General features: G+C 64.5%; 49 protein-coding genes and 2 pseudogenes (1 of these 51 cut by a window edge). 19 read left to right on the top strand and 32 right to left on the bottom strand.

The window, feature by feature from the left end; genetic code table 11:
* Positions 1–17: the 3' end of a siroheme synthase CysG gene (gene cysG / locus AC19YT_RS11000; RefSeq protein WP_095109930.1), read on the top strand. The gene continues 1,381 nt to the left of window position 1, outside the view; only the last 17 of its 1,398 coding nucleotides appear in the window; its start codon lies off the left edge, out of view; its stop codon occupies positions 15–17.
* Positions 18–29: 12 nt separating this feature from the next.
* On the opposite strand, the gene AC19YT_RS10995 is transcribed toward cysG, so the two are convergent.
* The 9 genes from AC19YT_RS10995 to AC19YT_RS10955 form a co-directional block, all read right to left on the bottom strand.
* Positions 30–1,028 (bottom strand): glutathione S-transferase family protein, encoded by a 999-nt coding sequence (locus AC19YT_RS10995; protein ID WP_500598828.1) that lies wholly within the window; start codon positions 1,026–1,028, stop codon positions 30–32.
* An 87-nt stretch (positions 1,029–1,115) separates the two neighbouring features.
* Positions 1,116–2,117 (bottom strand): glycosyl transferase family protein, encoded by a 1,002-nt coding sequence (locus tag AC19YT_RS10990; protein WP_500610234.1) that lies wholly within the window; start codon positions 2,115–2,117, stop codon positions 1,116–1,118.
* The gene (locus tag AC19YT_RS10985) at positions 2,114–2,449 is read right to left on the bottom strand and encodes a TusE/DsrC/DsvC family sulfur relay protein (RefSeq protein ID WP_095109927.1); all 336 of its coding nucleotides are present in this window, start codon (positions 2,447–2,449) and stop codon (positions 2,114–2,116) included. The genes AC19YT_RS10990 and AC19YT_RS10985 overlap by 4 nt, the downstream gene beginning before the upstream one ends.
* The gene (gene tusB / locus AC19YT_RS10980) at positions 2,446–2,739 is read right to left on the bottom strand and encodes a sulfurtransferase complex subunit TusB (RefSeq protein WP_500598832.1); all 294 of its coding nucleotides are present in this window, start codon (positions 2,737–2,739) and stop codon (positions 2,446–2,448) included. Before tusB ends, AC19YT_RS10985 begins: the two co-directional genes overlap by 4 nt.
* Positions 2,739–3,095, bottom strand: a complete 357-nt coding sequence (gene tusC / locus AC19YT_RS10975) for a sulfurtransferase complex subunit TusC (protein ID WP_500598833.1) — start codon at positions 3,093–3,095, stop codon at positions 2,739–2,741. The genes tusB and tusC overlap by 1 nt, the downstream gene beginning before the upstream one ends.
* Before the next feature lie 3 nt (positions 3,096–3,098).
* Positions 3,099–3,488, bottom strand: a complete 390-nt coding sequence (gene tusD, locus AC19YT_RS10970; RefSeq protein ID WP_500610233.1) for a sulfurtransferase complex subunit TusD — start codon at positions 3,486–3,488, stop codon at positions 3,099–3,101.
* A 64-nt stretch (positions 3,489–3,552) separates the two neighbouring features.
* On the bottom strand, positions 3,553–4,257 hold the full coding sequence (locus AC19YT_RS10965; protein WP_095109923.1) for a YoaK family protein: 705 nt from the start codon (positions 4,255–4,257) through the stop codon (positions 3,553–3,555).
* A 28-nt stretch (positions 4,258–4,285) separates the two neighbouring features.
* Positions 4,286–4,615 carry a DUF6388 family protein gene (locus AC19YT_RS10960; protein WP_500610232.1) on the bottom strand — a complete coding sequence of 110 codons (330 nt, stop codon included), beginning with the start codon at positions 4,613–4,615 and terminating at the stop codon, positions 4,286–4,288.
* Positions 4,616–4,757: 142 nt separating this feature from the next.
* On the bottom strand, positions 4,758–6,395 hold the full coding sequence (locus tag AC19YT_RS10955) for an MFS transporter (protein WP_500610231.1): 1,638 nt from the start codon (positions 6,393–6,395) through the stop codon (positions 4,758–4,760).
* Positions 6,396–6,497: 102 nt separating this feature from the next.
* On the opposite strand from AC19YT_RS10955, the gene AC19YT_RS10950 reads away from it, so the two are divergent.
* The 3 genes from AC19YT_RS10950 to AC19YT_RS10940 all read left to right on the top strand — a co-directional run bounded on the left by AC19YT_RS10950 (position 6,498) and on the right by AC19YT_RS10940 (position 9,245).
* The gene (locus AC19YT_RS10950) at positions 6,498–7,382 is read left to right on the top strand and encodes a LysR family transcriptional regulator (protein WP_500610230.1); all 885 of its coding nucleotides are present in this window, start codon (positions 6,498–6,500) and stop codon (positions 7,380–7,382) included.
* Between the two features lie 219 nt (positions 7,383–7,601).
* Positions 7,602–7,991: a RidA family protein gene (locus AC19YT_RS10945; protein WP_500610229.1), complete on the top strand. Its 390-nt coding sequence runs from the start codon at positions 7,602–7,604 to the stop codon at positions 7,989–7,991.
* A gap of 42 nt (positions 7,992–8,033) precedes the next feature.
* Complete coding sequence (locus AC19YT_RS10940; RefSeq protein ID WP_095109918.1) at positions 8,034–9,245, top strand: amino acid deaminase; 1,212 nt, start codon at positions 8,034–8,036, stop codon at positions 9,243–9,245.
* 263 nt (positions 9,246–9,508) lie between these two features.
* Here the strand turns inward: AC19YT_RS10940 and AC19YT_RS10935 are convergent, their stop codons facing one another.
* From AC19YT_RS10935 to AC19YT_RS10870, 14 genes and pseudogenes are all read right to left on the bottom strand, one after another.
* Complete coding sequence (locus AC19YT_RS10935) at positions 9,509–9,784, bottom strand: peptidylprolyl isomerase (RefSeq protein ID WP_007932676.1); 276 nt, start codon at positions 9,782–9,784, stop codon at positions 9,509–9,511.
* A 52-nt stretch (positions 9,785–9,836) separates the two neighbouring features.
* The gene (locus AC19YT_RS10930) at positions 9,837–12,371 is read right to left on the bottom strand and encodes a PAS domain-containing hybrid sensor histidine kinase/response regulator family protein (RefSeq protein WP_095109917.1); all 2,535 of its coding nucleotides are present in this window, start codon (positions 12,369–12,371) and stop codon (positions 9,837–9,839) included.
* A gap of 220 nt (positions 12,372–12,591) precedes the next feature.
* Positions 12,592–14,547, bottom strand: a complete 1,956-nt coding sequence (locus AC19YT_RS10925) for an acetoacetate--CoA ligase (protein WP_500610228.1) — start codon at positions 14,545–14,547, stop codon at positions 12,592–12,594.
* Between the two features lie 66 nt (positions 14,548–14,613).
* Positions 14,614–15,387, bottom strand: a complete 774-nt coding sequence (locus AC19YT_RS10920) for a 3-hydroxybutyrate dehydrogenase (RefSeq protein WP_095109915.1) — start codon at positions 15,385–15,387, stop codon at positions 14,614–14,616.
* Positions 15,388–15,394: 7 nt separating this feature from the next.
* Entirely contained in the window at positions 15,395–16,786 is a 1,392-nt protein-coding gene (locus tag AC19YT_RS10915; protein WP_095109914.1) for a GntP family permease, read from the bottom strand.
* Positions 16,787–17,063: 277 nt separating this feature from the next.
* Positions 17,064–18,300: pseudogene (locus AC19YT_RS10910) on the bottom strand (sigma-54 interaction domain-containing protein).
* Between the two features lie 13 nt (positions 18,301–18,313).
* Positions 18,314–18,556 (bottom strand): hypothetical protein, encoded by a 243-nt coding sequence (locus tag AC19YT_RS10905; RefSeq protein ID WP_095109912.1) that lies wholly within the window; start codon positions 18,554–18,556, stop codon positions 18,314–18,316.
* Between the two features lie 115 nt (positions 18,557–18,671).
* Positions 18,672–20,261 carry an ABC transporter ATP-binding protein gene (locus tag AC19YT_RS10900; RefSeq protein WP_500610227.1) on the bottom strand — a complete coding sequence of 530 codons (1,590 nt, stop codon included), beginning with the start codon at positions 20,259–20,261 and terminating at the stop codon, positions 18,672–18,674.
* A 9-nt stretch (positions 20,262–20,270) separates the two neighbouring features.
* A complete protein-coding gene (locus AC19YT_RS10895; protein ID WP_176465137.1) occupies positions 20,271–21,293 on the bottom strand; it encodes an ABC transporter permease in 1,023 nt (340 codons plus the stop codon).
* Positions 21,293–22,348, bottom strand: a complete 1,056-nt coding sequence (locus AC19YT_RS10890) for a microcin C ABC transporter permease YejB (protein ID WP_500598853.1) — start codon at positions 22,346–22,348, stop codon at positions 21,293–21,295. The genes AC19YT_RS10895 and AC19YT_RS10890 overlap by 1 nt, the downstream gene beginning before the upstream one ends.
* The gene (locus tag AC19YT_RS10885; RefSeq protein ID WP_500598855.1) at positions 22,348–24,216 is read right to left on the bottom strand and encodes an extracellular solute-binding protein; all 1,869 of its coding nucleotides are present in this window, start codon (positions 24,214–24,216) and stop codon (positions 22,348–22,350) included. The genes AC19YT_RS10890 and AC19YT_RS10885 overlap by 1 nt, the downstream gene beginning before the upstream one ends.
* A gap of 131 nt (positions 24,217–24,347) precedes the next feature.
* Complete coding sequence (locus tag AC19YT_RS10880) at positions 24,348–24,629, bottom strand: peptidylprolyl isomerase (protein WP_095109908.1); 282 nt, start codon at positions 24,627–24,629, stop codon at positions 24,348–24,350.
* A gap of 92 nt (positions 24,630–24,721) precedes the next feature.
* Complete coding sequence (locus tag AC19YT_RS10875) at positions 24,722–25,579, bottom strand: esterase/lipase family protein (protein WP_500610226.1); 858 nt, start codon at positions 25,577–25,579, stop codon at positions 24,722–24,724.
* A gap of 278 nt (positions 25,580–25,857) precedes the next feature.
* Positions 25,858–26,943 carry a 3-deoxy-7-phosphoheptulonate synthase gene (locus AC19YT_RS10870; protein ID WP_500610225.1) on the bottom strand — a complete coding sequence of 362 codons (1,086 nt, stop codon included), beginning with the start codon at positions 26,941–26,943 and terminating at the stop codon, positions 25,858–25,860.
* Positions 26,944–27,553: 610 nt separating this feature from the next.
* On the opposite strand from AC19YT_RS10870, the gene AC19YT_RS10865 reads away from it, so the two are divergent.
* Positions 27,554–28,060 carry a GNAT family N-acetyltransferase gene (locus AC19YT_RS10865; RefSeq protein ID WP_500598858.1) on the top strand — a complete coding sequence of 169 codons (507 nt, stop codon included), beginning with the start codon at positions 27,554–27,556 and terminating at the stop codon, positions 28,058–28,060.
* 94 nt (positions 28,061–28,154) lie between these two features.
* On the top strand, positions 28,155–28,649 hold the full coding sequence (locus AC19YT_RS10860; RefSeq protein WP_095109904.1) for a hypothetical protein: 495 nt from the start codon (positions 28,155–28,157) through the stop codon (positions 28,647–28,649).
* Between the two features lie 46 nt (positions 28,650–28,695).
* Here the strand turns inward: AC19YT_RS10860 and AC19YT_RS10855 are convergent, their stop codons facing one another.
* Both AC19YT_RS10855 and ccoN read right to left on the bottom strand, forming a co-directional pair.
* Complete coding sequence (locus tag AC19YT_RS10855; RefSeq protein ID WP_095109903.1) at positions 28,696–28,917, bottom strand: CcoQ/FixQ family Cbb3-type cytochrome c oxidase assembly chaperone; 222 nt, start codon at positions 28,915–28,917, stop codon at positions 28,696–28,698.
* 56 nt (positions 28,918–28,973) lie between these two features.
* A complete protein-coding gene (gene ccoN, locus AC19YT_RS10850) occupies positions 28,974–30,401 on the bottom strand; it encodes a cytochrome-c oxidase, cbb3-type subunit I (protein WP_095109902.1) in 1,428 nt (475 codons plus the stop codon).
* A gap of 275 nt (positions 30,402–30,676) precedes the next feature.
* Here ccoN and nirA point away from each other — a divergent pair, with 275 nt between their 5' ends.
* The 4 genes from nirA to AC19YT_RS10830 all read left to right on the top strand — a co-directional run bounded on the left by nirA (position 30,677) and on the right by AC19YT_RS10830 (position 34,710).
* A complete protein-coding gene (gene nirA, locus AC19YT_RS10845) occupies positions 30,677–32,350 on the top strand; it encodes a nitrite reductase NirA (RefSeq protein WP_500610224.1) in 1,674 nt (557 codons plus the stop codon).
* Positions 32,347–32,829, top strand: a complete 483-nt coding sequence (locus AC19YT_RS10840; protein ID WP_500610223.1) for a DUF934 domain-containing protein — start codon at positions 32,347–32,349, stop codon at positions 32,827–32,829. Before nirA ends, AC19YT_RS10840 begins: the two co-directional genes overlap by 4 nt.
* A gap of 795 nt (positions 32,830–33,624) precedes the next feature.
* Entirely contained in the window at positions 33,625–34,296 is a 672-nt protein-coding gene (locus tag AC19YT_RS10835) for a DUF3313 domain-containing protein (protein ID WP_095109898.1), read from the top strand.
* A 249-nt stretch (positions 34,297–34,545) separates the two neighbouring features.
* Positions 34,546–34,710: a hypothetical protein gene (locus tag AC19YT_RS10830; RefSeq protein WP_500610222.1), complete on the top strand. Its 165-nt coding sequence runs from the start codon at positions 34,546–34,548 to the stop codon at positions 34,708–34,710.
* Positions 34,711–34,719: 9 nt separating this feature from the next.
* Here the strand turns inward: AC19YT_RS10830 and AC19YT_RS10825 are convergent.
* Positions 34,720–35,109: pseudogene (locus AC19YT_RS10825) on the bottom strand (spermidine synthase); the annotation flags it as partial.
* Positions 35,110–35,306: 197 nt separating this feature from the next.
* Between AC19YT_RS10825 and AC19YT_RS10820 the strand changes: the two are divergent.
* From AC19YT_RS10820 to AC19YT_RS10785, 8 genes are all read left to right on the top strand, one after another.
* Positions 35,307–35,996, top strand: a complete 690-nt coding sequence (locus tag AC19YT_RS10820) for an S-type pyocin domain-containing protein (RefSeq protein WP_500610221.1) — start codon at positions 35,307–35,309, stop codon at positions 35,994–35,996.
* Between the two features lie 124 nt (positions 35,997–36,120).
* Positions 36,121–36,621, top strand: a complete 501-nt coding sequence (gene tpx / locus AC19YT_RS10815) for a thiol peroxidase (RefSeq protein WP_095109895.1) — start codon at positions 36,121–36,123, stop codon at positions 36,619–36,621.
* Between the two features lie 172 nt (positions 36,622–36,793).
* Entirely contained in the window at positions 36,794–38,098 is a 1,305-nt protein-coding gene (locus AC19YT_RS10810; protein ID WP_095109894.1) for an MdtA/MuxA family multidrug efflux RND transporter periplasmic adaptor subunit, read from the top strand.
* Positions 38,095–41,196 (top strand): MdtB/MuxB family multidrug efflux RND transporter permease subunit, encoded by a 3,102-nt coding sequence (locus AC19YT_RS10805; RefSeq protein ID WP_095109893.1) that lies wholly within the window; start codon positions 38,095–38,097, stop codon positions 41,194–41,196. Before AC19YT_RS10810 ends, AC19YT_RS10805 begins: the two co-directional genes overlap by 4 nt.
* Positions 41,193–44,306: an efflux RND transporter permease subunit gene (locus AC19YT_RS10800; protein ID WP_095109892.1), complete on the top strand. Its 3,114-nt coding sequence runs from the start codon at positions 41,193–41,195 to the stop codon at positions 44,304–44,306. The genes AC19YT_RS10805 and AC19YT_RS10800 overlap by 4 nt, the downstream gene beginning before the upstream one ends.
* Positions 44,303–45,796: an efflux transporter outer membrane subunit gene (locus AC19YT_RS10795; RefSeq protein ID WP_500598871.1), complete on the top strand. Its 1,494-nt coding sequence runs from the start codon at positions 44,303–44,305 to the stop codon at positions 45,794–45,796. Before AC19YT_RS10800 ends, AC19YT_RS10795 begins: the two co-directional genes overlap by 4 nt.
* A gap of 445 nt (positions 45,797–46,241) precedes the next feature.
* Positions 46,242–48,311, top strand: coding sequence for a putative bifunctional diguanylate cyclase/phosphodiesterase (locus AC19YT_RS10790; protein WP_095109889.1), 2,070 nt, complete (start codon positions 46,242–46,244; stop codon positions 48,309–48,311).
* Between the two features lie 85 nt (positions 48,312–48,396).
* On the top strand, positions 48,397–49,143 hold the full coding sequence (locus tag AC19YT_RS10785; RefSeq protein WP_095109888.1) for an SDR family oxidoreductase: 747 nt from the start codon (positions 48,397–48,399) through the stop codon (positions 49,141–49,143).
* 61 nt (positions 49,144–49,204) lie between these two features.
* Here AC19YT_RS10785 and mapR read toward each other — a convergent pair whose 3' ends face one another.
* The 3 genes from mapR to AC19YT_RS10770 form a co-directional block, all read right to left on the bottom strand.
* A complete protein-coding gene (mapR, locus tag AC19YT_RS10780) occupies positions 49,205–50,614 on the bottom strand; it encodes a GntR family transcriptional regulator MpaR (RefSeq protein ID WP_500598872.1) in 1,410 nt (469 codons plus the stop codon).
* Between the two features lie 170 nt (positions 50,615–50,784).
* Positions 50,785–52,197 carry a cytochrome c oxidase accessory protein CcoG gene (gene ccoG, locus AC19YT_RS10775; RefSeq protein ID WP_095109886.1) on the bottom strand — a complete coding sequence of 471 codons (1,413 nt, stop codon included), beginning with the start codon at positions 52,195–52,197 and terminating at the stop codon, positions 50,785–50,787.
* Between the two features lie 206 nt (positions 52,198–52,403).
* A complete protein-coding gene (locus AC19YT_RS10770) occupies positions 52,404–52,637 on the bottom strand; it encodes a DUF3203 family protein (protein ID WP_095109885.1) in 234 nt (77 codons plus the stop codon).
* A 142-nt stretch (positions 52,638–52,779) separates the two neighbouring features.
* Here AC19YT_RS10770 and AC19YT_RS10765 point away from each other — a divergent pair, with 142 nt between their 5' ends.
* The gene (locus tag AC19YT_RS10765; protein ID WP_500598877.1) at positions 52,780–53,274 is read left to right on the top strand and encodes an MgtC/SapB family protein; all 495 of its coding nucleotides are present in this window, start codon (positions 52,780–52,782) and stop codon (positions 53,272–53,274) included.
* Here AC19YT_RS10765 and AC19YT_RS10760 read toward each other — a convergent pair.
* The 3 genes from AC19YT_RS10760 to AC19YT_RS10750 are packed head-to-tail and all read right to left on the bottom strand — an operon-like array spanning position 53,268 to position 55,838.
* Complete coding sequence (locus AC19YT_RS10760) at positions 53,268–53,975, bottom strand: ATP-binding cassette domain-containing protein (protein ID WP_500598879.1); 708 nt, start codon at positions 53,973–53,975, stop codon at positions 53,268–53,270. The two genes, AC19YT_RS10765 and AC19YT_RS10760, sit on opposite strands and share 7 nt — an antisense overlap.
* On the bottom strand, positions 53,975–54,718 hold the full coding sequence (locus AC19YT_RS10755; protein ID WP_500598881.1) for an ABC transporter permease: 744 nt from the start codon (positions 54,716–54,718) through the stop codon (positions 53,975–53,977). The genes AC19YT_RS10760 and AC19YT_RS10755 overlap by 1 nt, the downstream gene beginning before the upstream one ends.
* Before the next feature lie 10 nt (positions 54,719–54,728).
* Complete coding sequence (locus AC19YT_RS10750; RefSeq protein WP_500610220.1) at positions 54,729–55,838, bottom strand: YcaO-like family protein; 1,110 nt, start codon at positions 55,836–55,838, stop codon at positions 54,729–54,731.
* Between the last annotated feature and the right edge of the window lie 194 nt (positions 55,839–56,032).

Raw genomic sequence — 56,032 nt, 5'->3', positions numbered from 1 at the left:
AGGCGCAGGTGCTGTAGCCAGCGGGCTTGCTACGCCTGCCAAACCCCTTTGCCCTCCAGCCGCTGCCGATCATGGGCCGCATCAAGCCCCAGGGCCGGGCCCTTGGGCACGATGCCCGTGGGGTTGATGGTGCGGTGGCTGGCGTAGTAATGGCGCTTGATGTGGTCCAAATGCACCGTCTCGCCAATCCCCGGCCATTGGTACAACTCCCGTAGCCAGTTCGACAGGTTCGGATAGTCGGCCAGGCGCCGCAGGTTGCACTTGAAGTGGCCGTGGTACACCGCGTCGAAACGGATCAGCGTGGTGAACAGGCGAATGTCCGCTTCCGTCAGGTAGTGCCCCGCCAAGTAGCGTTTTTCCCCCAGTAACTGCTCCAGATGCCCAAGCTCGGCGAACACCTCGTCGAAGGCCTGTTCATAGGCCTGCTGTGATGTGGCGAACCCGGCGCGGTACACGCCGTTGTTGATCGCCGGGTAGATGCGCTCGTTGAGGGCGTCGATGCTGTTGCGCAGCGGCGCGGGGTAGAAGTCCAGGGTATTGCCGGTGATGCCATCGAAGGCACTGTTGAACATGCGGATGATGTCTGCCGATTCGTTGTTGACGATACGCCCCTGGCGGGTGTCCCACAGCACCGGCACCGTGACCCGGCCGCTGTAGTCGGCGGTATCGGCGGTGTAGCGCTGGTGCAGGAAGTCGAAGCCGTCGAGTGCGTCGCCGGTGCTGCCCAGGGTTTTGTCGAAGGTCCAGCCGTTTTCTAGCATCAGCCAACTGACCACGGACACCTCGATCAGGCTTTCCAGGCCCTTGAGCTTGCGCAGGATCAGCGTGCGGTGGGCCCAGGGGCAGGCCAGGGACACATACAGGTGATAGCGCCCGGCTTCGGCGGCAAAGCCGCCTTCACCGCTGGGGCCGGGCCGGCCATCGGCGGTCAGCCAGTGGCGGCGCTGTGCCTGTTCGCGCTGGAAGGCGCCGTCCTGGCCGCTTTTGTACCACTGGTCGCGCCATTGCCCTTCGATCAACAAGCCCATTGCACTGTCCTCGGCCTAAATAGAGTGGGCCCAGTCTATGCCGATGGGTTCGAACAAAAAGCGCAAAGGGTGGGCGGTAATGATCGATTAAATGGATCGATCCCGTGCGTCCCAATACTGCTGCGCGGTGCTGAACGCCTGCTCGCGATCCTGGCCCAGGCCACGCAAGGCCAGGGCCATGGTGGCGATCAGCGCCAGTTGCGGGTAGCTGTCCTCGACGTCGCCGCGCCATAGCGCCTTGAGGTGCTGCGGGTCGAGGGACGCCGGTTTGACGTGGCGCTGGGCCGACAGCTGCGGCCATTGCTCATCCCAGCTCACGCCGCCACAGATGCCGTACAAATGGCTGTCGGCGTCGGGGTTGATCTCGATCTCACCGCCGTCGCCCTTGATGACCAGGCTGGTGTCCCCCAGCAAACCGCTGGCGTCGCGGTGCACGCCTTGGTAGCCGGGGTGGAAGATGCTTTGCAGGCCGCAGCGCGCGCCGAGGGGGTTAAGGATGCGCGCCAGGGAATGGATCGGCGAACGCAAGCCCAGGGTGTTGCGCAAGTCGATCATCCGTTGCAACTGCGGCGCCCAGTCCACCAGGGGGAAGAACGCCAGGTTGCCGTGCTCCAGGGCTGCGCCCACTTGCTGCCAGTCGCGGCACAGGGGGATGTGTAGGAAGTCGAGCAATTGCTCGCTGTACAGGCGCCCGGCGGTGTGGGCGCCGCCGCCGTGCATCAGGATGCGCACGCCGTTTTGCGCCAGGCACTTGGCCGCCAGCAAATACCAGGGCAGGTGGCGCTTTTTGCCGGCGTAGGTCGGCCAGTCCAGGTCCACGCTCAGCGCCGGGGCGTTGAGGCGTGCGCGCAGGGCTTCGGTGAAACCGGCCAGCTCCTCGGGGCTTTCTTCCTTGTGGCGCAACAGCATCAGGAAGGCGCCGAGTTGGGTGTCCTCGACCTTGCCGTCGAGCAGCAGGCCCATGGCCTCGCGGGCCTCCTCGCGGGTGAGGTTGCGCGCACCGCGCTTGCCTTTGCCCAGGATACGTACGAATTCGGCGAAGGGATGCTCGGCCGGGGTTTCAAGGGTCAGGGCGGGGAAATCGTTCATAGGCAATTGGTCGGCTTGGGCAGGCCCGCCAGCTTGGCGGCGAGTTTGGCGGGAGTGCCATTGAACAGGCGGTTGAGGTGCAGGCTATTGCCCTTGGCCGGGCCCAGTTTCAGGGCCGCGTACTTGATGAGCGGGCGGGTAGCGGGCGAGAGCTGGAACTGGCTATAGAAATCGCGCAGCAGGTCGAGGATTTCCCAATGCTCAGCCGTCAGCTCGATGCCCTCGGCGGTGGCCAGGGCGCTGGCCACTGATGGCGACCAGTCGTTGCGGTCGGCGAGGTAGCCGTCCTTGTCCAGGGCGATGGGGCGGGCGTCGACAATCAGGTCAGTCATAGCCAAGTGTTGACCTTGTCGTGGGCGATCGACAACTGCACGAACCCTGGGTAATCCACGCCAGTGATCCACGCCGGCAACTCCACGGCGCGGGCCTGAGCGTCTTCAAGCAGAACGAAGCGCGGGCTGTTCAGCGCCTGCAAGGCGTTGCACGGCGCGGTGCCCGGTTGCAGGGCGTGCACCGCGTCACCGCACAGCAGCACGCCATCGGCGGCGCCCAGCAGGCGCAGGCAACTGCTGAAGCGGCCATCGGTAAAGGGCGAATGGGACAACACATGCAAAGTCGACATCAGAGGGTTATCACCTGGTCGTAGGAATCGAAGAGGCCGCGGATCTGCTCGGCGTTCAGCGCTTGCAGGCCTTCCAGGCTCCAGTTGTGCAGGCCGCGTTCGGCGGCGCTGGTGCGGCACAGGTAAACCTCTTCCACGCCGAACAGCTCCAGGGCTTGCAGGTTGGCGCTGAGGTCTTTTTGTTCGAGGGCGCGGGCCTCTTGCCCGGTGGCGACCTGGAACACGCCGTCATCGAGAAACAGCAGGCCGATGGGCAGGCCAAAGGCGCCACCGGCAAGGACGATATCCAGGGCTTCACGGGCACCGGGGCCGGACCACGGCGCCTGGCGGCTGACAATCAACAGGGATTTGGCCACGGTTCAGGCGCCTCCAAAACAGATCAGGCGATCGGCGCTCTGCGCCGCGTCATGCAACTGGCCCAGGCCCGACAGCACCCAGGGCGCCTCCACCGTGGCCGTGCGGTTGTAGCGCAGGGCTTCTTCTGCATTGAGCGCACCACGGCGCAGGGCGGCGGCGATGCACACCACGGCGTCGAGCTGGTGTTCTTCGACCAACTCGCGCCATTGCCGCGCCAGGTCCGGTTCGTCCTGGGGTGTGACCAGGCTGCTGGCGGCGTTGTACACGCCGTCCTGGTAGAAAAACAGGCAGGTGATCTGGTGCCCGCCCTCGATCACGGCCCGGGCAAACAGCAGGGCGCGGCGCGAAGAAGGCGCGTGGGCGGCGCTAAACACAGCAATGGCGAATTTCATGACGGACTCGATGGCAAAACTGCGGCCATGATAATGCTTTCTCGACGGCCTCGCGAAAGCGCGTTCAGCGCGGCATATAGCCCAGTTGCCAGCGCCGCGGAATTTTCAGGCACACCAGCCCCAGCGCCGCGGCCAGCAAGCCGCTGACATACAGGGCCTGGAACCCCAGGCGATGCTCCAGCATCGCGCCCAGCACCGCACCGACAAACATCCCGGCCCACGGGATCAACTGCACGCGCCAGCCGTTGCGCTGCTCGCCCAGCATCCAGCGCCCCAGGCCACGGCCAAAGCGCGACAGGGCGCCGGTAACGTAGGTCAGGCCTACCGGCAGGCCGTTGACCTGCTCCACGGCGGCATTGAGCATGCCCATGGCGATGATCGCCGCCAGCAACGCTGGCAATTGCGTGGCAAACGGCCAAGCCGCCGCGCCGCACAGCAAGGTGGCGATGCACAACAGCAACGGCAGCGCCCGGCGCCCGCCGAGCCGGCCGACCACGATGCCCAGGGCATTGCCGGCGACGAAGGCCGCGACCACGATCATCAGGCGCAGGGTCAGGCCCAGGTCGCCTTCGCTGATGGCCACCGCCAGGCGCGTGGTGTTGCCGCTCATGAACGACACGAAATCGCCGGTGGCCATGAAACCAATGGCATCGGTCATGCCCGCCAACACGCTCAGGGCCGCCACCAGGCTCAGGCCAATGCGCCCGCGCAGCTTTTGCAGGCGCAGCAGGCCGGGGTGGGTGCGTAGTGGGGTGGGTGAAGGCAGCATTAGCACGCGCTCGAAAGGGCAGAAAGGCTCATTGTTCCAGACCGTACAAGCGCCGGTACTGATCCCACTCAATGCCGGCCATCTGCGCCGACTCGCGGTGCACCTCCAGGCGTTGCGCAAGGTACTGCGCGGGGGTGTCGGCGGTGAGCTTGAGGGTCAATTCCCAGGCAAACAGGCCCTGGGCCTGGGCTTCGGCCTCGAATGCAGCGTGCAGGTGCTCTTGGCGAAACTGCTCCAGGCTTTCCCGGCGCGCCTGGGCCGCCAAGGGGTTGAGCTGGGCCAACTCCAGGCCCAGGGCCGGGCGCTCGGCGAGAAAACGCTGCAAGGCCAAGGCATGACGATCGGTGGGTGCAACCATGGGCGCTCCTTTGTGGCGCGGGAAATACGCGGCCGGCCCTGACTTGGTAGCACGAACTGTAGTCAGCCGCCAGGGTGTGGCGCCGTTGCAACGGTATTGCGCATCCTTTGTAGGAAAACGGCTGGCCGGCGATAGCGCTGGTTCAGGCAGAACCTTTGTGAAAGGTGGCGGCCTCATCGCGAGCAGGCTCGCACCCACTGCGGCAATTGGTTTGCTGCTGGGGAATGGGATGGCGCATCAAGGTGCCCACCACCCAGGCGCCCAGCAGGGCGAGGAGGCCGGCGACAGTGAGCACGCGGCTGAAGCCGCCGACAAAGGCCTGACGCGCCAGGGGCTCGACGCTGGCGCGGGCGGTGTCGGGCAGGGTGCTGAGGGCGGCGTTCATGTCGCCGGCCACCACCCGCGAGGCGATCTCCTGCACCTGGCCCAGCCATTGCCCGGCCTGTGCGCTGAGGCTGGCGTGGAGCAACTGCTCGGTGTGGCTGGCGAGCAGGGCGCCGAACACGCCGATGGCCAGCATGATGGCGCTAAAGCGCATGGTGGTGCTCATGCCCGAGGCCATGCCGGCGCGGTCGCGGGGCACGCAGGCCATGATGTTTTTCTGTGTGTCGCCATTGAGCAGCCCCGCGCCGGCGCCGGTCACCGCGATCGCCAGGGCGAAACCCAGGTAGCCGCCGGCCTGGGTCGCCCAAGCGCTCAGCAAGTTGCCCAGGCCCACCAGGGTCAGGCCCGCCGCCATCAGGGTGGCCGGGGCGTAGCGGCTGGCCAGGCGCACGCCGATGCGCGGGCAGATCAGCATGGTCAGGGCGAACGGCAGCATGCCCAGCCCTGAAGCGATGGCGCTGAAGCCCAAGCCGTTTTGTAGGTAAAACGGCAGCAGGGTCATCATCACCTGGGCGCAACCGGCGTAGGCAAACATCCCGAGCAGGGCGCCGATAAAGCGCGGGTGCTTGAACAGCTGCAAATCCACCATGGGCCGCCGTTGCAGGCGTTCGATCACCACGAACAGCCCCAGCAACGCCACGCCGCCGAGCAGGCGCGCATAGGTCACGGGGCTGTCCCAGCCGATGCGGTTGGCTTCGATCAGGCCCCAGATCAAACACAGCAAACTGGCGCTGAAGGCCAGGCTGCCCCAGGGGTCCAGGCGTGCGGCCTGGGAATCGCGGGACTCCGGCACGGCGCGCCAGACCATCGCCATCAGCAGCAGGCCCACGGGCAGGTTGAGGTAGAAGATCCAGCGCCAGCCGAGGAACTCGGTGACCAGCCCGCCCACCGTGGGCGCGGCGGTCATCGCCACGCCCATGCACGCGCCCCAGAAGGCCCAGGCCTTGGCCCGCTCGACCTCGTCGTGGAAGGTATGGCCAATGGACGCCAGGGCCGAGGTCAGCAGCAGCGCCGCGCCAACGCCCTTGATGGCGCGGGCGATGTCCAGGAACAGCGCGCTGGGCGCTGCGCCGCAGCCGATGGAGGCGAGGATGAAAATACTCAGGCCCCAGAGCAGGGTTTTCTGCCGGCCAAAGCGGTCGGCGATGCTCCCGGCGGGCAGCAGCAGCGCGGCGAAGGCGAGCATGTAGGCACTCACCACCCATTCGATATCGGCGAAGTTCGCCCCCAAGTCCCGGGCAATACTCGGCAATGTCACCGCAACGATATTGGTGTCGAGCACGATCAACGAACACACCCCGGACGCGGTGAGCAGGGTCAGGCGCGGGCTCACGGGTTTTTTGATTGCCTGCTGGGCAATGCCCTCTGGGGCGGGTTGCTCGGGTTTGACGGCCATGGCCTGTGCTCTCTATGGTGGCGGTCGGGCCAGCTTAACGCGGTGCTACTGGCACTTCGTTAGCTGGCCGCGAGCCTTTCATTACCTTTGAGCTAATGCCCCATGGAAATCCGCCACTTCCGCTATTTCCTCGCCGTCGCCCGCCAGCGCAATTTCACCCGCGCCGCCGAGCAACTGGGCATCGCGCCGCCGACCCTGACCCGGCAGATCCAGGACATGGAGCACGCCCTGGGCACGCGCCTGTTCCTGCGCCAGCAGCGCCAAGTCAGCCTGACCGAGGCCGGGGCGACGCTGCTGATCGAGGCCGAGGCCACGGTGCGCCAGTTCGAGCTGGCCCAGCGCAACGCCCAGCGTGCCGGGCGCGGTGAAATCGGCCACATCGAGTTGGGCTACGTGGCGTCGGCGGTGTACTCGGGGCTGTTGCAAAAACAGGTGCAGGCCTTCAGCCACGCCTGCCCGGACGTCAGCCTCAGCGTGCGCGAAAGCGCCATGGCGGCGTTGCCGGGGCGGGTGGCCGAGGGGCGTTTCGATATCGGCTACATCCGTTCGCCCATGACCCTGCCCGAAGGCCTGGAGGCTGTGCGGCTGGACAGCGAAGGCTTTGTCCTGGCCCTGAGCGCCGATTCCTGGCTGTGCCGCTTGGCGCAAATCAACGCCGAGCATTTGCAGGCGCAGACCTTCATCCTTCCCGAACAGGTCAGCGGCACCTTGCAGGTCGCCGCCCAGGGCGGTTTCGCCCCGCGCCTGGGGCCGCAACCGGGTGGGCTGGTGGCGGTGATCGCCCTGGTGTCATTGGGCCAGGGCGTGGCCGTGGTGCCGGCCTCGGTGGTGGGCCATGTCAGCCTGCCCAACGTGGTCTACCGGCCCATCGCGGACAGCCCGGCCAGTTCCTGGCTGTCGCTGATCCACCGGCGCTTTGAAAAGGCTCCGGCGGTGGTGCGCTATATCGAACAGGTGCGTAGCGCCGGCCAGGGTGCAACCGGGTAGCGCTTGAGTGCGCGCGCCTTCGCGGGCAGGGTCCGCTCCCACCGTTGAACGGTGGTGTGGGTGTGTTCCCTCTGTGGGAGCGAGCCTGCTCGCGATGGCGGCATTCCGGCCGCCGGTCTGCCCCGGCCCCACAGGTTCGCCAGCACGGGTGCCTCTATTGTGGCGGCGCCGAGTGCTAGGCTTGGCGCTGTTTTCCCGCTAAGCCAAGGAGCAACCGATATGAGCATTACCCGTTACGGCACCGGCAGCACCGCCGGTGGTGGCCAGCCCCGGCCTTTCGCCCGGGCGGTGGAGGCCGATGGCTGGTTGTATGTGTCGGGCCAGGTGCCGGCCCTTGATGGCGAGATCATTAGCGGCGGGATCGTCGAGCAAACCCACCAGGCCATGCGCAACCTGATCGCCATTCTCCACGAGGCCGGCTATGGCCTCGAAGACGTGGTGCGCACCGGCGTGTGGCTGGACGACCCGCGGGACTTCTGGAGCTTCAACAAAGTCTTCGCCGAATATTTCAGCAGCGAGCACGCGCCGGCCCGGGCCTGCGTGCAGGCGAGCATGATGGTCGACTGCAAGGTGGAGATCGACTGCGTGGCCTACAAGAAAAAAGCCTGAACCCTCAGTGCCGCCGATCACCTCGACCCCTGGAGCCGGACCATGCCCGTCCCTTTGAACCTGCCCGCCGTAGAAAAAGGCGCCGCCCCGTGCGGTGCCAGCCTGTTGCACGATGTCAGCCTGCCCGCGCTGGTGCTCAACGGCGCCGCGCTGGCGCACAACCTGCACTGGATGCAAGCCTTTGCCCGTGCCAGCGGCGCCGAGTTGGCGCCCCACGGCAAAACCACCATGATGCCGGCGCTGTTTGCCCGGCAACTGGCCGCCGGCGCCTGGGGCATCACCCTGGCCACCGCGGTGCAGACCCGCGCCGCCTACGCCCACGGCGTGCGTCGGGTGTTGATGGCCAACCAATTGGTGGGCGCGGCCAATATGGCGTTGATTGCCCAGTTGCTCGCCGACCCGACCTTCGAGTTCCACTGCCTGGTGGATCACCCGGACAACGTCGCTGATCTGGCGGCGTTCTTCGGGGAACGGGGGCTGCGCTTGAATGTGATGATCGAATACGGCGTGGTCGGTGGGCGCTGTGGCTGTCGCAGTGAGCAAGAGGTGCTCGACCTGGCCCGCGCCATCGGGGCCCGGCCGGCGCTGGCCTTGACCGGCATCGAGGGCTACGAAGGGGTGATCCACGGCGAGCATGCCAGCAGCGGTATCCGTGAGTTCGCCGCGTCCCTGGTGCGCCTGGCGGTGGATTTGCAGGCTGAGGGCGCCTTTGCCCTGGCCCGGCCGATCGTCACCGCGTCCGGTTCGGCTTGGTACGACTTGGTCGCCGAAGCCTTCGCCAGCCGCAATGCCAGCGGACGCTTTCTCAGCGTGCTACGCCCCGGCAGTTACGTGGCCCATGACCACGGCATCTACAAGGACGCCCAGTGCGGGGTGCTGGAGCGCCGCGCCGACCTGCACGAAGGCCTGCGCCCGGCCCTGGAGGTCTGGGCCCATGTGCAGTCGCTGCCCGAGCCGGGCCTGGCCGTGGTGGCCCTGGGCAAGCGCGACGTGGCCTACGACGCCGGGCTGCCGGTGCCGTTGCGCGGCTATCGCGCCGGGGCAACGGTGGCGGGGGATGTGGCGGGTTGCCGGGTTACGGCGGTGATGGACCAGCATGCCTTCATGACGCTGGCCCCAGGCCTTGAGTTGCGCATCGGCGACATCATCGCCTTCGGCACCTCGCACCCGTGCCTGAGTTTCGACAAATGGCGGGTAGGGTTGCTGGTGGACGAGCAGTGGCGGGTGGTGGAGTGCCTGGAGACGTGTTTCTAGCTCGCGGCAACTCTCTGCGCGCGACTCGGCGGTTGTGCAGGGTGCTTTTTGTGGGAGCAACGGTCTTCGTTCGTCACCGCCATCGCGAGCAGGCTCGCTCCCACAGAGGGAACGCACCCACACCACCGCTCAACGGTGGGAGCGGGCCCTGCCCGCGATGAGGCCGGTACAGCCGATGGCCCTCTAGCGCTTGCAATGGCGCTATCGCGGGCAGGCCCGCCCCCACACAGGCCAGCCCCCCCATAAGCCTGCCCGCGGTGGGTTCAGTCGCGGTAGAACACCTGCACCAGGTGATAGCCGAATTTGCTCTTGATCGGCCCATGCACGGTGCGCAGGGGTTTTTTGAAGATCACCTGGTCGATGGCGCCGACCATTTGCCCTGGGCGCACTTCGCCCAGGTCGCCGCCGCGTTTGCCGGAGGGGCAGGTGGAATACTTTTTGGCCAGCACGTCAAAGGCTTCGCCCTTGGCGATGCGTTGTTTGAGTTGTTCGGCTTCTTCGGCGGTTTTGACCAGGATATGGCGGGCTTGGGCTTTCATCGGGCAGTGACCTTGACGCGGGAATGGCAGCGGGGCGCGATTATGCCGCAAATCACTGGGGCTGGCCGATCATGCGGCGAATTTTGATGGCCAGCAGGTCGATGGAAAACGGCTTGGTCACCAGGTCCATGCCTTCGTCGAGAAAGCCCTGGCGTTCGGCGGCTTTCTCGGCGTAACCGGTCATGAACAGCACCTTGAGCCCGGGCCGGTGCTGGCGGGCGATTTCCGCCAGTTGCCGGCCGTTCATACCCGGCAGGCCCACGTCGGTCACCAGCAAATCCACCCGCAACTCGGACTCCAGCAGCGCCAAGGCGCCGGGGGCGTCCACCGCTTCATGGGCGCTGTAGCCCAATTCGCTCAACACATCGAGCACCAGCATGCGCACCGCCGGGTCGTCCTCCACCACTACCACCGACTCGCCGGCGCGGGCGCAGGGCGCCTGGGCGCTGCCCATCAGGGCTTCTTCCAGCGGCGCGGCATTGTGCAGGCGCGGCAGGTACAGGCGCACGCAGGTGCCCAGGCCCGGTTGGCTGCTCAGGGTGACGTGGCCACCCGACTGCTGGGCGAAGCCGTAGATCATCGACAACCCCAGCCCCGTGCCCTGGCCGATGGGTTTGGTGGTGAAGAACGGGTCGAAGGCCTTGGCCAGCACCCGTGGGCTCATGCCGGCGCCGTTGTCGCTGACGGCGAGCATCACGTAATCCCCGGCCTTGACCGGTTCCAGGGTGCTGATGTCGGTGCCGTCGAGGTAGCTGTTGGCGGTTTCGATCAGCAGTTCGCCGCCGTCGGGCATGGCGTCGCGGGCGTTGATGACCAGGTTGAGCAGGGCGTTTTCCAGTTGCCCGGCGTCGGTGTTTACCGGCCAGACGTTGTCGCTCAGTTGCACCTTGAAGCGGATGTGTTCGCCCTTGGTGCGCAAAAACAGCTCTTCGAGCGAGCGCACCAGGGTGTTGGGGTCCAGGGGTTGGCGGTTCAGCGACTGGCGACGGGAGAACGCCAGCAGGCGATGGGTCAGGGCCGCCGCGCGCTTGGCCGAGGTCACGGCGGCTTCGGTGAAACGGTCGATCTCATCGGCGCGCCCGTCGGCGATGTAGCGCTGCATCAGGTCCAGGCTGCCGATGATGCCGGTGAGCATGTTGTTGAAGTCATGGGCGATGCCGCCGGTGAGTTGGCCCACCGCTTCCATTTTTTGCGCATGGCGCAGGGCATCCTCGACGCGCTCGCGCTCGAACATCTCGTTTTGCAGGCGCTGGTTGGCGTCGGCCAGTTCGCGGGTGCGCTCGGCGACCCGTTCTTCCAGGGTTTCGTTGAGGTTGCGCAGGGCCGCTTCGGTCTGTTTGCGCTCGGTGTCGTCGATCACAAAGATGTAGAAGCCGTTGACCGCACCGTCCGCGCCCAGGCGCGGCAAGTACTTCATCAACGCGTGGCGCAGGCGCCCGTCGCGGTGCCGGGAGGTGGCCTCGAAGCTGCACGGCTTACCCGCCAGGGCCTGGGCGATGTGGGCGTGGCGTTCCTGGTAGTCGGCATCGCCCATCACCTCGCGGATGCTCTTGCCGTACAACTCTTGAGGTGTGAGGCCGAACCAGTCCAGGTAGGCGCTGTTGTTCAGGCGAAAGCACTCTTGCTGGTCGACGTAGCCGATCAACACCGGCATGGCGTTGATAATCAGCTGCAACTCGGTCTGGCTCTGGCGCAGGGCCTGTTCGATCTGCTTGCGGTCGGTGAGGTCCAGGGCCGCGCCGAGAAAACGCAGCGGCCGACCGTGGTGGTCCTTGTAGCAGCGCCCGCGGGCAAACACCCAGCGCAGGCTGCCGTCGGCCAGCAGCAAGCGGTATTCCTCGGCGTACTCGGTGCCGTGGGTGATGCAGTGCTTGATGCTGCGGGCAATCATGCCGCGGTCTTCGGGGTGCACGCCGCTCAGGTAGGCGCTGATGGGCAACTCGCCGGCCTGGGTCGGGTCCACGCCGTGCAGGGTGGCGAAATGGCTGTCGGCGATGAAGCGGTCTTCGCGGATGTCCCAGTCCCAGGTGCCCACGGCGTCGGTGGCGGCCAGGGCCAGGCGCAGGCGCTCTTCCGATTCCTGGCGGGCCTGTAGGTTGGCCTCGGAGCGTTTTTTCAGCTCCAGGGCCACGCGCCGGCGTTCGTTGGTTTCGATGGCGGTGACGAGGATACCCGCTACGTGCCCGCGTTCGTCGCGGATCGGGCTGTAGGTGAGGTCCAGCCACAGGTCGCTTTGGCCGTCGTCGTGTTGCAGGTTGAAGTATTGCTCGCTGTAAGTGCGTACCTGGCCTTGCAGCACGGCGTCGTAGATGGGCGCGGTGAAGTCCTTGAGCGCGGGCCACACCTGGTGGGTGGGCTGGCCGAAGGCGTGGGGGTGCTTGTTGCCGGCCAGCAGGGCGAAGCCGTCGTTGTAGAGCTGGGTCAGTTGCGGGCCCCAGAGCAGCAGCATGGGCATGGGCGAGTGGATCACGATGTCCACCGCCGTGCGCAGGCTCTGCGGCCACGCCGCTGCGGCGCCCAGGGGGCTGGCGGCCCAGTCCAGGCGTGAGATCAGGGCTTGGGCTTCGTTGGTGGCGGCGGTGGTCATCGGCAAGGTCCTGAGGCTGAGGCGCGATTGTGCGGCGCCCGGGCGTGGGGCACAACGCCTGGCGGTGGTGGGGCAACCAGGTGGCGGGGCAACAACCCTTGTGGGAGCGAGCCTGCTCGCGATGCGACCGGTACAGCCAAGACCGCCATCGCGAGCAGGCTCGCTCCCACACACTCGTCCCCCACAGGTGCCTAAGGGCCGCCCAGCAGCCCCGGCCGGGCTACTCGCGTAACTGCGGGCGGTCGCGGAACTCGTCCAGGGCTTGCGGGTTGGCCAGGGCGTCGGTGTTTTTCACGGGCAAGCCATGGACCACGTTGCGCACCGCCAGTTCGACCATTTTTCCGCTGAGGGTACGGGGGATGTCGTTGACCGCGAGAATTTTCGCCGGCACGTGGCGCGGTGTGGTGTTGGCGCGGATGACCTGGCGGATGTGTTGCTCCAGCGCCGCGTCCAGCGCCACGCCCGCGTGCAGGCGCACAAACAGCACCACCCGCACGTCGCCTTGCCACTGCTGGCCGATGGCGATGCTTTCCAGCACCTGGGGGACTTTATCCACCTGGCGGTAGATTTCCGCGGTGCCGATGCGCACGCCGCCGGGGTTGAGTACCGCGTCGCTGCGGCCATGGATCAGCATGCCGCCGTGGGCCAGTTCCTCGGCGTAGTCGCCCTGGGCCCAGACCCCGGGGAACTGGCTGAAGTAGGCGGCGCGCAACTGCTCGCCGCTGGGGTCGTGCCACAGGCCAATGGGCATGGCCGGGAAGTGGCGGGTGCACACCAGTTCGCCCTTTTCGCCGACCACCGGTTGCCCGGCCGCGTTCCATACCTGCACCGCCATGCCCAGGCTCTTGCCCTGGATCTCGCCACGGCGCACTGCTTGCCAGGGGTTGCCGGCGACAAAGCAGGAGACGATATCGGTGCCGCCGGACATCGACGCCAGGCACAGGTCGGCCTTGATCTGCTCGTAAACGTAGTCGTAGCTCTGCGGCGACAGGGCTGAGCCGGTACACAGGAGCGTCCTCAGGCTGCCCAGGTTGTGGCTGTGGCGCGGTTGCAGGCCTTCGGCCTGCAGGCTCGCCAGGTACTTGGGGCTGGTGCCGAACACGCTGATGGCCTCGGCGTCGATCAGGTCCAGCAGGCGTTCGGGCTGGGGGTGGAACGGCGAGCCGTCGTACAGCACCACGCGGCTGCCCACCGCCAGGGCCGAGACCAGCCAGTTCCACATCATCCAGCCGCAGGTGGTGTAGTAGAACAGGCCGTCGTCGCGGCCCAGGTCGGTGTGCAGGCCGTGTTCCTTGAGGTGCTGTAACAGCACGCCGCCGGTGCTGTGGATGATGCATTTGGGCACGCCGGTGGTGCCGCTCGAATACAAAATGTACAGCGGGTGGGCGAACGGCACCGCGACGAACTCAGGCTCGCCGCCGCTGTGGTAGAAGTCCGCCCACAGCGCCACGCGGGCCTGGGTGCGGTAATCCTCGACCCGCGCCTCGGGGCGGGCGTAAGGCACGATCAGCAACTGTTCGAGGGACGGCAGGCGTTGCAGGATTTCGTTGATCTTGGCGCTTTGGTCGAGGTTTTTACCGGCGTAGCGGTAGCCGGCGCAGGTGATAAGCACCTTGGGTTCGATCTGGCCGAAGCGGTCGATCACGCCTTGGGTGCCGAAGTCGGGCGATGAGCAGGACCAGATCGCCCCCAGGCTGGTGGTGGCGAGCATGGCCACCAGGGTTTGCCAGGTGTTGGGCATGCACGCCGCCACCCGGTCGCCCAGGCCCACGCCCGCTGCGCGCAGGCTTTTTTGCAGGCCGGCGACCTGCTCGGCGAGTTCGCGGTAGCTCAGGGTTTCGCGCTGGCCGTCTTCGCCGAGGGCAACCACCGCCGTGTGGGTGTCGCGGCGGCGCAGCAGGTGTTCGGCAAAGTTCAGGGTGGCCCCGGGGAACCACTGGGCGTCGGGCATCTGCGGGCCTTCGCGCAGCACGGCGTGGGGCGCGGCGTGCCACTGGACGTCGAAGAAATCGACGATGGCGTGCCAGAACTCGGCGCGCTGGTCGATGCTCCACTGGTGCAGGCTGGGGTAGTCGCGCAGGGCGATGCCGTGGCGGTCATGGAGCAGGCGCGCAAAGGCGTGCAGGCGGGAGGCGCGGATGCGCTCGGCGCTGGGTTGCCAAAGGATGTCGGACATAGAGGCCTCTTATTGTTGTGTGCAGCCAGCGGGCCAGCCCGCTGGCTACGACGGCAGCGACGGGCCTTACTGGGCCAACCACCCGCCATCGATGTTCCACGCCGCGCCGCGCACTTGGCTGCCGGCGTCGCTGCATAAAAACAGTACCAGCTCCCCCAGTTGCGAGGGCGTGACGAACGCCAGGGACGGTTGTTTCTCGGCCAGCAGGTCGTGCTGGGCCTGTTGCGGGTCGATGCCGCTGGCAATGCGCTCATCGATCTGTTTTTGCACCAGGGGCGTGAGCACCCAGCCGGGGCAGATGGCGTTGCAGGTGACGTTGCTGGTGGCGGTTTCCAGGCCCACCACTTTGGTCAGGCCGATGACCCCGTGCTTGGCCGCCACGTAAGCGGCCTTGCCCACCGAGCCGACTTGGCCATGCACCGAGGCGATGTTGATGATCCGCCCCCAGCCCTTGGCTTTCATCCCCGGCAAGCTCAAGCGGGTGCTGTGGAATACCGCGGACAGGTTGATGGCGATAATCGCGTCCCAGCGTTCGGCGGGGAACGCCTCCACCGCCGCCACGTGCTGGATGCCGGCGTTGTTGACCAGGATGTCGACACCGCCGAACTCGCGCTCGGCATAGGCGAGCATGTCGGCGATCTGCGCCGGGTCGCTGACGTCGGCGCCGTGGTGGCCGACCCGCCCGCCATAGTGCTCGACCTGGGCGATTACCGCCGAGGCGTCGCCGAAGCCGTTGAGGATCAGGTTGGCGCCGGCCTTGGCCAGGCTCAGGGCAATGCCCAGGCCGATGCCGCTGGTGGAGCCGGTGACCAGGGCGGTTTTGCCGTTCAATGTTTTCATGGGTGCCTCACACAATGCCGGTGGCATAGAAAGTAGCGATCACCACGAACACCGCAAGGGTCTTGATGAGCGTGATGCCGAAAATGTCCTTGTAGGCCTCGCGGTGGGTCAGCCCGGTCACGGCCAGCAGGGTAATCACCGCGCCGTTGTGGGGCAGGGTGTCCATGCCGCCGCTGGCCATGGAGGCGACGCGGTGCAGCACTTCCAAGGGGATGTTGGCCGCGTTGGCCGCCGCGATGAAGCTCTCGGACATGGCCGCCAGGGCAATGCTCATGCCGCCGGAAGCCGAGCCGGTGATGCCGGCCAGCAAGGTCACGGTAATGGCTTCGTTGACCAGCGGGTTGGGGATGCCCTTGAGCCAGTCGGCCAGCACCAGGAACCCCGGCAACGAGGCGATCACCGCACCGAAGCCGTACTCGGACGCGGTGTTCATCGCCGCCAGCAGCGCGCCGCTGACCGCGCTTTTGCTGCCCTCGGCCAGTTTGCTGCGGATGGCACTGAAGCCGAACACCAGGACCATGATGATGCCCACCAGCAACGCGGCCTGGACTGCCCAGATCGCGGTGAGCTTGGCGATTTCGGTCTGCACCGGCACGCTCATGCCCGGCAGGCTGAGGCTGTGGGTCTTGCCGTACCACTGCGGGATCCAGTGGGTGAACAGCAGGTTCATCACCCCCACCAGCAGCAGCGGCGACAGCGCAACCCAGGGGTTGGGCAGTTTGATGTCTTCGGCGGTTTCCGGCTCGTTGCGCAGCTCGGTGCCGTAGCCTTCGCCGGCCCGTTGCGCCTTGTTGCGCTGACGCGCCAGGTAGAGCATGCCGGCGCAGAACACGAAGATCGTGCCGATCAGCCCCAGCCAGGGCGCGGCCCAGGCCGTGGTGTTGAAGAAGGTGCTGGGGATGATGTTCTGGATCTGCGGCGTGCCGGGCAGGGCGTCCATGGTGAAGGAAAACGCGCCCAGGGCGATGGTGGCCGGGATCAGCCGCTTGGGGATGTTGCTCTGGCGGAACATCTCTGCGGCGAACGGGTACACCGCGAACACCACCACGAACAGCGACACGCCGCCGTAGGTCAGCAAGGCGCAGACCAGCACGATCACCAGCATGGCCTGGCGGGTGCCCAGCAGGCGGATCGCGGCGGCGACGATGGAGCGCGAGAACCCGGACAGCTCAATCAGCTTGCCGAACACCGCGCCCAGCAGGAACACCGGGAAGTACAGCTTGATGAAACCGACCATTTTTTCCATGAACACCCCGGTGAACGCGGGCGCGACGGCGGAAGGGTCCGTGAGCAACACGGCACCGAGGGCGGCAATGGGGGCGAAGAGGATGACGCTGTAGCCACGGTAGGCCGCCAGCATCAGCAGCGCGAGCGCGGCCAGGGCAATAATCACACTCATGGTGTGTCTCCATCGGATTGTTATTTTTGTGGGGTGCAACGGGTGTAGGAAAAATCCTTAGCGAGATCTATGCCAGGTTTTAAGTTGTTGAAATATATGAATATTTTATTGGTTTGGTAGCGAAGGGCAGGTATTTGTCTCTGTTGTGGGACGTAGGGCGCTATCGCGGGCAGGCCCGCTGCCACCACCGCAGCCTGTGAAACACGCTGTGGGCGCGGGCGTGCCCACGAAGGAGCGTACAGCGCGGTTGCGTCTCTTTTGGGAGATTTGAGTCTCTTTAGTGAGACTCGGCGATCCCCAATGCCAGCATTTTTTTGTACAGCGTCGAGCGCCCCAGCCCCAGGCGCTGGGCGGCTTCGCTGACTTTGCCGCCGCACTGGGCCAGGGTGGCCTCGATCAATTGGCGCTCGAAGCGCTGGCGGGCGGCGCTGAAGGTTTCGCCCTCCAGCACCGTGGTGGCGGGTGCCGGGGAGGGTTGCAGGGGGCTCAGGGTGCCAATGGCAGCAGCGATGGCCGGGGCGCCGAGAAGCAGGTCGTCGCTGAGCAGCGCCGCCCGTTCCAGCACGTTGCGCAGTTCGCGGATGTTGCCCGGCCAGGCGTGGCGGCCCAGCAGGGCCAGGGCGTCGCGGTCCAGTTCGTGCTGGCTGCGCAGCTCTTCGAGGATGGCTTCGCTCAGGGCCGGCAGGTCGTCCAGGCGTTCGCGCAGCGGCGGCACCTGGATCGGCAGGACGTTGAGGCGGTAGTACAGGTCGGCGCGAAACTCGCCGCGGCCAATCGCCGCTTGCAGGTCGGTGGAAGTGGCGGCGATCACCCGCACGTCGCTGTGGATCACCTCATTGGAGCCCAGCGGCTCGAATTCCTTTTCCTGCAACACCCGCAGCAGCTTGCTTTGCAGGGGCAGGGGCATGTCGCCGATTTCATCGAGAAACAGCGTGCCGCCCTGGGCGATCTGCAATTTGCCGGTGCGGCCCTTGCGGTCGGCGCCGGTAAAGGCGCCGGGCGCGGCGCTTGACCTCAAGGCTGGCGGCGCTGGTGCCGATGAAGTGGGCAAAGGTGTACTTGGCCTGGCGCGCGCGCAGCAGCGAGCGGGTGGAGGCCAGCTCTTCCTGCATGCTCATGTAGCGCTTGAGCATGGGCGAGAGGCTGCGCAACTCGTCGAACAGGGCAAAGCCGATGGCGCCGATTACCGCCCCGGCGTCGTCGTGGATCGGCAGGCGCATCACCACCAGCGGTTCCTTGGGGGTGTCCTGCATGTCCAGCAGGATCGGCCGCCCGCTGCGCACCACTTCGCGCAGCAGGCTGCCGGGGATCACGCTCTCGCAGGCGCGGCCCAGGGCCTGGGCGGCGGACTCCAGGCCGAAGCGGCGGGCGTAGCGCTCGTTCATCCAGACGATGTTGGCGTCGCGGTCGACGATCACCGTGCCCTCACTGGACTGCTCGATGATCTCGAACAGCGAGCGGATCGCCAGCAGGCGTACGCGTTGGTAATCCTTGAGGCTTTCGTTGTGGGGCATGGTGCGGGTCCGCTCAGGCTTTTTTCTTGGCGCTGGCCTCGGCCGCCAGGCATTCGAGGGCAAATTGTTCGGGGTAGGTCATCTGGATCTCGGTGGTTTCACCCTTGACCGTGCGCGAGCCGTCGAGGATGTAGCGGATGCGCTTGTCGGTCACGCCGATGCGCTTGGCGATCCAGCTGGGCGTCTGGCCGATGCGGCTGATGAGCTTGTCGGCGTAGTCGGTGGAGGGGTTGTAGCGTTCGGCGTTGGGGGTCATGGGGATTCCGCAGGTAAAAGTCGGTTAGCTGAGTGGGGGCTGGCCTGTCTGTGAAGCGGGTCCCACAGAGGTGTGCTTGCACACAAGCCAGCTCAAGGCGCCAAGGTTACAGCGTTTACCCCCGCTCCGGTCGCGGCAGCAGGCTGGCGGCCAGTAATTCCTGGGTGTAGGGGTGTTGGGGCGCGGTGAACAGGGTTTCGCTGGGGCCGCTTTCCACCACTTTGCCGTCCTTGATGACCAGCATGTCGTGGGCCAGGGCGCGGATCACCGCCAGGTCGTGGCTGATGAACAAATAGGTGAGGCCGTGTTTTTCCTGGAGGTCGCGCAGCAGGGCCACCACTTGCTTTTGCACGGTGCGGTCCAGGGCCGAGGTGGGTTCGTCCAGCAGGATCAGCGCCGGTTTGAGCACCAGGGCGCGGGCGATGGCGATGCGTTGGCGCTGGCCGCCGGAAAATTCGTGGGGGTAGCGGTGGCGGCTGGCGGGGTCCAGGCCGACCTCTTCGAGCACGCGGATCACTTGCCGCTCGCATTCGCCCGCGCTGCACGGGCTATGTACCTCCAGGCCTTCGCTGATGATCTGCGCCACCGACATGCGTGGGCTGAGGCTGCCGAAGGGGTCTTGGAAGACCACTTGCATCTGCTTGCGCCAGGGTCGCATCTGTTTGTGGTTGAGGCGGTCCAGGGCCTGGCCCTGGAAGCGGATGGCGCCGCTGGAGTCGATCAGGCGCAAAATCGCCTGGCCCAGGGTGGACTTGCCCGAGCCCGATTCGCCGACGATGCCCAGGGTCTTGCCCCGCTGCACGCTCAGGCTGATGCCGTCCACGGCGTGCAGGTGCTGCTTGGGCCGCAGCAAGCCGCCGCCGCTGCTGAATACCACGCGCAAGTCATCCACCTGCAACACCGCCTCGCGTTCGTCCCGGGGCAGGGCCTGGCCGTCGGGTTCGGCGTTGAGCAATTCGCAGCTGTAGGGGTGGCGCGGCTGGCTGAACAGTTGCTCGCAGTCGGCCTGTTCGACGATCTCCCCGGCGCGCATCACGCACACCCGTTGGGCGATGCTGCGCACCAGGTTGAGGTCATGGCTGATAAGCAGCAGGGCCATGCCCAAGCGCTGTTGCAGGGACTTGAGCAGGGCCAGGATCTTGCGCTGCACGGTCACGTCCAGGGCGGTGGTGGGTTCGTCGGCGATCAGCAATTGCGGCTCGCAGGCCAGGGCCATGGCGATCATCACCCGTTGCCGCTGGCCGCCGGAGAGTTGGTGCGGGTAGCTCTTGAGGCGCTGCTCGGGGTGGCGGATGCCCACCAGCTCCAGCAGTTCCACGGTGCGCTGTTGCGCGGCCTTGCCGCCCAGGCCCTTGTGCAGCAGCAGGGTTTCGCCGATCTGCTTTTCCACGCTGTGCAGCGGGTTCAGGGACGTCATGGGCTCCTGGAAGATCATCGCGATGCGGTTGCCGCGCACTTGGCGCAGCACGCTGGCGCCGGCGCCCAGCAGTTCCTGGCCCTGGTAGCGGATGCTGCCCGTGGTCTGGGTGCCGGCTTGGGGCAGCAGTTGCAGGATCGAATGGGCGGTCACCGACTTGCCCGAGCCGGACTCGCCCACCAGCGCCAGGCACTCGCCGGGGCGGATGTCCAGGCTCAGGTGGCGCACCACGCACTGGCCGCTGAAGGCGACGCTCAGGTCGCGGATTTCAATCAGGTTGTCAGTCATGGGTTGCGCTCAGGATCGCGGGTCAAAGGCATCGCGCAAGGCCTCGCCAATGAACACCAATAGGGAAAGGATCAGCGCCAGGGTGAAAAACGCTGTCAGCCCCAGCCACGGCGCTTGCAGGTTTTGTTTGCCCTGGGCAATCAACTCGCCCAGGGAGGCGCTGCCGGCGGGCATGCCGAAGCCGAGAAAATCCAGGGCGGTGAGGGTGGAAATCGCCCCGGTGAGGATGAACGGCAGGTAGCTCAGGGTGGCGTTCATGGCGTTGGGCAGGATGTGCCGCACGATCACCTTGCGGTCGCTCAGGCCCAGGGCACGGGCAGCCTTGACGTACTCCAGGTTACGCCCGCGCAAAAACTCGGCGCGCACCACGTCCACCAGGGCCAGCCAGGAAAACAGCGCCATGATGCCCAGCAGCCACCAGAAGTTGGGCTCCACGAACCCCGACAGGATGATGAGCAGGTACAACACCGGCAGCCCCGACCAGACCTCCAGCAAACGCTGGCCCAGCAGGTCGACCCAGCCGCCGTAGTAGCCTTGCAAGGCGCCGGCGGCGATGCCGATCAGGGCGCTCAGGGCGGTCAGCGCCAAGGCGAACAGGATCGACACCCGGGCGCCGAAAATCACCCGCGCCAGCACGTCCCGGGCTTGGTCGTCGGTGCCCAGCCAGTTTTGCGCGCTGGGCGGGCTCGGCGCCGGTTGGGTGAGGTCGTAGTTGGGCGTGTCGTGGCTGAATGGGATGGGCGGGAACAGCAGCCAGCCGCCGCCGTCGCGGATCAGGTGCTGCACGTAGCTGCTGCGGTAATCGGCCTGGAACGGCAGTTGGCCGCCGAAATCCTGCTCGGTGTAGCGCTTGAACACGGGGAAGTGCAAGGCACCCTGGTAGCTGACCACCAGGGGTTTGTCGTTGGCGATCAACTCGCCCCCCAGGGTCAGGGCGAACAGGCCGATAAACAGCCATAGTGACCACCAGCCGCGGCGGTTTTGCTTGAACCGCTCCAGGCGTCGGCGGCCCACGGGAGAGAGGCTGAACATCAGGCGTTCCTCCCGGCGAAGTCGATGCGTGGGTCGAGCAGGGTGTAGCACAGGTCGCCGATGAGTTTTATCAGCAGGCCGAACAGGGTGAAGATGAACAACGAGCCGAACACCACCGGGTAGTCCCGGGACACGGCCGCTTCATAGCTCATGCGCCCCAGGCCATCGAGGGAGAAAATCACTTCGATCAACAGGGAGCCGGCAAAAAACACGCTGATAAACGCCTGGGGAATGCCCGCCACCACCAGCAGCATCGCGTTGCGCAGCACGTGGCCGTAGAGCACGCGGCGTTCGCTCAGGCCCTTGGCGCGGGCGGTGACCACGTACTGGCGGGTGATTTCGTTGAGGAAGGCGTTTTTGGTGAGGATGGTCAGGCTGGCGAACCCACCGATCACCAGGGCCGTGACCGGCAGCACCAGGTGCCAGAAGTAATCGGCGATTTTGCCCAAGGTGCTCAGTTGCTCGAAGTTCTCCGACACCAGGCCGCGCACCGGGAACCAGTTCCACGACGTGCCGCCGGCAAACAGCACGATCAGCAGCATGGCGAAGAGGAACGCGGGCATGGCGTAGCCGAGGATGATCGCGGTGCTGCTCCAGATATCGAACGCGCTGCCATGGCGCACGGCTTTGCGGATGCCCAGGGGGATCGACACCAGGTAGGTGATGAGGGTGGCCCACAGGCCCAGGGAAAGGGTCACGGGCATTTTTTCCAGGATCAGGTCGGTGACGCTGGCGCCGCGAAAGAAGCTGTTGCCCAGGTCGAAGCGGGCGTAGTGGCTGAGCATCAGCCACAGGCGTTCGTGGGCCGGTTTATCGAAGCCGTATTGCTTTTCGATGTCCTGGATCAGCTTGGGGTCCAGGCCACGGCTGGCCCGCGAACTGCTGCTGACGCCATCGCCGGAGGCCCCCGCGCCGCCGCCGATGCCTTGCAGGTGGGCGATGGCCTGTTCCACCGGCCCGCCAGGGGCGGCTTGGACGATGACGAAATTGACCAGCAGGATCAGTAGCAGCGTGGGGATTATCAGCAGCAGGCGCCGCACGACGTAGGCGAGCATCAGCGTGGCCCCCCGGGCTGGCCACGGCGGATGCGCTCGGCGGCCATCTGTTGGTTGGTCAGGGGCACGCGGCTCACCTCCCACCAGGTTTCGATGGCTTCTTCATTGCTGGCGGGGGTGGCGGGCATGCCGAAGCGGTTCCACCACACGGTGGAAGTGCCGGGCGGGTAGTAGTTGGGAATCCAGTAGTAGTTCCATTGCAGCACCCGGTCCAGGGCATGGGCGTAACGCAACATCTGCGCTTGGCTGGTGGCCTTGACCAGGCCGGTTATCAGGCTGTCGACGGCGGGGTCTTGCAGGGCCATGGTGTTGCTGGAACCGGGGTCCAGGGCGGCCGCCGAACCGAAGTAGTTGTACAGCTCCAGCCCCGGCGAAGGGCTGGCGGGGTAGCCGGTGACGATCATGTCGTAGTCCCGGGCCATGATCCGGTTCAGGTACTGGGAAGCGTCGATGCGCCGGATGTTCAGGGTGATGCCGATCTGCGCCAGGGTGCGCTTGTAGGGCAGCAGCAGGCGTTCGATGCCGCCCTGGGTGTTGAGGAAGGTGAAGCTCAACGGCTCGCCGGCGGCATTGACCAGGCGATCGCCGTCGGGTTTCCAGCCTGCCGCTTCGAGCAGGGCCAGGGCTTGCAGTTGCTTGTCGCGGATCACCCCGCTGCCATCGGTTTTCGGCGCCTCGAAGACCTGGGTGAACACCTCGTCGGGGATCTGCCCGCGTAAGGGTTCGAGGATCGCCAGTTCTTCGGCATCGGGCAGGGCCCGGGCCGCCAGGGCGGTGTTGGAAAACACGCTTTGCTGGCGGATGTACTGGTTGCGCATCATCTGCCGGTTGCTCCACTCGAAATCCCACAGCAGCGCCAGGGCCTGGCGCACGCGGCGGTCCTTGAACAGCGGTTTTTGCAGGTTGAACACGTAGCCCTGGGCCGGTTGCGGCATGTCCTTGGCCAGGTGGGCCTTTTGCAGGCGCCCATCGTCCAGGGCCGGGCCGTTGTAGCCCACGGCGAAGGCGGAGGCGAGGAATTCGCGGTTGTAGTCGTAGGCGCCGCCGCGCAGCACCTGGCGGGCGACGTCGGTGTCGCCGAAGTATTCGATGCTGAACCGGTCGAAGTTGTACAAGCCACGGCTCACGGGCAGGTCCTTGCCCCACCAGTCGGGGTTGCGGGCGAAGGTGATGCTGCGCCCCGAATCGATGCTGCTCACCCGGTACGGGCCGCTGCCCAGCGGCGCCTCGTAGCCGCCGCCGTTGGCGAAGTCGCGGGTTTTCCACCAGTGCTGGGGAAACACCGGCAGGGTCGCCAGGTCCAGGGGCAGGGTGCGGTTTTCGTTGCTCTTGAAGTCGAAGCGGATCACCCGCGCCGATTCCACCGCCACGCCTTGAACGTCGGCGAACTGGGTGCGAAAACGCAGGCTGCCCTGGGTCATCAGCAGGTCGTAGCTGTAGCGCACGTCCTCAGCGGTGATCGGCGTGCCATCGGCAAAGCGGGCCTTGGGGTTGAGGTAGAAGCGCAGCCACAGGCCATCGTCGGCGCGCTCCATTTGCTGGGCCACCAGGCCGTACACGGTGTAGGGCTCGTCGAGGGAGCGCTGGGCCAGGGGCGAGTAGATCAGGCCGTCGATCTGCGACACGCCGATGCCTTTGTCGCCATAGGGCAGCACATGGTCGAAGCGGCCGATTTCCAGGGCCGAGCGGCGCATGCTGCCGCCCTTGGGGGCCTGGGGGTTGGCATAGGCGAAGTGGCTGAAGCCGGCGCGGTACTTGGCCGGTTCACCGTAAACCGTCATGGCGTGGCTGGGGGTGGCCTGGGCGGCAGTGGCGCCGAGCACTATCGCCAGGGCGGCGAACAACAATGAGGGAAGAGCCAGTCGCATGGTCAGCCTTACAGCCTTGGGGTCGAAACAGCCTTTTTACGCGAGCGGCCCATGGCTCGCCAGCCCCGGTGCCGCGCCCAAACACAACGGCCCGCGAAAGGCGGGCCGTTGTGGGGAGCGTATGTGCCGGATCAGTCCTGGCGGCTGGTCACTTCCAGCAGGTGGTAGCCGAACTGGGTTTTCACCGGGCCCTGGACCACGTTGACCGGGGCGCTGAAGACCACGGTGTCGAATTCCTTGACCATCTGGCCTGGGCCGAAGGAACCGAGGTTGCCGCCGTCGCGGCTCGATGGGCAGGAGGAGTTGGCTTTGGCGATTTCAGCGAAATCGGCGCCGCCTTCGATTTGTGTCTTGAGTTCGTTGCACTTGTCTTCGGTGGCAACGAGGATGTGGCGGGCAGTGGCTTTGGCCATGGGGAGGTACTCCGTTCAACTGTCAATAAAACGCCGAGCCTACCGGATTGCGCGACGGATTTCTCGTCAAAGTGCCGGGTGGAGCGTTGGGCTTACAGGCCCAGGGCCTGCAATCGCTGCGCATGCTCGACATACAGCTCAATAGCGTCCTGTTCGCCGCCCGCCGTCGGGGCGAGGCTTTGCAGGTGGTCCAGGGCGTAGTCGGAACGGATCACCGTGCCCAGGTGGGAGCTGTAGCGCCCGACCACGCCGTCGTTCTGGTCGGCTTCGGTGGTGAAGTAGTCGCAAAACGCCTGGCACACTTGGCGCAGAGGCTCGTTGCCACGCACACCGGGGCGCAGGGTGCCGCTCCAGGAAAAGTAGCGCACACCGTTGATTAGTTCCTGGCCCGCGCCGCCCCAGGTGGCGGGCAGGCCCTGGGGGTATTTGTCGTTGAACGCGCCGACGCCTTCGGTGGACAGCGCATTGAGTGCCGCGATGGTGGCGGTGGGCAGTTGGGAGTGGCCGCTGAGCAGGGTGATGAAGTCGGCGAACAGGTGGGTAACGGCTGCCGCCACGGGTTCGGGTAGGCGCCCGGGAATCAGGGCCTTGTGTAGGTAGTCGGCCAGTTCGGAGCCATGGTTGGGGCCGCTGACCGAGGTGATCGAGGCCACCAGCGCCGGGTGGGTGGCAGCCACATAGCGCGCCGCCAGAGCCCCTTGGCTGTGGCCGATGAGGTTGACTTTGCTGGCCTGGGTGCCGGCCAGCACCCGTTGGATTTGCAGCAGCAATTGTTCGCCACGGGCTTCGTTGCAATGGGTGGCGGACAGGTAAGGGATGAACACCCGTGCGCCGGCCTGGCGCAAGGCGTGTTTGACGGCCTGGAAGAGGGGAACGTTGTCGATACTCTCGAAACCGAACAGCCCATGAACCAAGAGGATGGGGTGCTGGGTGGTTGCATTCCGTTGCATGGTCTTTCCTTTTTGCGGTGAGGGAAGCAGTCGAGGTTTTCCCCACTCTAGTGCAGGCGCCGGGTGGGAATGTGTAGGAAAGAGCCTCTGTATGGCGTCGAAGTTGGACAAAAAACTGTGGTTTTTTTAAACCTATTGGGATGCACTGTCATGGCGCATCGCCCTACAGGCCATGGCCTGCTTGGGCTCTCATAGGGCTCGTGGTTTTACCTTCGCGGAAGAAGGTAAATATCTGATAGGTAACCCGGAGCCTGGCGGGTGCAGGCTCCTGAGTGGTTTTACACGACCGCCGGGTGCGGGCGGCGGGCATCGCGCAACTGGCGGGCGGCGTCGCTCAACAACGCTTCGGTGGCGGCCCAGCCGAGGCAACCATCGGTGATCGAAACACCGTAGCGCAGGTTCCCGGTCAGGGGCTGGCAACCCTCGAACAGATGGCTTTCGAGCATCACTCCCATCAACTGATGGTTGCCGTGCAGGCGTTGCTCTAGCACTTGGGCGAACACCTGGGGTTGGCGCAACGGGTCTTTGCCGCTGTTGGCGTGGCTGCAATCGACCATCAGCCTTGGGGTGATGGCCAGTTGTTCCAGGTTGCGCTGCACCTGGGCGACGTGTTCGCGGCTGTAGTTGGGGCCTTGATGGCCGCCGCGCAACACCAGGTGGGTGTCGGGGTTGCCCGGGGTCTGGATGATGGCCGGGTGGCCCTGGCTGTCGACGCCGAAATGGCGGTGCGGGTGGCTGGCCGAGCGCATCGCGTCGCAGGCAATGGCCACGCCGCCATCAGTGCCGTTCTTGAAGCCCACGGGCAGGCCCAGGCCGCTGGCCATTTCCCGGTGGATCTGCGATTCAGTGGTGCGCGCGCCGATGGCAACCCAGCTGAGCAGGTCATCGAAGTAACCGGCGGCCATGGGTTGCAGCAGCTCGGTGGCGATTGGCAGGCCCATGCCGAGCATTTCGCGCATCAGGTGGCGCGACAGCTCCAGGCCGGCGGCCATGTCGTCGCTGCCATCGAGGTGCGGGTCATACGCCAGGCCTTTCCAGCCCACGGTGGTGCGGGGTTTTTCGACGTAGGCGCGCATCACCAGCAGCAGGTCGTCGCTGAGTTGATGGGCAAGGTGGGCGAGTTTGTCGGCGTATTCGAGGGCCGATTGCGGGTCGTGGATCGAGCAGGGCCCCACGACGACCAGCAGGCGCGAGTCCTGGCCATTGAGGATGGCACGCACCGCTTGGCGGTGGTCGGCGACCTGGCGGCTCAAGGCGGCGGCCAGAGGCAGTTGCTGCTGGAGTTGCAGCGCGGTGGGCAGGCGTTGGGTCAAGGCCTGGTTGGCGCAATTCAACAGTGGTACAGCGCAAATGGACGAGTTCATATTCGGGCTTCCTGGGCTGGCGGCGGGTTCGTGCCCGCGCGTCGGCCCTAGTGGGGTGTTCGACAATGGGCCGGGTTGGCAGTGGGTTCGGCGATGCCACCTGTGGGTGACCGGTCGGAGGCGGCAGGCTGGCCCGAACGGAGGTTGGTAAATCGCCAGGCGCAAGCATTGTCGTGACGGTAATAAGCGGTGCGGTTCATGTGTATTTCCTTAAATTGAATGGGGCGTGAGGCAAAAATGGACAGCTTGAAAAAACAAAACCCCCGGTCGGGAAGCCGACCGGGGGTTGAGAAAACTCAAGTGGGCGACCCGTGAAAGTGGGCGCCGGAAGTGGGTATCAGGCGCGCCAGTGGCTAAACCAATACCCAAAATAAAAGTTGACCGGAGTATTCACCCAGGCAGCGGCAACCGGGCGCGAGGCGCTGGCGGTGTGACGAGGCTGTGGGAGGGTGTGTTGCATGGTGTTTCTCCGATGAAGTGGGCCGAGCTTACTAGAGGCCGGCCCCGGGGTTCAATGGGAAATTGCTATCAGTGTGCTCACCCTTGGCTATCGCGTGGCACACTCAGGGCGTTTGACCACCGATCCCCTCTATTGCCAAGGAAGAATGCAATGCCCGATACCCCCGTTGTCATCGAGCGCCTGACCACCGCCCACATCGACGGCATCACTGCGCTTTACAACGAGCCGGCGGTGACCCGCCAAGTGCTGCAAATGCCGTTTCAATCCCCCGAACTGTGGCGCACGCGCCTGGCCACGGCGGATGAGCGGCACCTGCGCCTGGTGGCGCTGTATCAGGGCGCGGTGGTGGGTAATTGTGGCCTGGAGCAGTTCTCTCGGGTGCGGCGCAGCCATTGCGGCGCCATTGGCATGGGTGTCTCGGTGGCGTGGCAGGGCAAGGGCATCGGTTCGCTGTTGCTGGCCACGGCGTTGGAGGTGGCAGACAACTGGATGAACCTGCAACGAGTGGAGCTCACGGTGTTCGCCGACAACGAGGCGGCCATCGGCCTGTACCGCAAGTTCGGTTTTGTCGAGGAAGGCCGGTTGTGCGATTACGCGGTGCGTGATGGCGCCCTGGTGGATGTGCTGAGCATGGCGCGCTTGCGGCGCACGCGCTGAGCCCGGTGGCGCCGGCGGTATTAGTCATACGCCGGCGTCGCGCATCTGCCATGATCCAGGCTTTGCAGCCACGGCTGACCCAGGGAACACCGCGATGAATGACGTACAGCAATTGGGCGAGATGCTGCGCCACTACGCACAGAGCGAAGCGCACAAAAAGCAGGTGTTTGAAACCCAGTCGGCGCAGTGGGCGGTGCGGATCGGCCAGTTGTTCGACCAGATCGAGCAATGGCTGGCACCGGTACAGGTGCCGGAGTTGCTGCGCGTCAGCCGCGAAGCCTATGTGGCCTCGGGGCCTGCGGTGCCGGTAGAAAGTTCGCCGTTCAAGACCGAGAAACTGACCATCCTGATCGCCGGCAAACCGGTGGAATTCGTGCCCCAGGTGATGGGCGCCGGTGGGGCCATTGCCCTGGCGGTGGCGGGCCTGACCGCCGCGCGCTACGGCAGCATTTCCCTGGTCTGCCAGCCACCGGCCGGCGAGTGGCAATGGTGCAAGACCAACGGCCTCAAAGACCCCGACACCTTCGCCTTCGATGCCAATTTCCTGGCCCAACAATTACAGGGGCTGATCCCGCGCGAGCGGGGGTAGCCCACCCGGTAAAACCTGTGGGAGCGGGCGAACCCGCTCTCTCAAGTCAGATCTCGATATTGCCCCAACCCTTTTTCGCTTCCGGTGGCGCCACGGCATCGATGCGCTTGCCGGTGGCCAGTTCCACGCGCCGGGCGACTTCGGGGTCGTCGGCGAAGGGGATCAGGCTGGCGTCGTCCAGGCTTTTGGCCGACTGGTTGCGCAAGCAATACTCGACCGCCAGGTACAGGCACGCCACCGCGCCCACGTTCAGTGCTAGCTCGATCATCACGCAGCTCCTTGGAAAAAAAATGAGGCGCACGCCGCGAAGGCGTGCGCCGCAGGTCAGGCGATCCGGGCGTCGGCTTCGGCGACCTTGAGGTCCGCCACACGCACTGTGCGCCAGGTGTTGTAGGCCATCAGCAGCATGCCGGCGAGGAAGAACGCGCCACCGACGAAGCGCACCACAAACCCCGGGTGGCTGGCCTGCAAGGCCTCGACGAACGAGTAGGTGAGGGTGCCGTCGTCGTTGATCGCGCGCCACATCAGGCCCTGGGTGATGCCGTTGACCCACATCGAGGCGATGTACAGCACGGTGCCGATGGTTGCCAGCCAGAAGTGCAGGTTGATAAGCGGCGTGCTGTACATCTGCTCGCGGCCGAACACCTTGGGAATCATGTGGTACAGCGAGCCGAAGGTAATCATCGCCACCCAACCCAACGCGCCGGCATGGACGTGGCCGATGGTCCAGTCGGTGTAGTGGGACAGGGCGTTGACCGTCTTGATCGCCATCATCGGCCCCTCGAACGTCGACATCCCGTAGAACGCCAGCGACAGCACCAGAAAGCGCAGGATCGGGTCGGTGCGTAACTTATGCCAGGCGCCGGAGAGGGTCATCATGCCGTTAATCATCCCGCCCCAGCTCGGCGCCAGGAGGATCAGCGACATCGCCATGCCCAGCGACTGCGCCCAGTCCGGCAGTGCGGTGTAGTGCAAATGGTGGGGGCCGGCCCAGATGTACAGGGTAATCAGCGCCCAGAAGTGCACGATGGACAGGCGATAGGAATACACCGGCCGCCCGACCTGCTTGGGCACGAAGTAATACATCATCCCCAGGAACCCCGTGGTGAGGAAAAAGCCCACCGCGTTATGCCCGTACCACCACTGCACCATGGCGTCGGTGGCGCCGGAATACACCGGGTAGGACTTGAACCAGTCCACCGGGATCGCCAAGTGGTTGACCACGTGCAACATGGCGATCACCAGGATGAACGCGCCGAAAAACCAGTTGCCCACGTAGATGTGCTTGGTCTGGCGACGTACCACGGTGGTGAAGAACACCACGGCATAGGCCACCCACACCACCGCCATCCACACCGCGCCGGTGAACTCGATCTCGGCGTATTCCTTGGTGGTGGTGTAGCCCAGCGGCAGGCTCACCAGCATGATGACGATCACCGCTTGCCAGCCCCAGAAGGTGAACGCCGCCAGGGTGTCGGAGTACAGCCGCACCTGGCAGGTGCGCTGCACCGCGTAGTAACTGGCGGCGAACTGGGCGCTGCCAGCGAAGCCGAAAATCACCAGGCTGGTGTGCAAAGGGCGCAGGCGCCCGAACGTGGTCCAGGGCAGGTCTAGGTTCATGTCCGGCCACACCAGTTGCGAGGCGATCCACACGCCCATGGCCATTCCGATGACGCCCCATACCACGGTCGCCACGACAAATTGGCGGACAACCTTGTAGTTATAGGCTTGCCCGATTGCTGCTGTGCTCATGGTCAATTCTTCCACGGTTGCAAACAAAGTCTTGCCAGGCCACCCGGTCTGGCAGGGGGACTTACTGTAGAAACCGTGGGCGAAACAAAACAGACTCAGAAAAACTGCATTAATACGGATCAGATTTAGAGCAAGCCAGTTAAGGGTTTTGCATCGCTGATATGGTTTTTATGGCTGTACCTGAATCTTTAAGCGACTGAGCTGCTGGGCCATAGTGGCAACCCCGTGAAGCCCGCCGACAGAGCGCGGCCAGTGCTGATTGATGAGGTAGCCACATGTACCAGTACGACGATTACGACCGGGCCCTGGTGCTGGAGCGGGTGGCGCAGTTTCGCGACCAGGTCCGGCGTTTTACGGCCGGCGAGTTGAGCGAAGAAGAGTTCCTGCCCCTGCGCCTGCAAAACGGCCTGTACCTGCAAAAGCACGCCTACATGCTGCGCGTGGCGATCCCCTACGGCACCCTGGGCGCGGCGCAGTTGCGTACCCTGGCCGGCATCGCCCGGGATTTCGACCGTGGCTACGGCCACTTCACCACGCGCCAGAACATGCAGTTCAACTGGATCGAACTGGCCCAGGTGCCGGACATCCTCGAACGCTTGGCCGCCGTCGACATGCACGCCATCCAGACCTCCGGCAACTGCGTGCGCAACATCACCACCGAGGCTTTCGCCGGGGTGGCCGCCGACGAGTTGATCGACCCGCGGCCGCTGGCCGAGATCCTGCGCCAATGGTCCACCATCAACCCCGAATTCCTGTTCCTGCCGCGCAAGTTCAAGATCGCCATCTGCTCGGCCGAACAGGACCGCGCGGCGATCATGATGCACGACATCGGCCTCTACCTTTACCGCGACGGCGCCGCGCAAATGCGCCTGCGGGTGATGGTCGGCGGGGGGCTGGGGCGCACGCCGATCCTCAGCCAGCCGATCCGCGAAGGCCTGGAGTGGCAGCACCTGCTGTCGTACGTCGAGGCGGTGCTGCGGGTGTACAACCGCCACGGGCGGCGCGACAACAAGTACAAGGCGCGCATCAAGATCCTGGTCAAGGCCCTGGGCATCGAGGCCTTCGCCCGGGAAGTCGAAGAGGAATGGCAGCACCTCAAGGACGGCCCGGCGCAACTCACCGAGGCCGAATACCAGCGGGTGGCCGAGGCCTTCGTCAGGCCGTGCTATCAGAGCCTGGCCGACACCGACCTGAACTTTGGCACGCACCTGAGCGACAGCCCGGCCTTCGCCCGCTGGGTGGCGCGCAACGTGCAGCCGCACAAAGTGGCGGGCTACACCAGCGTGGTGCTATCGACCAAGCCGGGCCCGGGCGCGCCACCGGGCGACGTCACCGCCGCGCAGATGGACGCTGTCGCCGATTGGTCCGAGCAGTTTGGTTTTGGCGAAATCCGCATCGCCCACGAACAGAACATCATCCTCCCGGACGTGCCTAAGGCGGCCCTACATGCCCTGTGGCAGCAGGCATGTGCGCACGGTTTGGGCAGCGCCAACGTCGGCCTGCTGACCGACATCATTGCCTGCCCGGGCGGCGATTTCTGCGCCCTGGCCAATGCCCGCTCGATCCCCATTGCCCAGTCGATCCAGGGCCGTTTCCAGCAATTGGATTTTCTCCACGACCTGGGGGACATCAGCCTGAACATCTCTGGCTGCATGAACGCCTGCGGCCACCACCACATCGGCAACATCGGCATCCTGGGGGTGGATAAAAACGGCAGCGAGTGGTTCCAGATCACCCTCGGCGGCGCCCAGGGCAACAACAGTGCGCTGGGCAAAGTCATCGGCCCGTCCTTCAGTGCCGAGGAAGTGCCAAGCGTGATCGAACACATCATCGCCACCTTCGTGCGCTACCGCGAAAGCGAGGAACTGTTCATCGACACCGTGCAACGCATTGGCCTGGAGCCGTTCAAGGAGCGGGTGTACGGCGCGGCCCTGGAGGTGTCGGCATGAACAACCTGCTGCGCCTGTACGGCGCCGAGGCGCGGATCGTCGGCGACGACCCCTGGACCTTGCTGCGCGACCCCCAAGCGCCACTGCCCGCCGGGCCGGCGATCCTGCCGCTGGCGCTGTGGCTGCTCTATCACCGCGGCGAAGACGGCGTGTGGCTGGGGCCGGACGATGAGGTACAAAGCCTGGCGCCGTGGCTGGCGCAACTGCCGCTGATTGCCCTGGACTTCCCCAGTTTTCGCGACGGCCGCGCCTACAGCCAGGCCTACCTGCTGCGCACGCGCCTGGGCTGGCAAGGGCAACTGCGCGCCATTGGCGATGTGCTGCGCGACCAGCTCAGCCACATGCGCCAATGCGGTTTCGACGCCTTCGCCGTGCGTAAAGACAAATGCGCCGAAGACGCCCTCAAAGGCCTGGCCGGCATGAGCGTGCACTACGGCCGCAGCGCCATCGAACCGCGCCCGCTGTTTCGCCGGCGCTGAACCCCAAGCCCACCGTGCATGGCCTGTAGGGGATGGGAGGCCGGCCATTGTGGGGAGCAACTGTCTTACCCCTAGCCTTCGTCACCGCTACACAGTGCCGCCATCGCGAGCAGGCTCGCTCCCACAGAGGAAAATGAAAATCCCACCCACACCGCAGTTCAACTGTGTGGCGGGTCACCCATGATGGATGGGCCGTTCCTGGCCTTCTCTGTGGGAGCGGGCCCGCCCGCGATAGCCATGACCCACAACGCTTGGCCTTGGCGAAGGAACCGGGTGGTTTCGTTTTCGCCCTTGAACGTCACGCTAGCCATCTTGCCCAGCACCGTTTGCGCGTCGGCCACCTGCATCGCCATCGATGGTGGGAGACTTGCCAGGCCTGTGCCTGCGTGCTGTGGCAGGTTTGGCATTGGGTTTCATCGACATGCTTTGCCGGCGCGGGTTGGCTGGCGAGCAGAAACCCGCCCATGGCCGCGATCAGCAGCACCCGCACGGGGCAGTGACGGGGAACAGGTAGCGGTTAGTGGCGGGGGCGGGCGAATCAGGACGTGGCGCAGCAGCATTATTTTTAGGTTTGGGCATTGCAACTTCCGTAGTCCAGAGGCTTCGACCTGTCGGGGCGGGCGAGGCTGGGTGCAGCTTTGACGCCCAGCGGCGGTCTGTCAAATGAGGGGTGTGAAATACCCCACAGCGCTAAATGAATATTCGCTGCGCGCCTCACTAAAAGTCTGAAGCTTGGCTATACCTAAGGTTCCTTTATTCCCGTACCGTTGCCGGTCATCTGACAGGAGCTACAGCATGAAGCTTGGACTAATGGTTAGCGCGCTATGCGTCGCTTGCGTCGCAGTGGTGGGCTGTTCCAGCAAGGTGACCCAGCCTGAGGACTACTCCGGGTTCCTCAAGGACTACAGCCGCCTCAAGGAAGCCAAGTCGCCCTCGGGCGTGGACGTGATGCGCTGGGTCGACCCCAGCCTGAAGGTGGGCCAGTACACCAGTGTCTACGTCGAACCGACCCAGCTCTACCCGCAACCCCAGCCCACGGTGAAAATCCCTCAAAGCACCCTGTCAGGCATCACCAGCTACTACGACCAGGCCCTCAAGCGGGAAATCAGTAAATCCCTGCCCCTGGCCAATGCCCCAGGCCCGGGTGTGATCGTGGTGCGCGCGGCCATCACCGCCGTCAGCAGCAAGACCGAAGGCCTCAAGGCCTATGAAGTGATCCCGATTGCCCTGGTGGCCGCAGCCGTAAGCACCGCCAGTGGCATCCGCGACCAGGAAACCGACCTGGCCACCGAAGCGGTGTTCCTCGACGGCGGCACCCACAAAGTACTGGCCCAAGTGGTGCGCAAAGGCACCGGCAAGCCGCTGGAAAACGATTCCCAAGTGATGAAAGCCACTGACGTGAAAAACGTCATCGACGGCTGGGCGGCGGATCTGCACCAGTCCTACCTCAAGCTCAAGGCCCAGTAACTTCCCCCCCCCCACCCTTGCTACGCCCATCCCTGTGGGCGCTGGCAAGCCAGGCGCCTACGGGGGCGGGGTGAGCGCCCCGTGGCGCGCGCCACCTTTTTTGTAGCAAGCGGGTTTACCCGCGCTCGGCTGCGCAGCGGCCGTAAACGGTGCCCGGCGCAATGCCGTGTTGGGGCTGCTGTCGGTGCGTTGTAGCCAATCGACTGGCGATGGTGTCTGATGCCGCACTCGAGTGTCAGGAGCAAAACCGTGTTCGAAGGCGAGGTGTGCAAGGTCAGGGGGTTTTTGGTGGTGCGTCAGCCCGACGGCACCTTGCTGCCGTTGTACAGCCCCGCCAGGAAGGTGAAGGAGGGCGAATGGGTGCGCTTTAACGTGGTCAACGGCCCGGTCGGCCTGGTGGCGCACATCCTTTGAACGGCCGTTTCATTGCCCGATAAACCAACGGTAATAGGGGTTGGCGCTGTCGCCGGCCATCACTTCGCGGATGTCCCGCGCCCAGGCTGCGCGATCACCGGCGTAGGCGTGCAGGCTGGCGCGGTAGAACTGCATCAGGCGCCGCTGGTGGCGGTCCATGCGCGCGTCGAACGCGGCGTCGGCATTGTGCAATACCGGCGCCTGACGCAGGTCGAGCAGCGCCGGCAGCACCCGGGTGATCTCCTGGCTGCGCACCCAGGGCGCGTACTCGATGCGCGGCTGGTCATCGGTCACCGCCAGGGCCCCGGCGGCGAAGCGCTCCAGGCCGGCACGGTCGGTGACCCACGTGGCCAGCAGCGCCGCAGTGGAGCCCACGCCCACCTCTTGCAGGGCGCTGCGCCCGTGCCGACCAGGCTCAATGGCAGAGCATCGTGCAGCAGGCCAGCAGCACCGAGGAGCGTTACCGGGCGCAGTTGGCGGCGATCAACGCTCCAGCGTCAGCAGTGGGGGGCTCAGCTATCGCAGGTGCTTGAGCGCGCGTAACGGCAACTGGTGGCGCAACGCATACAGCAGGGCAGCGGGCCGGGCCAGGCGCCTTGCCAACTGTCGACGGCTGTGAGGGATGTCCCGGCGCGCCCCTGCGTTCGGCGGTAGCGGAACTCACCTGGCAGGTCGCCTCCAGCGAGGAGGCGGGCAGTGGGCCGTATGCCGTGGTGTTGCGTTTTGGCTATCGCAGCCGTGCTGAAACCCAGATGTATGGCGTCAGCCTACCGCTGGCTGAGCTGATGCCCGTCGAGGGAGTCGACTGGCACGCGTTGGCCACGGCTCAGGGTGAGGTTGAGCTGCCCCTGAGGCTGTTCAGTGGCCGCTACGCGGTGGCCCCCGGCACGCGGTCGCGGGGTTTGAGCCCGGTGCTGGAGTTGTTGCAGGTGGCCATCGCTGCAACCCCCGGCAGGGTCAGGGTGCGGGCGGCCCATTGGGACGCGCCGCGCAACGCAGTGCGTTTCACCGCCGATGGTGTAGGCGGCGACACCCTCAGTTGGGCAGTGGCGAAAACACAGGGGGACGCCACCGGGCAGGCGTCGAGCACCGAGCGCAGGTTGGGCTTCGTCGAAACGCCCTCGGTACCGTTATTGGAAGCCCTGGGCGGTGAGGCGCAGGTGGCGTTTGATGATTACGTGGTGGTTTTTCCTGCCGATTCAGGTGTGGCGCCGTTGTACGTGATGCTGAGGAACCGCCATGAGTTTTCCATCGCGGCATCAGGGCAAAGCTCCTCCACGGCTTAAGGCACTTGCCTCAGGTAATTGAAGAAATGTCTGTCGACAGGTTGGGATAGGCCGAGCAGAGGGTTTCGTGGTTAACTTCGGCCTCCCTGACACACCCAAAATCATCCATATAAGGAATGCGTGCATGGCTCAAGTCACCCTCAAAGGCAACCCTGTCCAGGTCAACGGCCAGCTGCCACAAGTCGGCACCCAGGCACCTGCGTTTTCCCTTGTGGCAGGCAACCTGGCCGACACCCCCCTGGCCAGCTTCGCCGGCAAGCGCAAAGTGCTGAACATTTTCCCAAGCGTCGATACGCCAACCTGCGCCACCTCTGTGCGTAAGTTCAACGAACAGGCAAGCCAACTGGAAAACACCGTGGTGCTGTGCATCTCGGCTGACCTGCCGTTCGCCCAAGCCCGTTTCTGCGGCGCCGAAGGCCTGGAAAACGTGCAGAACCTGTCGACCCTGCGCGGCCGCGAGTTCATCGAAAACTACGGCGTAGCCATCGCCGACGGCCCGTTGGCCGGCCTGACTGCCCGTGCGGTGGTGGTGCTGGATGAAAACGACCGTGTGCTGCACAGCGAACTGGTGGGTGAAATCGCCGAGGAGCCTAATTACGACGCGGCCCTGGCCGTATTGAAGTAACAGGCATTAAACTTTTGCGCGGCCTGGCTCTGTCCAGGCCGTTTTCATTTGTGCTCAATGGTTTAGCAAACACCGTAAACGAGCGCCCAAGGTAAATTGCCGGTAAAGGCGCTTTGCTAATTCCCCGCCAGTGCTTATCTTTCAGCCTCCCGTAAAGATGCCTACGCGCCCAATGGTTGATCTCTCCATGCAATCCTTTGCTTCCCGTAATTCCCGCCGCTGGCTGTTTGGCCTGCTCATCCTGTTGGTTGTCGCGCTGTTGTGCTGGAAGTTCTGGCCGGCCGGTGCCGAGCAGGGCGACAGCGCCGGGCAGAAACCGGCCGGGAAAATGGGCAAGTCCGGCATGATGCGCCCCGGTTTCGGTGGTTCCACGGCGGCGGTGCCGGTGCGCGTGGCGCCCGCCACCCGTGGGGATTTCCCGCTGTACTACAAGGCCTTGGGCACGGTCACGGCGTTGAACACGATTAATGTGCGCAGCCGCGTGGCGGGGGAGCTGGTGAAGATCCACTTCCAGGAGGGGCAGATGGTCAAGGCCGGTGACCTGCTGGCCGAGATCGACCCACGCCCGTACCAGAACGCCTTGCTCCAGGCCCAGGGCACGTTGCTGCAAAACCAGGCGCAATTGAAGAACGCCCAAGTGGACCTGGAGCGCTATCGCGGCCTGTATGCCGAAGACAGCATCGCCAAGCAGACCCTGGACACCGCCGCCGCGCTGGTGGGCCAGTACCAGGGCACGGTCAAAACCAACCAGGCAGCGGTCAATGACGCCCAGTTGAACCTGGACTTCACCCGCATCCGCGCCCCGATCGCCGGGCGCCTGGGCCTGCGCCAACTGGACGTGGGTAACCTGGTGGCGGCCAACGACACCACGGCGCTGGTGGTCATCACCCAGACCCAGCCGATCAATGTCGCCTTCACCCTGCCGGAAAACAGCTTGAGCACCGTGCTGGAGCGTTATCGCGCCGGCGCCAAGTTGCCAGTGGAGGCGTGGGACCGCGGCGACCTCAAGTTGCAGGCCAGCGGCGTGCTGCAAAGCCTGGACAACCAGATCGACGTCGCCACCGGCACCCTGAAATTCAAGGCCCGCTACGAGAACCGCGACAGCGCGCTGTTCCCCAACCAGTTCGTCAATGTGCGCCTGCTGGCCGACACCCTTAAAGAGGTGGTGCTGGCCCCGGCGGCGGCGATTCAATTCGGCAACGACGGCACTTTTGTCTATGTGGTCGGTGCCGAGAATAAGGTTCAGGTACGGGTGCTCAAGGTCGGTATCAGCGACGGCGAGCACACCGTGGTCAGCGAAGGCCTGGCGCCGGGCGAGCGGGTGGTGCTCGAAGGCACCGACCGCCTCAAGGCCGACACCCTGGTGGAAGTGGTCAACGACCCACAGCAGGTGCCGGCCGGCCCCAGCGAGCAGCTCAAGGGCGCGCCGGGCAGTGCGGTGGTTGATCCGGCCAAGGCGCAAAAGGGCGGCGCATGAACCTCTCGCGGCTGTTTATCCTTCGCCCGGTCGCCACCACGCTGAGCATGCTGGCCATTGTCCTGGCCGGCCTGATCGCCTACCGCATGCTGCCGGTTTCGGCCTTGCCCCAGGTGGATTACCCGACCATCCGCGTCATGACCCTGTACCCCGGCGCCAGCCCGGACGTGATGACCAGCGCGGTCACCGCGCCGCTGGAACGCCAGTTCGGGCAGATGCCGGGCCTGACCCAGATGGCCTCCACCAGCAGCGGCGGCGCTTCGGTGCTGACCCTGCGCTTTAACCTCGACATCAATATGGACGTGGCCGAGCAAGAAGTGCAGGCCGCGATCAACGCTGCCAGCAACCTGCTGCCCAATGACCTGCCGGCGCCGCCGGTGTACAACAAGGTCAACCCGGCAGACACCCCGGTGCTGACCCTGGCCATCACGTCCAAGACCCTGCCGCTGCCCAAGCTCAATGACCTGGTCGACACCCGCATGGCCCAGCGCATTGCGCAGATCAGCGGCGTGGGCATGGTCAGCATCGCCGGTGGCCAGCGCCAGGCTGTGCGGATCAAGGTCAACCCCCAGGCCCTGGCCGCCAATGGCCTGAACCTGGCGGATGTGCGCAGCCTCATCGGCGCCTCCAACGTCAACCAGCCCAAGGGCAACTTCGACGGCCCGACCCGGGTGTCGATGCTCGATGCCAACGACCAGTTGACCTCGCCCAAGGACTACGCCGAACTGATCCTCGCCTACAAGGACGGCGCGCCCCTGCGCTTGAAGGATGTTGCCGAGATCGTCGATGGCGCCGAGAACGAACGCCTGGCGGCCTGGGCCAACCAGAACCAAGCGGTGTTGCTCAATATCCAGCGCCAACCCGGGGCCAACGTGATCGAGGTGGTGGACCGGATCAAGGCCATGCTGCCGGGCATCACCGACAACCTGCCCGCCGGCCTCGAGGTGGCAGTGCTCACCGACCGCACCCAGACCATCCGCGCCTCGGTCACCGATGTGCAGCATGAATTGCTGATCGCCATTGCCCTGGTGGTGATGGTCACGTTCCTGTTCCTGCGCCGCGCCAGCGCCACCCTGATTCCTTCGATTGCCGTGCCGTTGTCGCTGATCGGCACCTTCGGCGTGATGTACCTGGCCGGGTTCTCCATCAACAACCTGACCCTGATGGCCCTGACCATCGCCACCGGGTTTGTGGTGGACGACGCCATCGTCATGCTGGAGAACATCTCGCGCTACATCGAGGAGGGCGAAAGCCCGATGCAGGCCGCGCTCAAGGGGGCCAAGCAGATCGGTTTCACCTTGGTGTCGCTGACCCTGTCGCTGATCGCGGTGCTGATCCCGCTGCTGTTCATGGCCGACGTGGTGGGGCGGCTGTTTCGCGAGTTCGCCATCACCCTGGCGGTGGCGATCCTGATTTCCCTGGTGGTGTCCCTGACCCTCACGCCGATGATGTGCGCGCGCCTGCTCAAGCGCGAGCCCAAGGCAGAGGAGCAGGGCCGCTTCTACCGCGCCAGCGGGGCCTGCCTGGAGTGGATGGTGGCCGCCTACGGGCGCAAATTGCAGTGGGTGCTCAAGCATCAACCGCTGACCCTGCTGGTGGCCGTCGCCACCCTGGGGCTGACCGTGGTGCTGTACCTGATGGTGCCCAAGGGCTTTTTCCCGGTGCAGGACACTGGGGTGATCCAGGGCATTTCCGAGGCGCCGCAATCGGTGTCCTTCACCGCCATGAGCCAGCGCCAGCAAGCGTTGGCCGCCATTGTCCTGCAAGACCCGGCGGTGCAGAGCCTGTCGTCCTACATCGGTGTGGACGGCGACAACGCCACCCTCAACAGCGGGCGCCTGCTGATTAACCTCAAGCCCCACGGCGAGCGCGACCTGAGTGCCGCCGAGGTGATCGCGCGGTTGCAACCCAAGGTCAACCAATTGGTGGGCATTCGCTTGTTCATGCAACCGGTGCAGGACTTGACCATCGAAGACCGGGTCAGCCGCACCCAGTACCAGTTCAGCATGTCGTCGCCGGACGCCGACCTGCTCAGCCTGTGGAGCGCACGGCTGGTGCAGGCCCTGGTGGACCGCCCGGAACTCACCGATGTGGCCAGCGACCTGCAGGACAAAGGCTTGCAGGTGTACCTGGTGATCGACCGCGACGCCGCCTCGCGCGTGGGGGTGTCGGTGGCCAACATCACCGACGCGTTGTACGACGCCTTCGGCCAGCGGCAGATTTCCACCATCTACACCCAGGCCAGCCAGTACCGCGTAGTGCTCCAGGCCCAGGCCGGGGAAAAAATCGGGCCCCAGGCCCTGGACCAGATCCACGTCAAGACCACCGACGGCGTCCAGGTGCGCCTCTCCAGCCTGGCCCATGTTGAAGAGCGCCAGGCGCAACTGGCCATTACCCACATCGGCCAGTTCCCGGCGGTGATGATGTCGTTCAACCTGGCCCCCGGCGTGGCGCTGGGCCAAGCCGTGGAGCTGATTAACCAGGTGCAGCGCGACATCGGCATGCCCCTGGGTGTGCAAACCCAGTTCCAGGGCGCGGCCCAGGCGTTCGAGGCGTCGCTGTCGAGTACCTTGCTGCTGATCCTGGCGGCGGTGGTGACCATGTACATCGTGCTCGGCGTGCTCTACGAGAGCTACATCCACCCGATCACCATTCTCTCCACGTTGCCCTCGGCGGCGGTGGGCGCCTTGCTGGCCTTGCTGCTCAGCGGCAACGACCTGGGGATGATCGCCATCATCGGCATCATCCTGCTGATCGGCATCGTCAAGAAGAACGCGATCATGATGATCGACTTCGCCCTCGACGCCGAACGCCACCAGGGCCTGGACCCGCAAACGGCGATCTACCAGGCCGCGCTGCTGCGGTTCCGGCCCATCCTGATGACCACCCTGGCGGCGTTGTTCGGCGCCGTGCCGTTGATGCTTGCCACCGGTTCCGGCGCCGAACTGCGCCAACCCCTGGGCCTGGTGATGGTGGGCGGGCTGCTGGTGAGCCAGGTGCTGACCCTGTTCACCACACCGGTGATCTACCTGTATTTCGACCGTTTGGGCCGCCGCTGGCGCCCCGCGCCGGATCGCCTGGAGCCGGTTGAGCCATGAACCTGTCCGGCCCCTTCATCAAGCGCCCCGTGGCGACCATGCTCCTGAGCCTGGCCATCATGCTGCTGGGCGGCTTGAGCTTCGGCCTGCTGCCGGTGGCGCCGCTGCCGCAGATGGATTTCCCGGTGATCGTGGTGCAGGCCAGCCTGCCGGGGGCCAGCCCCGAGGTGATGGCGTCCACGGTGGCCACGCCTTTGGAGCGTTCCTTCGGTGCCATCGCCGGCATCAACAGCATGAGCAGCCGCTCCAGCCAGGGCTCGACCCGGGTCATCCTGGAGTTCGAGATGGGCCGCGACATCAACGGCGCGGCGCGGGAGGTGCAAGCGGCCATCAACGCCTCGCGCAACCTGCTGCCCAGTGGCATGCGCAGCATGCCCACCTACAAGAAGGTCAACCCGTCCCAGGCGCCGATCATGGTGCTGTCGCTGACCTCCGACGTGCTGGAAAAGGGCCAGCTCTACGACCTGGCGTCCACCATCCTGTCCCAGAGCCTGGCCCAGGTGCCGGGCGTGGGCGAAGTGCAGATCGGCGGCAGTTCCCTGCCGGCGGTGCGTATCGAACTGGAGCCACAACTGCTCAACCAGTACGGCGTGGCCCTGGACGAAGTGCGCGACACCATCGCCAACGCCAACGTGCGCCGGCCCAAGGGCTCGGTGGCGGACGCCGAGCGCATGTGGCAGATCCAGGCCAACGACCAGTTGGAAAAGGCCAAGGACTACAGCTCGCTGATAATCCGCTACCAGAACGGCTCGGCCCTGCGCCTCAGGGACGTGGCCAGCGTGCGCGACGGCGTCGAGGACCGCTACAACAGCGGTTTTTTCAACGACGACGCGGCGGTGCTGCTGGTAGTCAACCGCCAGAGCGGCGCCAACATCATCGAAACCGTGGCGCAGATCAAGGACCAGCTCCCGGCGTTGCAGGCGTTGCTGCCGGCCAGCGTGCAACTGAACGTGGCCATGGACCGCTCGCCCGTCATCAAGGCCACCCTGCACGAAGCGGAAATGACCCTGCTGATCGCCGTGGCCTTGGTGATCCTGGTGGTGTACCTGTTCCTCGGCAATTTCCGCGCCTCGCTGATCCCCACCCTGGCGGTGCCGGTGTCGCTGGTGGGCACGTTCGCGATCATGTACCTGTACGGGTTTTCCCTGAACAACCTGAGCCTGATGGCGCTGATCCTCGCCACCGGCCTGGTGGTGGACGACGCCATCGTGGTGCTGGAGAACATCTCCCGGCACATCGACGAAGGCGTCGCGCCGCTCAAGGCCGCGTACCTGGGCACCAAGGAAGTGGGTTTTACCCTGTTGTCGATGAACGTCTCGCTGGTGGTGGTGTTCCTGTCGATCCTGTTCATGGGCGGGATTATTGAAAGCCTGTTCCGCGAATTCTCCATCACCCTGGCGGCGGCGATCCTGGTCTCGCTGCTGGTGTCTTTGACCCTCACCCCCATGCTCTGCGCGCGCTGGCTCAAACCCCATGTGCCGGGCCGCGAAAACCGCCTGCAACGGGCCAGCCAACGGGCCAACGAATGGATGGTCAGCCGCTACGCCACCAGCCTGGACTGGGTGCTGCGCCATCGGCGCCTGACCCTGTTGAGCCTGCTGCTGACCATCGGCGTCAACGTCGCCCTGTATGTGGTGGTGCCCAAGACCTTCATGCCCCAGCAGGACACCGGGCAACTGATCGGTTTTGTGCGCGGCGACGATGGCCTGTCGTTCAACGTGATGCAGCCGAAGATGGAAACCTACCGCCGTGCCGTCCTGCGCGACCCGGCGGTGCAGAGCGTGGCGGGCTTTATCGGCGGCAGCAACGGCATCAACAACGCCTTTATGCTGGTGCGCCTCAAACCCATCGAAGAGCGGCGCATTTCCGCGCAAAAAGTCATCGAGCGCCTGCGCAAGGACATGCCCAAGGTGCCGGGCGGGCAACTGTTCCTCATGGCCGACCAGGACTTGCAATTCGGCGGTGGCGGCGGAGGCGGGCAGAACAGCTCGCAGTACACCTACATCGTCCAGAGCGGCGACCTCAGTGCGTTGCGCCAGTGGTACCCGAAAGTGTCGGCGGCCCTCAAGGCCCTGCCCGAGCTGACGGCGGTGGATGCCCACGACGGCGACGGCGCGCAGCAGATCACCCTGATCGTCGACCGTGACCAAGCCAAGCGCCTGGGCATCGACATGGCCATGGTCACCTCGGTGCTCAACAACGCCTACAGCCAGCGGCAGATCTCCACCATCTACGACAGCCTCAACCAGTACCGCGTGGTGATGGAGGTCAACCCCAAGTACGCCCAAGACCCCAGCACCCTCAACCAGGTGCAGGTGATTACCGCCGACGGCGCCCGGGTGCCACTGTCCACCTTCGCCCACTACGAAAGCAGCCTGGAAAACGACCGTGTCACCCACGAAGAACAGTTCGCCGCCGAGAACATCTCCTTCGACATGGCCGAAGGCGTGACCCTGGAGCAGGGTTCGGCGGCTATCGAGCGGGCCGTGGCGAAAATCGGCCTGCCCGAAGGCGTCACCGCGAAAATGGCCGGCAACGCCGACGCCTTCGCCGAAACGCAAAAGAGCCAGCCGCTGATGATCCTCGGTGCGCTGCTGGCGGTGTATCTGGTGCTGGGGGTGCTGTATGAAAGCTACATTCACCCGCTGACCATCCTCTCCACCTTGCCCTCGGCCGGCGTGGGTGCGCTGCTGTCGATCTACGCGTTGGGCGGTGAGTTCAGCCTGATCTCCCTGTTGGGGCTGTTCCTGCTCATCGGCGTGGTGAAGAAGAACGCCATTTTGATGATCGACCTGGCGCTGCAACTGGAGCGCCACCAGGGCCTGAGCCCGCTGGAATCGATCCGCAGCGCCTGCCTGCTGCGCTTGCGGCCGATCCTGATGACCACCCTGGCGGCCATCCTCGGCGCCGTGCCGTTGCTGCTGAGCAGCGCCGAAGGCGCGGAAATGCGCCAACCCCTGGGCCTGACCATCATTGGCGGGCTGGTGTTCAGCCAAGTGCTGACCCTTTACACCACTCCGGTGGTCTACCTCTATCTCGATCGCCTGCGCCACGGTTTCAACCGCTGGCGCGGGGTGCGTACCGATGCCGCTCTGGAAACTCCGCTATGACTGATTGCCTGCTGCCCAACGCCGCCGTGCCTGGCGCCCGACGCCTGCCCCTGGCCCGCGGTTCGCGCCTGCTGGGCCTGAGCCTGTGTGCGCTGATGCTCGGCGCCTGCGCCATCGGCCCGGACTACCAGCGCCCGGCACTGGACACGCCCCTGGAGTACAAACAGGCCGAGGGCTGGCGCCAGGCCAACCCCAGCGATTCCCTGGCCCGCGGTGCCTGGTGGGAGCTGTACGGCGACCGCCAGCTCAACGAACTGATCGAAAAACTCAACAGCGCCAACCAGACCGTGGCCCAGTCCGAAGCCCAGTACCGCCAGGCTCAGGCCCTGGTGCGCAGCGCCCGTGGCTCGCTGTTCCCCAAACTCGACCTGAGCGCCGGCAAGACCCGTTCCAGCCAGGGCACCGGCAGCAGCAGTTCCAGCCTGAGCAATTCCAGCAGCGGCATCCGCGACACCTACGACGCGCAGTTGGGCGTCAGTTGGGAGGCCGATATCTGGGGCAAGTTGCGCCGGGGGCTGGAGGCTAACGAGGCGAGCGCCGAGGCGAGCTTCGCCGACCTCGCCGCGATGCGCCTGAGCCAGCAGTCGGAACTGGTGCAGAACTACCTGCAACTGCGGGTCATCGACCAGCAAAAACGCCTGCTGGAGGCCACGGTCCAGGCGTACCAGCGTTCCCTGACCATGACCCAGAACCAGTACCGTGCCGGGGTTTCCGGCAAGGACGCCGTGGCCCAGGCGCAAACCCAGCTCAAAAGCACCCAGGCCGACCTGATCGACCTGATCTGGCAACGGACGCAACTGGAAAACGCCATCGCCGTGCTCACCGGCGTGCCCCCGGCTCAGTTCAGCCTGGCCGAAACCCCGGACATTCCTGGCCTGCCGGCCATTCCCCTGGCCCTGCCGTCGCAATTGCTGGAGCGGCGCCCCGACATCGCCTCAGCCGAACGCGCGGTGATCGCCGCCAACGCCAACATTGGCGTGGCCAAGACCGCCTATTTCCCGGACCTGACCCTGAGCCTGGCCGGCGGCTACAGCAGCAGTACCTTCAGCGACTGGATCAGCCTGCCCAACCGCTTCTGGTCGGTGGGGCCGAAACTGGCCATGACCCTGTTCGACGCCGGCCAGCGCTCGGCTGAAGTCGACCGCAGCGAGGCCGCCTACGACCAGACCGTGGCCAAATACCGGCAAACCGTGCTCGACGGCTTTCGCGAAGTGGAAAACTACCTGGTGCAGCTCAAGGTCCTGGAAGACGAAGCGGCAGTACGCCAGGAAGCCCTGGACGCGGCCCGCGAATCCCTGCGCCTGACCCAGAACCAGTACAAGGCCGGGCTTATTGCCTACCTCGACGTCGTCTCCGTCCAGGCCACCGCCCTGAGCAACGAACGCAGCGTGCTCAACCTGCTGCAAAGCCGGCTGGTGGCCAGCGTGCAATTGATCGCCGCCCTGGGCGGCGGCTGGGACGGGCAGTTGCAGGCACCTGAGGCGGATTGAGCACAGGGCACTCCCTGGGTGAGAGCGGGCCCGCCCGCGACGGCGGCCGCAAGATCGCCACGCTGGCCAGCCAGGCCCCCACAGGGGGGGGCATCGCAAATACAGCGCCAGGCCGATCCTCTGTGAGAGCGGGCCCGCCCGCGATGACGGCCGCAAGATCGCCATCGCTGGCCAGCCAGGCTCCCACAGCGGTGGGGCACCGCAAATACAGCGCCAGGCCCATCCTCTGTGAGAGCGGGCCCGCCCGCGACGGCGGCCGCAAGATCGCCATCGCTGGCCAGCCAGGCCCCCACAGGGGGGGCATCGCAAATACAGTGCCAGGCTTCCATCTGAATAGTGGCCTATTGATAACATTTGTCAGCACCTTCCCCCAGGCAATCGGTACAATCGTGCTCTTTGCCCCGGATCATGGACGCCGATGGGGTCATCGTTTACGAGAAGTCCCATGCTCATCGGCAGTTATTCCCCCGCGCTGGTCCTGATCTCCCTGTGTGTGGCGATCCTGGCTTCCTACACCGCCCTCGACCTCACCGGCCGTATCGCCACGGCCCGTGGCCGCGCCGTGTACCTGTGGATGGGCGGCGGGGCCTTTGCCATGGGCGTGGGCATCTGGTCGATGCACTTTATCGGCATGTTGGCCGTGCGCCTGCCCATCGATTTGGGCTATGACATCGGCATCACCTTGCTGTCCCTGTTGATCGCCATCCTCTCCAGCGGCTTTGCCCTGTGGCTGGTCAGCCAGCCGCGCCTGCCGGCCTGGCAATGGGGGTTCGGCGCGTTGGTGATGGGCGCCGGGATCGCCGCTATGCACTACACCGGCATGGCGGCCCTGCGCATGCAACCGGGCATCGACTACGACCCAACGCTGTTCGGCGCCTCGCTGCTGATTGCGGTCGGCGCCTCGGCGGCGGCGCTGTGGATCGCCTTCCACCTGCGCCGCAACACACCCTACGTGCGCCTGGCCCGGGGTGGGGCCTCGGTGGTGATGGGCATGGCCATTGTTGGCATGCATTACACCGGTATGGCCGCCGCCCGTTTCGCCGATGGCAGTTTTTGCGGCGCGGCGCTGGACGGTTTGAGCGGCAAGGGCCTGGACAACCTGGTGCTGGTCACCACCCTGGCGGTGCTGTGTATCGCGCTGCTGACCTCGGTCCTCGACGCCCGCCTGGAATCACGCACCGCGGGCCTGGCCCGTTCCCTGACCCTGGCCAACGAAGAACTGATCCAACTGGCCCTGCACGACACCCTCACCGGCCTGCCCAACCGCGTGCTGCTGGCCGACCGCATCGACCAGGCCATGCACGTGGTGCAGGAGCAGGGCGGCTGTTTTGCCCTGATGTTCATCGACCTGGATGGCTTCAAACCGGTCAACGACGCCTTCGGCCACCACATGGGCGACCAGTTGCTGCGCGAGGTGGGCCTGCGCCTGCGCGAAGACCTGCGCAGCCAGGACACCCTGGCGCGCATTGGCGGCGATGAGTTCGTGCTGCTGGTGCACCTCGGCGCCCCGGACGATGCCCTGCGCCTGGCTGCGCGCCAAGTGGGGCTGATCTCCCGCGCGTTCCGGGTGGCCGAGCATGACCTGCACATCTCCGCCAGTGTTGGCATCGCGGTCTACCCCGGCAACGGCCAGACGCCCCAGGAACTGCTGATGAACGCCGACGCGGCGATGTACAACGCCAAGGGCACCGGCAAGAACGGCTACCGCTTTTTCGACGCGTCGATGAACTCCAACGCGCGCAAGCAGCTGCAATTGCTCCAAGACCTGCGCGCCGCCGTCGAGCTCAACCAGTTGCGCCTGCACTACCAGCCCAAGTTCGATGCCAGCAACGGCCGCCCGGTGGGCGCCGAGGCGCTGCTGCGCTGGGAGCACCCCGTACATGGCCTGATGCCGCCGGACACCTTTATCGAACTGGCGGAAAAAACCGGCCTGATTATCGCCATCGGCGACTGGGTGCTGAACGAGGCCTGCCGGCAGATGCGCCAGTGGTACCTGCTGGGCTACACCGATTGGCGCATCGCGGTGAACCTCTCGGCGTTGCAGTTCTGCCACGCCGGGCTGGTCAAGAGCGTTGCCAGTGCGCTGCTGCGCCATCAGTTGCCGGCCAACAGCCTGACCCTGGAAATCACCGAAACCACCGCCATGAGCGACGCCGACGCGAGCATGACGGTGCTCAACGAGCTGTCGCAGATGGGCGTGGACCTGTCCATCGACGACTTCGGCACCGGCTATTCGAGCCTGATGTACTTAAAGCGCCTGCCGGCCAACGAGTTGAAGATCGACCGCGGCTTTGTCCGCGACCTGGAACACGACAGCGACGATGCCGCCATCGTCTCGGCCATTGTCGCCCTGGGCCGGGCCCTGGGCCTGCGCATCGTCGCCGAAGGGGTGGAAACCAACCTGCAGCAGGACTTTCTCACCCAATTGGGCTGCGACTCGCTGCAAGGCTACCTGCTGGGCCGTCCGCTGCCGGCCGAGGGTTTTATGGCCGAGATTGTCCGCGCCGAACAGTGAGATACTGGCCCGGCGCCATGCAAAAGCCAGCGCCGGCAGGTATCCTTGCCGCGCAACGCTTGAGGTTAGAGGGGAGAGGACCCGCATGGACAAAGTTATCGTCATCACCGGCGCCAGCCGCGGTATAGGCGCCGCCACCGCGCTGCTGGCCGCGCAGCAGGGCTACCGGATCTGCATCAACTACCAGGCCGACGACGAGGCCGCCCACCGCGTCCTTGAACAGGTGCGCGCCTTGGGTGCCCAGGCCATCACGGTGCGCGCCGATGTGAGCATCGAGGATGAGGTCATCACGCTGTTCCAGCGCGTTGACCATGAACTGGGCCGCGTCACCGCCCTGGTCAACAATGCCGGCACCGTGGGGCACAAAGCGCGGGTCGAGCAGATGTCCGAGTTCCGCATCCTGAGCACCCTCAAGACCAACGTGCTGGGGCCGATTTTGTGCGCCAAGCACGCGTTGCTGCGCATGTCACCCAAGCACGGCGGGCAGGGCGGCAGCATCGTCAACGTCTCGTCGGTGGCGGCGCGCCTCGGTTCGCCGGGGGAGTACGTTGACTACGCCGCCTCCAAGGGCGCGCTGGACACGTTCACCATCGGGTTGTCCAAGGAAGTGGCGGGCGAGGGCATTCGCGTCAACGGCGTGCGCCCGGGCTACATCTTCACCGACTTCCACGCCCTGAGCGGCGACCCGGACCGGGTCAGCAAGTTGGAATCGGGCATCCCCATGGCGCGCGGCGGGCGCCCCGAAGAAGTGGCCGAGGCGATTATCTGGCTGTTGTCGGACAAGGCTTCCTACGCCACCGGTACCTTCGTCGATCTGGGCGGCGGCCGCTGACCCCCTCTGCGCGCCATGCCTTGTAGCAGCGGGCTCGCCCGCTGGCTACAACCACCCCTGTTCAGAACGAACGCACGATCCGCCCTAGGGTTTCCATGGCCTGTTCCGCCGCTTCGTCCCAGGGGCTGCCGTAGTTCAGGCGGATGCAGTTGCCAAAGCGCTGGGTCGGCGAAAAGATCGGCCCCGGCGCGATGCTGATGCCTTGGGCCAGGGCCATCTGGAACAACTTCAGCGAGTCGGTCTGCTGCGGCAACTCCAGCCACAGGAAATAGCCACCGGCCGGTTGGCTGACCCGGGTCTGCGCCGGGAAGTAGCGGGCGATGGCGGCGAGCATGGCGCTTTGCTGTTCTTCCAGGGCGTAGCGCAACTTGCGTAGGTGGCGGTCGTAGCCGCCGTGTTGCAGGTAGTCAGCGATGGCGGCTTGGGCCGGCATCGAGGCGCACAGCGACGTCATCAACTTCAGCCGTTCGATTCTCTGCGCGTAGCGCCCAGCGGCGACCCAGCCGATGCGGTAGCCGGGGGCCAGGCTCTTGGCGAACGAGCCGCAGTGCATCACCAACCCTTCGGTGTCGAACGCCTTGGCGGGCTTGGGTGCCTGCTGGCCGTAGTACAGTTCGGCGTAAACGTCGTCTTCGATCAACGGCACCTGGTGCACCCGCAGCAGCTCCACCAGTTCCTGCTTCTTGGCTTCGGGCATGGTTGCGCCCATGGGGTTCTGGAAACTGGTCATGCACCAGCAGGCCTTGATCGGGTGGCGTTCCAGGGTTTGCGCCAGCACTCCCAGGTCGATGCCGTCACGCGGGTGCACGGGGATTTCCACGGCCTTGAGCTTGAGCCGCTCCAGCACTTGCAGGCTGGCGTAAAAGGCCGGGGCCTCTATGGCCACCAGGTCGCCCGGTTCGGTGACGGCTTGCAGGCACAGGTTCAGCGCCTCCAGGGCGCCGTTGGTAATCAGCAACTCCTCCATGGGCAACATCAGCCCGCCGACCATGTAGCGCAGGGCGATCTGGCGGCGCAGTTGCGGGTTGCCCGGGGACATGTCGGTGACCACCATGCGCGGGTCCATCTCACGGCTGGCGCTGGCCATGGAGCGGGCCAGGCGTGGCAACGGGAACAGGGTGGGGCTGGGGAACGCCGAGCCAAAGGGCACGGTGGTGGGGTCCTTGATGGAATCGAGAACCGAGAACACCAGTTCACTCACATCCACCTCGGTGGACTCGTTCACCTGGCTGCTGATGACCGGCTCGCAGAACGGGCTCGGCGCATGGGTGTTGACGAAATAGCCCGAGCGCGGCCGGGCGCGGATCAGGCCCCGGCGCTCAAGCAGGTAGTAGGCCTGGAACACCGTCGAGGGGCTCACGCCGTAGGTCTGGCTGGCGTAGCGCACCGAGGGCACACGCTGGCCGGGGCCCAGTACCCCGGAGCGGATCAGTTCGGCAATGTCGTCGGCGAATTTTTCGTAGCGTTTCATCGGGGACTCAGCATTGACGGTGGGCAGTGGAGGGGAAAAGCCAGTATGAGAACAGATCCCTGTGGGAGCGGGCCTGCCCGCGATAGGGCCGGTACAGCCGATACATCTCTATCGTCTGTACTGCCGCCATCGCGGGCAGGCCCGCTCCTACACACGTTCGCTGGCGCAGTCTAACGGTTCAACGGCGCCACGAAGCGGCTATGGGCCACGCTGTGGATGTGCGGCTCGTCGCTGTCGCTGACCTTGAAGCTGATCTGCTGGGAGCTGCTGCTCGGGCGGTCGGCGATCATCGCCACCGACACCGGCACGTCAACGATCTCCCCCGGCGCCAGGCTCAGCTCGGTCTTGCCGTGCAGCTCGAAGCCTTCGCCATCGACCAGCGACACGGTGTATTGCTGGCGTTCCTGGGTCTTGTTGATGACTTTGAGGCTGTAGATGTTCTCGATCTGGCCCTGGCTGTTCTCGCGGAACAGGCCACGGTCCTTGCTCACGTCCAGGGAGATCATCGGCCGCTCCACCAGCGCCAGCACCAGGGCGCCGATCATGATGACCAGCACCGCACAGTAACCGATCAGGCGTGGCCGCAGCAGGTGGGTCTTGCCGCCCTGCAACTGGTGCTCGGAGGTGTAGCTGACCAAGCCGCGGGCGTAGCCCATCTTGTCCATCACCGAATCGCAGGCGTCGATACAGGCCGCGCAACCGATGCACTCCATTTGCAGGCCATCGCGGATGTCGATGCCGGTAGGGCACACCTGCACGCACAGGTAGCAGTCGATGCAATCCCCCAGCCCGGTTTCGGCCGGGGCCACCCCGCGTTTGCGCGGGCCGCGGGTTTCGCCACGGGCGGCATCGTAGGAGATGGTCAGGGTGTCTTTGTCGAACATCACGCTCTGAAAGCGCGCATAGGGGCACATGTGCATGCACACCGCCTCGCGCAGCCAACCGGCGTTGATGTAGGTGGCGCCGGTGAAAAACAGCACCCAAAACAGGCTCACACCGCCGATTTGCAGGGTCAGCAGCTCTTCGGCCAGGGGCCGCACGGGGGTGAAGTAACCGACGAAGGTCAGCCCGGTCAGCAGGCTGATGGCCAGCCACATCGTGTGCTTGGCGCTGCGGCGCAGCAGTTTATTCAGGTTCCAGGGCGCCGCTTGCAGCTTGATGCGTTGGTTGCGTTCGCCCTCGGTGACCTTCTCGCACCACATGAACAGCCAGGTGAACGAGCTTTGCGGGCAGGTGTAGCCGCACCACACGCGGCCGGCGAACACGGTGATCGCGAATAGGCCGAAGGCACAGATAATCAGCAGCGCTGACAACAGGATGAAATCCTGGGGCCAGAACGTGGCGCCAAAGATGTGGAACTTACTTTCCGACAGGTCCCACAAAACGGCCTGGCGGCCGCCCCAGTTCAGCCACACAGTGCCGAAAAAGGCCAGGAACAGAAAACCGGCACCGCTCAAGCGCAAGGTGCGGAACAAACCGGTGAAACTGCGGGTGTGAATCTGGTTGTCGCTGGTTTTGGCCTTCATCTTTGGGCGTGAAGGCTCGAATGTTTCTACTAATCGGACGGGGATTTTTTCGCTCATGGTCTTTCGCTCATCAGCCTCCATCAGGCGGATGCACTATGACCACTCATCTGTTTGCATAACAGACTCAGCTATTGCATTAAAAAGCGGATCAGATGGCCCGTGGCGGCGCCCCTGCGACAACTTGCCGTACCCCGGTACGCGCCGCTACAGCGAGCCGCCGCGCGCTAACGCAAGCGCTGGCGGCTGTCTGTGATCTGGGTCAGTCAAATCACCGAATCACTGTCCGCCGCTTTCAAGTGCTTGCGCCCGTCCACGGCGCCTGCGACGGTCAAGGCGTCGGCTTCTGCTTCGGTGATGTACACGCGAGCGCCGTTGAGGTCGACGAAGGACATGGATTTTTCCTCATCGGTGCGGATCGTCACCTCGGCGGCAGGGCGCTGTTCACGCACCTCTTGGGTGTCAAAAAAACAGGTTTGGTTTTCGATGCGTACGCTCATGGCCGTGGCCCTTTGTGATGGTGTGTAAAGGGGTAGGCAGCCGCCCGGGGCCAGGGTTCTGCGCAACCGACTGGCGGTCGCAGTGCACCTCCAGCGTGCGCCGCTGTCCACCGCTGCACACCCACGGAACAGGACAACAACCATGAACGCCTGGTGGCATGAGGTCTGGATGACCTTGCAAGCTGAATTCGCTGATATCGGCGACGCCAAACAACTGACCCAAATCACCGTACGCCTGCTGATTGCCGCCGTGCTGGGCGGCATCCTCGGGTTTGAGCGCGAGCAAAAAGGCAAGGCCGCGGGCGTGCGCACCCACATGCTCGTGGCCCTGGGCGCGGCGCTGTTCGTGCTGGTGCCGCAAATGGCCGGCGCCGAAGCCGACGCCCTGAGCCGGGTGGTGCAAGGCGTGATCGCCGGCATCGGCTTTCTCGGCGCGGGCACCATCCTGAAAAACACCGAAGGCGATGAAGGCCACGTCAAGGGCCTGACCACCGCCGCCGGCCTCTGGATGACCGCCGCCATCGGCGTCTCGGCGGGCCTGGGCCGTGAAGCCACCGCCGTGCTCAGCACCTTGCTGGCCCTGGCGGTATTCAGCGTGATGCCACGGGTGGTGCGGTTGTGGGAGAAGGATCAGTGAGCGGCGGCTGCACGGATGAAGGCCTCGTCCAGTGTGCTTGCCTGGTACTGGTTCATAAAACTCTGACCGTTGCTGAAGGGGGTGAACGCACGTTGGCTAATCATGTAAAAACAGCCGCAGTGTTGGGCGATCTCTTCGATGTTGTGGGATGAAACTAGGATGGCGCGGCCCTCCAATGCCGCGCCGTGCAGGCATTGCCAGATGTAGTGCCTGAACTCGGGGTCTACCCCGGCCGTCGGTTCATCGAGAATGACCAGGTCGGCTTCCAGGGCCAGCAGGGACAGGGTGAAGAACCAGCGTTTTTCCCCGTAGCTGCAGATGGAGGATTTCTTCTTCCAGATTTGCTGGTAGCGATCAAAGATATGGGGGCACCACTCATTCAGCTTTGTTAATACATGTTGTTGGTTAACAGGGGCCACGGAGCAGAGCAGCGTGGTCATTTTGAAAATATCAAACATGCGCAGTACCGGGGGCGTCATGAGGGTTTGGGATAAGTAAAGTTGCGTGCGAAAACTGTTGGTAAGGGAACCCGCATGTATTTTCTTCAGCTTGCAAATGATATCGAAAAAGGTGGTCTTTCCCGACCCGTTGGGCCCCAGCAGCCCGGTAATAGAACCTGGCTTGACTTGAAGCGATGCATCGCGAAACAAGACCCTGTGTGCATACTTGAAGTGGATATTGTGGGCTTCTAATGCATTCATCAGTAGCGACTCCAGACGGGATTGATGCGTAAGAAACGCAAGGTCAACAACAGCGTGCAGAAAAATAGTACGATACCTGCCGTTATCAGCAGTAGGTTGCTATCGACGCCGTTGAGCATTATCCGATTACTTAGGGTTAGTGGGTTTGCAAGGTTGATCCGCTCTATAAGTGGGGCAGTTTGGTGGGTGCTTAGTATGCCCAGAACCAATAAGCTCAGTGAGGCAATTGAAAATAACGTGTTGGCAGTCTGGAAATTTATCGGTAGTAGTGTTAGCAATAAAGCCGGGGTGCCGAATATTATGAAGCAGATATAAAAACGCAGTAGAATTTCAAAAAATTGATAAAGGTTGAACGCCCCGAAAGAAAAGAATGTGCCCGCATAGAATACTGCACAGTAAACTAATGCAATGCAGGAGTACGCCAGAAAATGCGCAAATAAAAACAAGCATTTGGCTCGATGGGTATAGATGAATGACCTCATGAATCCACTTTCTCTTCTGCCGATGATGTACAGCGCAAAGCCAAAAAGAGAAACGCTGGAGGCAATGTAGGCGTAAAACCAAGAAGTGCTTTCACGGTAGGGGGTATCGAAAAACGCGCTGCCGGCCCTGGAATAGGCCACCAGATAAAATACCGCCGTGGGAGAGAGCATGACCCAGAATAGCGCAATCGGTTCTTTTAGTTGCTCTTTGATAAAGAGTGCAGAAAGAGCAACCAAGCGGGGTAGGGTGTGTTTATTCATGGGTCACCTCTCAAGGAAATGGAACCATGGTGGCTTGTCTGTCAGGGTGTATATCGCATAAGAACTGCTCGGAGTATCGATTGCGAGTATTGATGTTGTTTGAGTTGTCCATGTGAAGGAATAAATCTGGAGAAATATATTTGCAAAAATAGTAGTGGTTGTTGTTTATGTTTGCGGGCTTCAGGTACAGATAACCCTGTATCTGCTGCGATTGCAGTGACGATAGTAAGGCGTTGAGGGTGGGCCGGATCAGGACGGCAGGTGAGTGGTTAATAGGGGAAACGGACGTTATTTCCCTGAATGTGCTGTAGCTGTTGCACTTTAAGAAGTGAGTGAGGTAGGTGTCCTTGATGTCGCACTCTTTGCCGTGTGTGGATTTGAAGCGGTCGATAAAACGGAATGTTTGCCACAGCTCCTCAAGTGATTTTTCAAGGGCGCTACCAAGATCTTCGGTATAGGCCAAGCCCGCACAATATTGAACGTGATGTTTAGGATTTTTTTGCCCGTAGACCATCAGCAAGCAGAGGCCAGGGAAGTTACTGTCCGAAATATCAATGGCCGCCAATTCACCCCTGTTTGCGAGTGTATGATAGAGGGTGCCGGTGCGGCTGTTCGAAAGGACATTGTTTATTTCTTCGCGACGGATGACGCGGTTGCATGTTTTTGTCAGCCACAACCTAGCTAGAAATTGCCGCTCCAGTTGTTCTCTTATTGCTCCACTAATCCCATGTTCCGCGCGCCAATGAAAGCTGCAACCACAGGTGTCTCGCCGTGGATAGAACACGGTATCGCCTTCTAATAAATGGTAGCTCAATGATAAAAGAACAGTCGGGATGTGGCAGTGTGTGAAATCAGATGTGCGATACACTTTGCTTAGATTAAAGGAATGTTTTTTTATTTGTGCAGCGGTCAGTGTGCGCTCACTTGTTTGTTCAAGTGCATAGACGAGTCTACAGATTTCATCGGTGGTGAGAGAGTGTCCTAGCGTTGCGTGTAGGTCGGGGGTGATTTCTCTGTAGAAATGACGCCTTTCAAAATACTCGCCCAATGCGGTGACAACGGACGGTGTACCTGTACCAATGCCCGAGCCTGCGATTGACCATTGATCGGCGGTTTCCACCGAATCTGGAAGCGTTAAGTCACCCGCCGGTTGGAATATGAGGGTGCCGGGAAGTCCAGGATTATGGCCCTGAATTCATAGAATAAGCGCAACGCTTGAAACGAGAGGCAGAGAGCCAGCCACCGGTAGAATCCAGGCTCTCACACCGAAGGATTCAAGCGCAGATGACTACGCATTACCGGCAGCTGACTCAG

It is taken from the genome of Pseudomonas sp. MF08875 (assembly GCF_059862525.1).
This window is presented reverse-complemented; position numbering and strand designations above follow the sequence as displayed.

What these genes read in the sequence shown, in the direction of transcription:
- AC19YT_RS10755 (WP_500598881.1), bottom strand. Translation starts at nt 54,718, where the DNA reads ATGAATAAACACACCCTACCCCGCTTGGTTGCTCTTTCTGCACTCTTT.
- AC19YT_RS10935 (WP_007932676.1), bottom strand. Translation starts at nt 9,784, where the DNA reads ATGAAAGCCCAAGCCCGCCATATCCTGGTCAAAACCGCCGAAGAAGCC.
- AC19YT_RS10915 (WP_095109914.1), bottom strand. Translation starts at nt 16,786, where the DNA reads ATGAGTGTGATTATTGCCCTGGCCGCGCTCGCGCTGCTGATGCTGGCG.
- AC19YT_RS10905 (WP_095109912.1), bottom strand. Translation starts at nt 18,556, where the DNA reads ATGACCCCCAACGCCGAACGCTACAACCCCTCCACCGACTACGCCGAC.
- AC19YT_RS10960 (WP_500610232.1), bottom strand. Translation starts at nt 4,615, where the DNA reads ATGGTTGCACCCACCGATCGTCATGCCTTGGCCTTGCAGCGTTTTCTC.
- nirA (WP_500610224.1), top strand. Translation starts at nt 30,677, where the DNA reads ATGTACCAGTACGACGATTACGACCGGGCCCTGGTGCTGGAGCGGGTG.
- mapR (WP_500598872.1), bottom strand. Translation starts at nt 50,614, where the DNA reads ATGAAACGCTACGAAAAATTCGCCGACGACATTGCCGAACTGATCCGC.
- AC19YT_RS10765 (WP_500598877.1), top strand. Translation starts at nt 52,780, where the DNA reads ATGAACGCCTGGTGGCATGAGGTCTGGATGACCTTGCAAGCTGAATTC.
- AC19YT_RS10930 (WP_095109917.1), bottom strand. Translation starts at nt 12,371, where the DNA reads ATGACCACCGCCGCCACCAACGAAGCCCAAGCCCTGATCTCACGCCTG.
- AC19YT_RS10835 (WP_095109898.1), top strand. Translation starts at nt 33,625, where the DNA reads ATGAAGCTTGGACTAATGGTTAGCGCGCTATGCGTCGCTTGCGTCGCA.
- AC19YT_RS10995 (WP_500598828.1), bottom strand. Translation starts at nt 1,028, where the DNA reads ATGGGCTTGTTGATCGAAGGGCAATGGCGCGACCAGTGGTACAAAAGC.
- tpx (WP_095109895.1), top strand. Translation starts at nt 36,121, where the DNA reads ATGGCTCAAGTCACCCTCAAAGGCAACCCTGTCCAGGTCAACGGCCAG.
- AC19YT_RS10770 (WP_095109885.1), bottom strand. Translation starts at nt 52,637, where the DNA reads ATGAGCGTACGCATCGAAAACCAAACCTGTTTTTTTGACACCCAAGAG.
- ccoN (WP_095109902.1), bottom strand. Translation starts at nt 30,401, where the DNA reads ATGAGCACAGCAGCAATCGGGCAAGCCTATAACTACAAGGTTGTCCGC.
- AC19YT_RS10790 (WP_095109889.1), top strand. Translation starts at nt 46,242, where the DNA reads ATGCTCATCGGCAGTTATTCCCCCGCGCTGGTCCTGATCTCCCTGTGT.
- AC19YT_RS10895 (WP_176465137.1), bottom strand. Translation starts at nt 21,293, where the DNA reads ATGTTCAGCCTCTCTCCCGTGGGCCGCCGACGCCTGGAGCGGTTCAAG.
- AC19YT_RS10885 (WP_500598855.1), bottom strand. Translation starts at nt 24,216, where the DNA reads ATGCGACTGGCTCTTCCCTCATTGTTGTTCGCCGCCCTGGCGATAGTG.
- AC19YT_RS10875 (WP_500610226.1), bottom strand. Translation starts at nt 25,579, where the DNA reads ATGCAACGGAATGCAACCACCCAGCACCCCATCCTCTTGGTTCATGGG.
- ccoG (WP_095109886.1), bottom strand. Translation starts at nt 52,197, where the DNA reads ATGAGCGAAAAAATCCCCGTCCGATTAGTAGAAACATTCGAGCCTTCA.
- AC19YT_RS10800 (WP_095109892.1), top strand. Translation starts at nt 41,193, where the DNA reads ATGAACCTGTCCGGCCCCTTCATCAAGCGCCCCGTGGCGACCATGCTC.
- AC19YT_RS10865 (WP_500598858.1), top strand. Translation starts at nt 27,554, where the DNA reads ATGCCCGATACCCCCGTTGTCATCGAGCGCCTGACCACCGCCCACATC.
- AC19YT_RS10840 (WP_500610223.1), top strand. Translation starts at nt 32,347, where the DNA reads ATGAACAACCTGCTGCGCCTGTACGGCGCCGAGGCGCGGATCGTCGGC.
- AC19YT_RS10870 (WP_500610225.1), bottom strand. Translation starts at nt 26,943, where the DNA reads ATGAACTCGTCCATTTGCGCTGTACCACTGTTGAATTGCGCCAACCAG.
- AC19YT_RS10880 (WP_095109908.1), bottom strand. Translation starts at nt 24,629, where the DNA reads ATGGCCAAAGCCACTGCCCGCCACATCCTCGTTGCCACCGAAGACAAG.
- tusB (WP_500598832.1), bottom strand. Translation starts at nt 2,739, where the DNA reads ATGTCGACTTTGCATGTGTTGTCCCATTCGCCCTTTACCGATGGCCGC.
- AC19YT_RS10795 (WP_500598871.1), top strand. Translation starts at nt 44,303, where the DNA reads ATGACTGATTGCCTGCTGCCCAACGCCGCCGTGCCTGGCGCCCGACGC.
- AC19YT_RS10920 (WP_095109915.1), bottom strand. Translation starts at nt 15,387, where the DNA reads ATGAAAACATTGAACGGCAAAACCGCCCTGGTCACCGGCTCCACCAGC.
- AC19YT_RS10805 (WP_095109893.1), top strand. Translation starts at nt 38,095, where the DNA reads ATGAACCTCTCGCGGCTGTTTATCCTTCGCCCGGTCGCCACCACGCTG.
- AC19YT_RS10760 (WP_500598879.1), bottom strand. Translation starts at nt 53,975, where the DNA reads ATGAATGCATTAGAAGCCCACAATATCCACTTCAAGTATGCACACAGG.
- AC19YT_RS10940 (WP_095109918.1), top strand. Translation starts at nt 8,034, where the DNA reads ATGCCCGTCCCTTTGAACCTGCCCGCCGTAGAAAAAGGCGCCGCCCCG.
- AC19YT_RS10950 (WP_500610230.1), top strand. Translation starts at nt 6,498, where the DNA reads ATGGAAATCCGCCACTTCCGCTATTTCCTCGCCGTCGCCCGCCAGCGC.
- AC19YT_RS10855 (WP_095109903.1), bottom strand. Translation starts at nt 28,917, where the DNA reads ATGATCGAGCTAGCACTGAACGTGGGCGCGGTGGCGTGCCTGTACCTG.
- AC19YT_RS10900 (WP_500610227.1), bottom strand. Translation starts at nt 20,261, where the DNA reads ATGACTGACAACCTGATTGAAATCCGCGACCTGAGCGTCGCCTTCAGC.
- AC19YT_RS10785 (WP_095109888.1), top strand. Translation starts at nt 48,397, where the DNA reads ATGGACAAAGTTATCGTCATCACCGGCGCCAGCCGCGGTATAGGCGCC.
- tusD (WP_500610233.1), bottom strand. Translation starts at nt 3,488, where the DNA reads ATGAAATTCGCCATTGCTGTGTTTAGCGCCGCCCACGCGCCTTCTTCG.
- AC19YT_RS10925 (WP_500610228.1), bottom strand. Translation starts at nt 14,547, where the DNA reads ATGTCCGACATCCTTTGGCAACCCAGCGCCGAGCGCATCCGCGCCTCC.
- AC19YT_RS10945 (WP_500610229.1), top strand. Translation starts at nt 7,602, where the DNA reads ATGAGCATTACCCGTTACGGCACCGGCAGCACCGCCGGTGGTGGCCAG.
- AC19YT_RS10990 (WP_500610234.1), bottom strand. Translation starts at nt 2,117, where the DNA reads ATGAACGATTTCCCCGCCCTGACCCTTGAAACCCCGGCCGAGCATCCC.
- AC19YT_RS10985 (WP_095109927.1), bottom strand. Translation starts at nt 2,449, where the DNA reads ATGACTGACCTGATTGTCGACGCCCGCCCCATCGCCCTGGACAAGGAC.
- AC19YT_RS10965 (WP_095109923.1), bottom strand. Translation starts at nt 4,257, where the DNA reads ATGCTGCCTTCACCCACCCCACTACGCACCCACCCCGGCCTGCTGCGC.
- AC19YT_RS10955 (WP_500610231.1), bottom strand. Translation starts at nt 6,395, where the DNA reads ATGGCCGTCAAACCCGAGCAACCCGCCCCAGAGGGCATTGCCCAGCAG.
- AC19YT_RS10890 (WP_500598853.1), bottom strand. Translation starts at nt 22,348, where the DNA reads ATGCTCGCCTACGTCGTGCGGCGCCTGCTGCTGATAATCCCCACGCTG.
- AC19YT_RS10860 (WP_095109904.1), top strand. Translation starts at nt 28,155, where the DNA reads ATGAATGACGTACAGCAATTGGGCGAGATGCTGCGCCACTACGCACAG.
- AC19YT_RS10810 (WP_095109894.1), top strand. Translation starts at nt 36,794, where the DNA reads ATGGTTGATCTCTCCATGCAATCCTTTGCTTCCCGTAATTCCCGCCGC.